This is a genomic window from Phytobacter sp. V91 (assembly GCF_965644225.1).
In the GTDB taxonomy this organism is placed as follows: Bacteria; Pseudomonadota; Gammaproteobacteria; order Enterobacterales; family Enterobacteriaceae; genus CBFFRJ01.
Genome location: NZ_CBFFRJ010000021.1, coordinates 1 through 51,171 on the forward strand (window position 1 = coordinate 1; position 51,171 = coordinate 51,171).

The following is a 51,171-nucleotide window of genomic DNA, read 5'->3' on the forward strand; positions in this document are numbered from 1 at the left end:
GCCGAGGGCGGTTAAGATATCAAAAACCCGTTATCCGGTGAAACGCAGTGCCGCTCCGCTTAAGTGAACGGCATTACCGAAATGGGGCCTTTTGCATGGCGCTGAAGAGGGGTAACTCAGAGCAATTATTTGTACAGAACCGCAGTACCGTGCAGGTTGTAAGAACCGGTAACGGAGGTGATACGGTAAGACGTTGCACCAGAGGCCTGCGCTTTTTGCGCCAGTTCGCTTTCAACAGATGAGAGGTTGGTCCCGGCTGTAGCCGCAATAGTGCCCACTTCCTGCTGACCCGCTGGGGTTGCCTGAACCTGAACAGCAGCAAAGCTTGCGAAAGAGAGTGAACTCAGTACAGCGACGGCAAACAATGTTTTGATGGTTTTCATAATTTCTTTATCCTGGCAGATGAGTCGTAAGTTGCCGTTAATTTATTATTTAATTAACGATCGATAATCAAATAATAGGCGTGATCTGAGTCACACGTCAACGCATTTTTATAGTGATTGTTATTTAATTTAACAAAGTCATATTTATCATAAGGATAGAATTTATTAATTTGTGCTATTTGCCGCTGGTTTATCTCACATTTTATTTTTATAATGCTTGTTCAACAAACCAACAAGGTTGAACGGCATATGACCATTGAAGTCAGCAGTTGTGTAAAAAAAAGCCGTGGCCGACCGAAAGTGTTCGACAGGGAAGCGGCGCTCGACAAAGCCATGACGCTCTTTTGGCAGCATGGCTATGAAGCCACATCATTATCTGATCTCGTCGAAGCGACGGGTGCGAAAGCGCCTACGCTGTACGCGGAGTTCACCAACAAAGAAGGACTGTTTCGTGCAGTTCTCGACAGATACATTGCCCGCTTTGCCGGGCAGCACGAAGCGCAGTTGCTGTGTGAAGAAAAGCCCGTTGTTCAGGCGCTGAAGGATTACTTCACTGCCGTAGCGGTCTGCTTTACCAGCAAAGACACGCCGGCAGGTTGTTTCTTAATCAACACCTCGGCAACGCTGGCCGCCTCCTCCCATGCTATTGCCGAAACAATAAAGTCCCGGCATGCGCAGCAGGAGCAGTTATTGCTGCGGTTCCTTACGCAGCGGCAACAGCTGGGTGAGATATCTGCGGGCGTCAATACTCAACAGGTAGCCCAGTTCCTGAGCTGTATTCTGCAAGGCATGTCAACCAGTGCGCGTGAAGGCGCCAGCTGCGATAAATTGCTGCAAATCATCGATACCACTTTACAGCTGTGGCCAACCCTGGTCAAAAGTTAAGCAATTCACATCACCGTAAGCTATAGTTTTCACCTATTATATTAATAGGTGAAAACATCATTTCGATTTAACCACTTTGCTAACATTAAACGGTGATTATTGCCTTGCTAACGATTAGTAGGAATAAGCACATCATTCGCGTCATGGAGACGTCTGATATAAGGTTTTTCTTCAACGTTGCGTGCGAAGACGTTGGACTCTTTCCCTGGTTGGACATATGCAGAAGGAAATGAAGATGATCTTGCTATTGCCATTACTTAAGGTACTCAGCGTAATAACCGTGTTATTTGGCCTCTGGATCCTGTGTGGCGGCTCAGTGCTATTCGCTTTTATCTCCATAATCATCACCGGCTGCCTGGTGTTCCGTCAGCAGGATCTGATATAAAAAAAGCCCCTCAGCCTGAGCGATTGAGGAGCTAATCAAATACGGTACGTCTGTTTTAGGCTTTGTTATTCAAAATAAGCTGACCGTTACCATCCAGCGGGATTTGCGTACCCGGATCGTTGTTCATCCGGATTTTGCCCTGCTGGTCGCCAATTTTGTAGGTCACGTCGTAACCCAACATTTTTTCCGATTTGTCATACACGGTGCTGCAACGTTGCTGCGTCGTGGTGTAGGTATCCCGCGACTGCATCTCGCCCTGCACCTGATGGCCGGCATAGCCGCCGCCTAAGGCGCCAACGACGGTGGCAACATCTTTACCCCGACCGCCGCCAAACTGATGCCCTAACACCCCACCGGCAACGGCTCCGAGGACAGAACCGGTAATCCGGTTTTCATCCTGTACCGGACGACGATGAGTCACGGTCACATTGCGACATTCCTGACGCGGTGTTTTCACTGATTCTTTGATTGGCGTGGCAGAGATGACCTGCGCGTACTGAGGGCCACGGTCAAAGACATTCATACTGGCAACCGCGGCAACGCCCAGCGCAGCGGCCACGCCAATACCCATACCCGCTAACATTGATTTATTCACAGGATTTCCTCCCTGGTTTGCTATTAGTAACAATATTGCAACCTGGTGAGGGGTAAGCCAATCAGAATGGGTGTAAAAAAAGGAGATTTGAGGGATAAGCGCCGTGATTCAGAAATGTCTGAGCACGCTGATATTGCGGGTTCCAGGAACAACGGCCCTCCCGCAACGCGAGAGAGCCGTAGAGAAGATTAATGCAGTTTCAGACGCGGGCGAATAACACGGTTAATACTGCCCACCAGCATCATCAGACCGGTTTTGCAGTAACCGTGCAGCGCAATCTGGTGCATACGGTACAGAGAGATGTAAACAAAGCGCGCAATACGCCCTTCAATCATCATCGAGCCACGCATCAGGTTGCCCATCAGGCTACCTACCGTAGAGAAGTTCGACAGCGATACCAGAGAACCATGATCCTTATAGGTATAAGATTTCAGTGGTTTATTTTTGATTTGCGCCAGGATGTTTTGCAATGCAAGGCTTGCCATCTGATGGGCTGCCTGAGCACGCGGCGGCACAAATCCGCCTTCCGGACGCGCGCAGGATGCGCAATCGCCAATGGCATAGATATCCGGATCGCGCGTCGTTTGCAGAGTCGGCTCAACCACCAGCTGATTGATACGGTTAGTTTCAAGTCCGCCAAGATCTTTCATAAAGTCTGGCGCTTTGATCCCTGCCGCCCAGACCATCAGGTCAGCCTTGATATATTCGCCATCTTTGGTGTGCAGGCCGCCTTCATCCGCGCTGGTGACCATGGTCTGGGTCAGAACACGCACGCCCATTTTGGTCAGTTCACTGTGAGCAGCGCCGGAAATACGCGGCGGCAGTGCAGGCAGAATACGCTCACCGGCCTCAACCAGAGTCACGTTCAGCGCGTCATTGGTTAAGCCTTTGTAGCCGTAGCTGTGCAGTTGTTTAACCGCATTATGCAGCTCGGCAGAAAGCTCCACGCCCGTTGCCCCGCCGCCGACGATGGCAATGTTTACCTTGCCGTTCGCCCCGAGGTTGGCGGAATATTTCAGGAACAGGTTCAGCATTTCCTGGTGGAAACGACGCGCCTGGTGCGGGTTGTCGAGGAAAATGCAGTGTTCTTTTACGCCCGGCGTATTGAAGTCATTTGACGTGCTGCCCAGCGCCATAATCAGCGTGTCATACGCCAGTTTGCGCTCAGGTACCAGCAGCTCGCCTTTTTCATCGCGCAGTTCAGCCAGGCTGATCGTTTTACTTTCGCGGTTGATATCAACCACCGATCCCAGCTGGAACTGGAAATGATGGTTGCGGGCATGGGCCAGATAGCTCAGGGCATCCACACCTTCATCCAGCGAACCGGTTGCCACTTCATGCAGCAGCGGTTTCCACAAGTGGCTGTGGTTACGATCGACCAGCGTAATTTTTGCTTTCTTGCCCCGGCCCAACTTCTTACCCAGCTGCGTGGCCAGTTCAAGCCCGCCAGCACCACCGCCAACAATCACAATCTTTTTCAATGGTGTAGTCAACGTGACCCCCTAAATTATTAACCAATTGTTAATTAAAAGTTATACAAATAACACTTAATTAACAACAAGTTACAAAGTTAAAACCTCTTTACCGCACTGAGAATAACATGTTCGGTGCATTGGTCATACCAAAATTGATATGCATCAAGTTTTGATGCCTAAAAGTTGAGCGGATACCCGTACCAGCGTCAGGGAAGTATAAAAAATGCGGAATTTTGTCAGGGGGAGAAAAAAGAAAACCCGGCATTACCGGGTTGAGGAATTAACCAAGGGATTTGAAGGCCTTAATGCGTTGCAGATGTGGCGAAATGCTTTTGAACTTGTGCGACTGCGCTTCATCCCAGACCACTTCATAGAAATGGTGCAGTACCTCAGACGAACGCTGGCTGTCGAGCGCCTCATCATGGCGCGAGAGGATAGCCAGGCAGCGATCGCGATTTTTTTCGCGAAAATTGGTCACGCATTTGGTGGCGATATCCACATACTCTTCTGGTCTGTCGATCTTCCCTTCCATGTTTTCGAATGGAAACAGGTTCGGGTTAAACATCACCTGGCGGATATCGCATAAAAATCCGATCCGCTCAGCCCAGAATCCCCCCAGGCCGACACCACAAATCAGCGGACGCTCGTCCACATTGAGTTGCAGCATCTTATCGACCTCTTTAAGCAGATGCTGCATATCGTGTTTCGGATGCCGTGTGCTGTAGCTGATTAAGCGCACATCCGGATCGATGAACTGCAGTTGCAGCACCTTTTCATGGTTACCCGGACTGTTTGAATCAAAACCGTGTAAATAGATGATCATTGTACCTCACCCCTGGGTCAACACCCCGCCCGTTAAAGGTTACTGAGCCGCGTTATGGGCCTGCCAACGCTCGTGAAGTTGCTCCAGTTCACGGTTGACGGACTTCCAGCGCGAAGAACTCAACAATTCCTGACGAGAAAACGAACCTTTATGATACAAATTCATAACACGCTCTGCTTTGATCGGCGACAGGTTATCCAACACACTGACGGCACCTTTTCGATTATTGCAGACGAGGATCATATCGCAACCGGCATCAAGGGAAGCCTGTCCGCGTTCTGCGTAACTCCCCATCACCGCCGCGCCTTCCATCGATAAATCGTCAGAGAAGATAACGCCGTCAAAGCCCAGTTCCCCGCGTAACACGGTTTTCAGCCACCAGGCCGACCCACTTGCCGGACGGGGATCGGCTTCACTGTAGATAACATGCGCGGGCATTACTGCATCCAGTTTTCCCTGCTCTATCAGGCTGCGGAATACCGCCATATCCTTGCTACGGATATCAGCCAGCGGGCGCGGATCCTGCGGTGTTTCTTTATGCGAGTCGGCGGTCACGGCACCATGTCCGGGGAAATGTTTACCGGTGGTTTTCATCCCGGCGTCATGCATACCGTCAATAAAACGGCTGGCTATGGACAGCGCTTTGCGCGGATCCTGATGGTAAGAACGCTCCCCGATAGCGGCGCTGATATGACCGACATCCAGCACCGGAGCAAAACTGATATCGATATCCATGGCGATCATTTCACTGGCCATCAACCAGCCAGCGTCCTGCGCCACTCGGCCTCCCTCATCCATCCCAAGGAGCGCGGCAAAGGATTGTGCCGCAGGCAGGCGGGTGAAACCGTCACGAAAACGCTGTACGCGTCCACCTTCCTGATCGACCGCCACTACCAGCCGATGATGAGATGCGGCGCGGATCTGACGCACCAGTTCACGTAACTGCGCGGGATCGTGATAATTACGGGTAAACAGGATCAGTCCGCCGACCAGCGGATGCGCCAGAATTTCACGCTCTTCCGCATCCAGTTCATACCCTTGTACATCCAACATCACCGGACCCACACTTACCTCACTTTTCATTTGTTCTTAGCTGATGCCATGCGCAATCAGCCAGGGTAATAAATTGACCATCGCCGGTCTGTTTCCAGCGGCATTCATACCAGCCAGCCATCAGCATCAGCACCCAGGGGCGCCAGCGCAACACCTGTTGTCTGAGTTCGTCCGCGTCCATGCCCGTCTGTCTGGCGTATTCTGCCGTTAACTCATCGCGCTGCGCCTGATTGTCCACCCAGACGCTGGCCAGCTCCAGGGCAACATCACCGTCTCCGGCATACTCCCAGTCGATCAGGCGCAGACCCGCATCGCCGCGCACCAGATTGCCAGCATGGACATCCATATGCAAAGGCGCCAGCCGCAATGTTCCCGGCTCTCCCTGTCGGCGCATTTTTTGCAGATGTCTCAGCCAGAATGGCGTTCGCCGCGCAGGCTCGCACTTAAGCCAGTATTGTTCGAGCAACGGCAAGAGTGAAATACGCCAGCCAAACAGGGGTTGACGATGCAGGCCATGTAACAGGGCGGCAAGCTCGCGGGCGGCAGGTAAATGCTCTTGCACGTCCCCGGCAATAAACGCCACCGTCATCCACTCCCCCAGCCAGTTACCCGGCTTTGGGGCGAGTGTATCCGGCAGTTTTTTTAATGCCCGATACTGACGGCGAAAAGGAGATGAGGTGCTCTGGTGTCGCTGGCGCAGCACCAGACGATGAACGCCATCGCTGATAAGACAGCTCCCGCCGCTCAGGCCCGTTAGCAGGCCAGTGACGGGAGCATACCCGGGGAAATAGCGTGACAGCACATCGTCACGCGTCAGTTTATTGCTGTTGAACGGCACCTTTACCTGACCAGATAATTTCGCCAGTTTGTACCAGCATCAGTTGCATTTGCAGACCCGGGGCAGTAGCGCTGCCGGTGGCGCTGGAGTAAAGCACATACTGAGCGCCGACATTGCGGGCGATCCCAATGGCCTTACTGCGGGTGCCTAAGCTGTCCTGCGGCGACAGGCCAAGCTGCTGCTTCGCCACGCTCAGTTGCTGAGGGGTGACGAGGGTAAACTTACCGTTATTGGCCAGCGCGTTACGCAAGGCTTCGGTCGCCTCGCCGGTGTTCAGAGAACCATTGGTGCGGTTGTTCACGCTGTCTACCAGCAATACGCTTCCGGCAGTTGCGCCGCTGGACTGCAACATTTTCCCCACCATCGGCGCCGTCGCGCTGCTCCAGTCATAATGACGTTCACGTGGTGCGGGCTGCGCCGTCTCGTCCTGGTGCTCAATCGGTCCTGGCTGTTGCGGGAACGTAGGCACCGTCGGGACAGGCTGAGATGGCTGCGGCGGGGTTTCTGGCACCGGCTGTTGCGGCGGTGGGTTAGCCTGATCAACGGGGGCAGGCTCTTGTTCACCGCGCATAATACAACCGGAAAGGATAAGCGCTACCGTTGTAAGCAACGCGTAACGTCCTAATGTCTTAATCAATTTTCACCCCTTATAAGTAGAGATAAAGTCTGACCTTATGAGCACCAAGATAATTGGCGCTGCCGTAAAGCGTGACTGAAGAATGTGCCGGGATGGTAATACGCCGCGGTTCTTCAAGCGGATGCATTTCCAGACCGCGAGCGTCATACCAGTAAAAGCGATAGTTTATTGTGACGGGCACACTGCGTTCGTTAAAGAGACGGGATGCGGCTGAAGGCTGGATCTCCTGAGTGTTAAGAGTGGGCTCTTCCGCGGTGATACCTGCCGCCAGCACCGTTGCCTCCATCACCAGCATTTGCTCATTGGCCACCGGAATGGCAGGTCGCGAAGAACAACCAGCCATCGCCATTGCCGCCAGCAAAAGCACCACGCGTCTGCTCAACATATTACTGGCCTTTATGTGCCAGCATCGGGCCAAGAGGACGCCCACCCACCAGATGCATATGGATATGCCAGACTTCCTGACCACCATGACGATTACAGTTCATGATCAACCGATAGCCATCTTCGGCAATGCCTTCGTCACGGGCGATTTTCGCGGCAACGGTCAGCATGCGTCCCAGCGCCTGTTCATGCGCTTCAGTGACATCATTGACGGTCGGGATCAGGACATTAGGCACAATCAGAACATGCGTCGGAGCCTGTGGGGAGATATCACGAAAGGCGGTAACCAACTCATCCTGATAAACGATATCCGAAGGGATTTCGCGGCGGATAATCTTACTGAAAATAGTTTCTTCGGCCATGACAGTTTCCTTTTATACATGCAGGCAGTGCATTTTAATTATTTATGCACTCAGCACCAGGGTGCGCAGTCTTAGAGTATGAGCGAGATTCTCCGGCTCTTTCAACTATAACGCTCTTTTTCTTCATTATTTCTCCCCGGTTGACGGCGGAGTATGCAATACGTTAGCTGCCCTTTAGTAAAACAGTATTTCAGTCATCAATATTACATCTGTTTACATCCGGATTTCGAATGCGTATATTTCGCATTTGCATTTTCATGCGCGCTAACTACTTAAAAGAAAAATTCGCCCGGCAGTGACAACGTATCAATGTCAGGACACTTCCGCTAACACACCACTAAGGGTTACTAATGTCTTTCACCACTCGACCAGAGATGAGCAGCGTAAGTTTGCTTGCCCGCCTTCTCTGCTGGCAATGTCCATTGCTTTTGCACTCGCGCCTGCGGCAGGTTTTGCTGCTACCACCAGCACTGACGATACCGTTATTGTCGAGGCCTCTTCGGCGCAGGCCGATACCAGCCTGGATCAGGATTACAACGCCAAAACAACCTCTTCGGGCACGAAGATGACGCTGGTTCAGCGTGACATTCCGCAATCCGTCAGCATTACCACCCAGCAGCGTATGAAAGACCAGAAACTGGAAACGCTGGGCGATGTCCTCAAAAACACCACCGGAGTTTTCGAAAGCGCGGCTGACTCTGACCGTAGCAACTACTATTCCCGCGGTTTTATGATCGATAACTACATGGTTGATGGTATTCCAACCATCTTTGAGGCTCGCTGGAACCTTGGGGACGCGCTCTCTGATACGGCAATGTATGAACGTATCGAAGTGGTTCGTGGTGCGACCGGGCTGATGACCGGCGCCGGTAACCCATCCGCATCCGTCAATATGGTGCGTAAGCATGCGGACAGCCGTGAATTTAAATCTAACGTTTCAGCTGAATACGGTAGCTGGAACAAGCAGCGTTATGTGGCGGACGTTTCCAGCCCGCTGACAGAAAATGGCAATATTCGCGGTCGCGTTGTGGCCGGTTATCAGCATAACGACAGCTGGCTTGATCGTTACAGCCAGGAAAAACGCTTCTTCTATGGCGTGCTGGATGTTGATTTGACGGAAGCAACCACCTTCTCGGTCGGTTATGACTATCAGGAAACTAACGTCGACAGCCAGACCTGGGGTGGTTTACCACGCTGGTATACTGATGGCTCGAAAACCAATCCGGATCGTAGCGACAGCACTGCCCCGGACTGGGCATACAATGATAAAGTCTCCAAGCGTACCTTCGCGACACTGAAACAAAAGCTCGGCGACGACTGGCTTCTGACGGTTAACGGCACTCACACTGAGATGCTGCTCGACAGTAGAGCCCTGTACCTCGACGGGACCATCGATAAAACCACCGGCCTGATGGTAAGCCCGTACGGCGCATCCTGGCCCTATGTTGGCGGTACTGGCTACAACACCGGCGTGCGTAAAGTTGACTCACTGGATACCTTCGCCAATGGCTCCTACGAGCTTTTCGGCCGCCAGCATGAGTTGATGGTGGGCGGCAACTTAACCAAACAGAACAACCGCTATTACAGTTCCTGGGAAAATATCCTCGATACGTCTCTGGGCCAGTACAGCGATTACAACGGCAACTTCCCGGAAACGAACTGGAACCCACTCAGCCTTGCGCAGGATGACACTATTCGTCAGCAATCGGCTTATATGGCAACCCGTATCTCCATTGCCGATCCTCTGCACCTGATCGTTGGCGCGCGTTATACCAATTACAAACTCGATACGCTGACCCAGCATATGGAGAAAAACAACATCACGCCTTATGCCGGTCTGGTGTATGACATTGATGATATCTGGTCAACCTATGCCAGCTATACCTCCATCTTTAACCCGCAGGCCTACCGTGACGAAAGCGGCCACTATCTCAAACCTGTCACAGGTAAAAACTACGAGCTGGGTGTTAAATCCGACTGGATGAACAGCCGCCTGACCACCTCCGTGGCGGTCTTCCGCATTGAGCAGGATAATCTGGGTCAGGCTACCGGCGGCGTCGTTCAGGGCTCCAGCGGCGAAAGCGCCTATGAAGCGGTCGATGGCGCGGTAAGCAAAGGGATTGAGTTCGAAGTTAACGGTGCGCTTACCGATAACTGGCAGATGACCTTTGGCGCCACCCGCTATATGGCTGAAGACAATAAGGGCGATGCGGTTAACCCGAACCTGCCGCGCACGTCTGTAAAACTGTTCACCAGCTATCGTCTGCCGATGTGGCAGGATCTGACCGTGGGCGGTGGTGTGAACTGGCAGAACACGACCTGGGCTAACGTCAGCACGGCGAACGGCACCCTGCGCTCAGAACAAGGCAGCTATGCGCTGGTTGATCTCTTTGCCCGTTATCAGGTCACTAAAGCGCTGTCGGTACAGGCTAACGTCGCCAACCTGTTTGACAAAACTTACGACACCAACGTTGACAGCCGTACTTACGTATTTGGCGAGCCGCGTAACTTCTCCGTAAGCGCTAACTACAGCTTCTGATAGCTGCAAACTACGTTTAACATCAAGCCCGCCGGTGGATTACCCCGGCGGGCTTTTTTATATTCAATCACCCTCTCTTCCCTGGTGACATGATGTTTCATCGTTTGATACGGCCGCTTATCGATAGGACTCAATTGGGACGTGACGCCTTAACAGGCTCAGTTTACTGGCCTGATTATTCATCCCATGAACGCTGGACAGGCGGTGCGTGTATCAAACCAGGACACGTCACTGGATGCTTGATAAACATCACCGTCCGGTGTGGAACGACGCCGTATCAAACCCTAAAAAAAGATGCTGTCGGCAAACCTGAATTAAAGGTAATAAAAAAGGCAGCCTTGCGGCTGCCTCAGTCTCCCCAGACTTTATGGCTTAGTGGTTACGGATGTAGTCATCCATTTCGGTTTTCAGGTTATCGGATTTGGTACCGAAAATTGCCTGAACACCTGAGCCCGCCACAACCACACCTGCCGCACCCAATTTTTTCAGGCCTGGCTGGTCTACCTTCGCCACATCGGCAACGCTAACGCGCAGACGAGTGATGCAGGCATCGAGGTTAGTGATGTTCTCTTTACCACCGAACGCAGCAACCAGAGCAGGCGCCATTTCGCTGCTCGCAGCCGCTTTGGAATCTTCTGACGCATCTTCACGACCCGGCGTTTTCAGATCCAGCGCTTTAATCAGCACGCGGAATACGATGTAGTAAACCGCCGCATAGCACAGACCCACAATCGGGAACAGCCACAGCTTGCTGCCGTTACCGCTCAGTACGATAAAGTCAATCAGGCCATGAGAGAAGGATGTACCGTCACGCATACCCAGCAGGATAGCGATCGGGAAAGCAAGACCAGCCAGAATCGCATGGATGACGTACAGGATCGGCGCCACGAACATGAAGGAGAATTCGATTGGCTCAGTGATACCGGTCAGGAACGAAGTCAGCGCAGCGGAGATCATGATCCCGCCCACTTTAGCGCGGTTCTCTGGTTTCGCAGAGTGCCAGATTGCAATCGCTGCAGCCGGCAGGCCGTACATTTTAAACAGGAAGCCACCTGACAGTTTGCCCGCAGTCGGGTCACCTGCCATATAACGTGGAATATCGCCGTGGAAGACCTGACCTGCCGCATTGGTGAACTCACCGATCTGCATCTGGAAAGGAACGTTCCAGATATGGTGCAGACCGAACGGCACCAGGCTACGTTCAACAAAACCGTAGATGCCGAAAGCAACAACCGGGTTCTGGTAAGCAGCCCATTGAGAGAAGGTCTGGATAGCTGAACCAATTGGAGGCCAGATAAAGGACAGAACCACGCCGAAGATGATGGCTGTCATACCTGAAATGATCGGTACGAAGCGTTTACCGGCGAAGAAGCCCAGATACTCAGGCAGCTTAATGCGGTAGAAGCGGTTAAACATGTAGGCCGCGATAGAACCCGCAATAATGCCGCCGAGAACACCGGTATCAGCCAGGTGTTTCGCCGCGATCTCTTCAGCAGGTAACTGCAGCACCAGCGGGGCAACCACCGCCATGGTTTTCACCATGATGCCGTAGGCGACAACGGCAGCAAGGCCGGAAACGCCGTCGTTATTGGTGAAGCCGAGCGCAACACCGATAGCGAAAATCAGTGGCATATTCGCAAAAACGGAACCGCCTGCTTCTGCCATCACATGGGAAACAACTTCTGGCAGCCAGCTGAAGTTTGCAGACCCGACGCCCAGCAGGATACCTGCGATCGGGAGTACGGATACTGGCAGCATCAGCGATTTACCGACCTTTTGCAGGTTAGCAAATGCATTCTTAAACATAATTGAGAGTGCTCCTGAGTATTTGTGCTTTTTTTACGCTTTTTGCGCGTTGGCACGGGGGGAGAACCGTGCTGTGGACAGGACATCTAAGTGCCCTTTATTTATTACACAGAGTAAAATAAATAAGATTTTGTTTGTTTGACGGCTATCACGTTTCAGCTAGCGCCAGTCTTAAAACTTTCACATATTTACAAAACCCATTACCAGATGTGTCAAAAAGAGCATTCACCGCCCTTTTTGTGGCGGTGAACTTTACTCTCATTGCCTATTAATTACGAGGACTAAAATAAGCTGAAAATTCAGGCAGATTGCAGGCGGGCGGGGTCGATATGGAACAAAGCGGCAAAGTTTTCTGTGGTCTGTTGCGCCAGTTGTTCAACCGAAACGCCCTTCAAAACTGCCATATATTCAGCAACATCCCTGACATAAGCAGGTTGATTTTCTTTACCACGATGTGGAACAGGCGCCAGATAAGGCGAATCTGTCTCCACAAGCAAACGATCCAGCGGCACGTAGCGCGCAGCATCGCGCAATTGCTCAGCATTGCGAAACGTGACAATGCCCGAGAATGAAATATAAAAACCGAGATCCAGCAGTGCGCCAGCCGTTTCTCTGTCTTCCGTAAAACAGTGTAGTACGCCACCGCAATCAGAAACCTTTTCTTCGCGCAAAATAGCCAGTGTATCGGCACGCGCATCGCGGGTATGGACAATAACCGGCTTGTTTAACTCGCGACCAATGCGAATATGATCGCGAAAAGACGCCTGCTGACGTACTTTGGTTTCCGGGGTATAAAAGTAATCCAGACCCGTTTCCCCCATCGCCACCACACCCGGCTCGGCTGCCATGCGACGTAGATCTTCCACGTTATATATTTCATCCTGATTAAGGGGATGAACACCGCAGGAGAAAACCACATCCTGACGCTCGCCCACCAGCTCGCGCATGGTGCGATAACCCGGAAGCGTTGTGGCTACAGCAAGAAAAAATTTCACGTCGCGGGTCGCCGCTTTGCTCAGGGCGTCATTCACGTCTTTGTGCAACGCCTGATAGTCCAGGCCATCAAGATGGCAGTGTGAATCGACTAAAAACATAATCTCTCTTTCTTAAAGGTGCGACGACGGGATCGCAGCACCAGGTTGCAGGTAATGCTCAATACGTAGCAAAAGATCGGACAGTAATAATTCGCGATTAACGCCAACCACCGTCAGTAGCTGTTCACGGCATTCTATAATGGCGCGCAGGAAAGCATCCAGACGCGCCGCTGACAGCTGGTGCGCCAACTGCTGCACAAGATTGATGGCATCCATATTGGCCAGTAGCGTGGCCCGCTGCTGAATTTTCAGCGCATCCAGAATAAGCGCTCCCAGCCAGTGCAGCCGCTCGCCAACCTGTTCATGGTTTAACAGGCTGAGCAGCGAGAGCCAGTCTCCGCTGTTGAGTGCCTGCTCAACCGACTGACAGAGCGCCTGACGCGGCGCCTGATGTTCCGGCTGCAGCAACACTGCCGCAGCGCCAGGCGCGCCGCCGCAGAGTCGTAGCGCACTAAGAATGGCCTCAGTCGGGGCGGAAGTTTCACGCCCGAGCCAGGCGCTGGCATAATTCTCAGCAGGCGGCGAGAGATGATGAAGGCGACAACGGCTGCGCAGAGTTGCCAGCAAACGGGCCGGCTCACGGCAGGCGAGGAAAAACCAGGTATCCTCAGGCGGCTCTTCCAGCGTTTTCAGCAGCGCATTGGCAGCCGCATCCGTCAGTAACGCGGCATCAGGGATCCAGACCACTTTGGCGCCGCCAAGCCGGGAGCGCTCATAGAGTTTCTCACTGACTTCACGTACCGCATCGATACCCAGCGTCGTTTTGCCTTTCTCCGGCGAAAGCAGGTAATAATCCGGGTGGGTTCCTGCCTGCATCAGCTGGCAACCTTTACAGTGTCCGCAGCTTTTTTGATTTTCCGGTTCCCGGCAAAGCAGGTAACGACAAAGCGCATAAATAAGCGCATCGTCACCCATACCCGGTAATGCATGAACCAGTAACGCATGGTGCCCACGTCCACCCTGATAACTGGCGATCAGTTGTTCATAGTGGGGGCGCAACCACGGATACCATTTCATGCGCCCTGCTCCTGCATCCACGCGGTAACGGTTCGGCGAATCGAGGCAATAACCTCATCCAGCGGCTGCGTGGCGTCAATGGTACGAATTCGCTCATCCTGTGCCGCCAGCTGCAGATAACGTGCGCGGGTACGGTTGAAGAAATCGAACGACTCCTGCTCAATCCTGTCCAGTTCGCCACGGGCACGGGCACGCTTCAGGCCGATTTCAGGCGTGACATCAAGATACAACGTCAGGTCCGGGCGAAAGTCACCCAGCACCGCATCACGCAGGGTGGCAAGCAGGCCCTGATCGATACCCCGGCCGCCGCCCTGATAGGCCTGAGTGGAAAGATCATGACGATCGCCAATCACCCAGCATCCCCTGGCCAGCGCCGGTTTGATCACCGTCTCAACCAGTTGTACACGGGCGGCATAAAACATCAGGACTTCCGCTTTATCGGTAATAATTTCATCGCCAACGGAGCGGATGTCCAGCACCAGGCTGCGGAGTTTCTCCGCCAGCAACGTCCCGCCCGGCTCACGGGTAAAGGCAATATCCTGCACGCCGAGTTCACGTAATGTTTCCACAACCACATCCCGGGCGGTGGTTTTGCCTGCGCCTTCCAGACCTTCGATGACAATGTAATTACTGCCCATTTTTTTCCTTAAGTACTTTCAGGTAATCCTGCACTGATTTGTTATGGCCGCTGAGATTGGTATTGAAGGTATGCCCTCCCTTACCATCCGCAACAAAATAGAGATAAGGCGTTTTCGCCGGATGGGCGGCCGCCTTCAGGGAGGCTTCGCCAGGCGTGGCTATCGGGCCTGGCGGCAGTCCACTAATGACGTAGGTGTTGTAATCCGTTGGCCTTTCCAGGTCACCGCGCGTGAGATTGCCATTATAACGCGCACCCATACCGTAGATCACCGTCGGATCGGTCTGCAGGCGCATCCCAATGCTCAGGCGATTGATAAACACCGAGGCGACCTGGTCACGCTCGCTGGCGACTGCGGTCTCTTTTTCGATGATCGAGGCCATGGTCACCATCGCATTTTTATCTTTGTAAGGCAGCCCCTCTGCCCGCCCTTCCCAGGCCTGGTCGACAGCACGCGTCATTTTCGCATGTGCCCGTTTGAGCAAGGCAACATCCGTGGTATTGGCGGTATACATCCAGGTGTCAGGCCAGATGCTTCCTTCAACCCGCAGCGCATCATCAATATTCAGCGCGGCGGCGACGGTCGCATAGTCATCATCTTTTAAGCTGTGCTTGATCCACGGTGCGTCGCGCAGCTGTTGCAGGTAATCGCTCAGGCGCATGCCTTCCACAAAGCGCAGTGAAAATTGTGCTTCCTTGCCGCTTTCAAGAAGTTGCAGCATCTCGCGCACCGTCATCTCCGGCGTCAGGCGATAGGTTCCCGCTTTGAAGTGGGAAAGATCGGGCTCAACGCGTAATAACCACTGGAACACTCGCGGGCGGTTGATCACTTTTTCGTTGTACAACTGTACGCCCAGAGCAGTACGCCCGGTGCCCGCCTGCAGGGTGAAAATCGTCTCTTCTTTGATAAGGATCTTGCTGTCCGCTAACTGGCGCACTTTCCACAGGCCAGCGCCTGCGGCAATAGCCAGTATCAGCAGCAGAAGAAATACAACACGCAGCATTTTTTTCATGACAATTCAGGGTACTCGCAAAGGGGGGCTAAAAAGTGGTACATCTCCCTGGAAGCCCAAGCTTTGTCATCCCACTGACGAACGGAAATTACCGGCATTAACGCATTACAAATGATAACTTCATCGGCGCAACTCAGGGCATCTGGTCGCGCATTGACTTCGACAACGCGCAGGTCAGAAGATGCCAGTTGTTGCAAACAAAACTGCCGCATAATACCGTTTACACCCGCCTGGTCGACGCGGGGGGTAAAAACATCGCGGCCTTTGCGCCAGAAAATATTCGCGACACAGCATTCCGTAACCCACCCTTCACTGTCAAGAACCAGCGCCTCATCACTCCCCGTTTGCTCAAGATAACGACGGACCAGCACCTGCTCCAGGCGGTTCAGATGCTTAATTCCCGCAAGCATCGGATTACGGCCCAGCCGCACCGGGCTGAGTGAAAGCGATACGCCCTCTTCATGCCAGCGCTGGTAGTGGGCAGGATATGGCGAAGTGCTGAGGATCCGGCTCGGATTCAGACAACCTGCCGCGCTATACCCCCGGCCGCCCGCGCCACGGCTGATAATCACTTTTAACACGCCTGAGATCTGTCTGGCAGCAAGCTGACGCATCTCAGCTTCAAGCTCAGACCAGTCAGCAAATGGGATCAACAGTACCTCACAGGCTTTTTTCAACCGTGCGAGATGCTCAGGCAGAAAATGAATGCCGCCACCGTCGATCCGCGCGGTAGTGAAACAGCCATCACCAAACTGTAATGCCCGGTCACCTGCCGTGAGGACATTCTGTTCAAGACCATTAATCAGAAACATCGTGGCTCCTTGTTGTCAGGATCGGTAGTTTCGCAGGACAAAATAGAGAGGACAAGGGGAGAAAACCGAATAAAAAAGGCCCGACATGCGGGCCTGTTTTGCGTTTATGCAGGAGGAATGGGATCTCAGACCTTTTTAAAGATCAGAGAGCCGTTGGTTCCACCGAAGCCGAAGGAGTTACACAGAACATACTCCATTCCGCTGACCTGACGGGCTTCATGAGGCACAAAGTCCAGATCACAACCTTCATCCGGATTATCCAGGTTGATGGTTGGCGGAATCGCCTGATCGCGCAGTGCCAGAATAGAGAAAATTGACTCTACTGCACCCGCAGCGCCCAGTAAGTGACCGGTCATGGACTTGGTGGAACTTACCAGCACACGGCTGGCCGCATCACCAAAGACGGATTTCACCGCCTGCGTTTCCGCTTTATCACCCGCTGGCGTGGAGGTGCCATGCGCATTGATATAACCAATCTGGCCCGGCTGGATGCCGGCATCACGCAGCGCGTTCACCATTGCTGCGGCAGCGCCTGCGCCATTTTCCGGCGGCGATGTCATGTGGTATGCATCGCTGCTCATGCCGAAACCGATGATTTCTGCATAAATTTTAGCGCCACGTTTTTTCGCGTGTTCATACTCTTCCAGCATGATAATCCCTGCGCCATCGCCGAGAACAAAACCATCACGGTCTTTGTCCCATGGGCGGCTCGCTGCCAGTGGATTATCATTGCGGGTTGAAAGCGCACGCGCTGCGCCAAAGCCACCAACACCTAACGGTGTACTGGCTTTTTCAGCACCACCTGCCAGCATCGCATCTGCATCGCCATACGCGATAATACGCGCTGCATGGCCAATGTTATGCACGCCTGAGGTACAAGCGGTTGCAATCGAAATACTTGGCCCCTGAAGGCCAAACATGATGGTCAGGTGACCGGCCACCATATTAACAATCGTCGACGGTACGAAGAAGGGGCTGATTTTACGCGGGCCGCCATTCACCAGAGAACTATGGTTTTCTTCGATTAAACCCAAACCACCGATACCAGAACCAATAGCGGCACCGATACGGGTTGCGTTTTCTTCCGTCACTTCAAGGCCAGAATCAAGCATGGCCTGCCAGCCTGCAACAATTCCATATTGAATGAAGTCATCCATCTTGCGCTGTTCTTTGCGCGAGATGATCTCATCACAGTTAAAATCCTTTACTAAGCCAGCAAATTTCGTTGCATAGGCGCTAGTATCGAAATGGTCGATCAGGCTGATGCCACTCTGACCGGCAAGGAGAGAGGTCCATGTAGACTCTACGGTATTGCCGACAGGAGACAACATGCCCAGTCCGGTCACAACTACACGACGCTTAGACACGTTTGTCCTCCAGGGAGGGAAAAAATTGGATTCGTGGGAAACAAGATAAAACTCAGGCGGTCGAATGACCGCCTGGAGATGTTCACTTACGCCTGGTGACCGTTGATGTAATCAATGGCAGCCTGAACGGTGGTGATTTTCTCAGCTTCTTCGTCCGGAATCTCAGTATCAAACTCTTCTTCCAGAGCCATTACCAGCTCAACGGTGTCAAGAGAATCAGCGCCCAGGTCTTCAACGAAGGAAGCATTGTTGGTAACTTCTTCCTGCTTAACGCCCAGCTGTTCGCCGATAATTTTCTTAACGCGTTCTTCGATAGTGCTCATACTCTTAAATTTCCTATCAAAACTCGCTTTCGCGATGGTTTTCGTAGTGTATAAAATGTTGAAAAATTTGCAACTAAATCCCGGCAGTTCGTACCACGATTTTACGCTATTTTGAGGCCTTTCACCCTAATAACGCAAATAATTTTAATCGTGGTTAAACCATATACATTCCGCCGTTAACGTGCAGGGTCTCACCAGTGATGTAACCTGCCTCGTCAGAGGCTAAAAATGCAACCGCACTGGCGATTTCCTGCGCACCGCCAAGGCGACCAGCCGGGACCTGCGCCAAAATACCCGCACGCTGATCTTCAGAGAGCGCACGCGTCATGTCCGTTTCAATAAAGCCCGGAGCAACAACGTTCACAGTAATACCACGCGACGCGATTTCTCGTGCCAGTGATTTACTGAAACCAATCAGACCCGCTTTCGCCGCAGCGTAGTTGGCCTGACCAGCATTTCCCATGGTACCAACCACAGAACCGATAGTGATGATACGCCCATGACGCTTTTTCATCATAGCGCGCATCACCGCTTTTGACAGACGGAAAACAGATGACAAGTTGGTTTCGATAATATCGTTCCACTCATCGTCTTTCATACGCATCAGCAGATTGTCGCGTGTGATACCGGCGTTATTGACCAGGATATCCACTTCGCCAAACTCAGCGCGAATGTTTTCCAGAACAGATTCAATGGACGCCGGATCGGTCACGTTCAACAGCAGACCTTTACCGTTCGCCCCCAGATATTCACTGATAGCCTGCGCACCGCTTTCGCTGGTCGCAGTACCAATGACTTTTGCGCCACGAGCGACAAGGGTTTCCGCAATTGCGCGACCAATGCCACGGCTCGCGCCGGTTACCAGTGCGATTTTTCCTTCAAAACTCATGGTGTTCCTCTTTTATTGCGCAAGTGCCTCTGACACTGCTGCAGGCTCATTGAGCGCTGACGCCGTCAGGGTATCAACAATACGTTTCGTCAGACCGGTCAGTACTTTACCTGGTCCCACTTCATACAGGTGTTCAACGCCCTGCGAGGCGATAAACTCAACGCTTTTAGTCCATTGCACCGGACTGAACAGCTGGCGCACCAGCGCGTCACGGATAGCCTCTGGCGAGGTTTCGCACTGCACGTCCACATTATTTACTACCGGAACCTGTGGCGCGCTGAACACGATTTTCTCAAGTTCCGCAGCCAGTTTCTCAGCGGCTGGTTTCATTAATGCGCAATGCGAAGGTACGCTCACTGGCAGCGGCAATGCACGTTTTGCCCCTGCGGCTTTGCAGGCAGCGCCCGCACGCTCCACCGCCTCTTTATGACCGGCGATAACAACCTGGCCCGGTGAGTTATAGTTCACCGGAGAGACAACCTGCCCCTCGGCAGATTCTTCACAGGCTTTAGCGATGGAAGCATCATCAAGACCGATGATTGCCGACATTGCGCCAGTGCCTTGCGGAACGGCTTCCTGCATAAACTTGCCACGCAATTCAACCAGACGCACCGCATCAGCAAAGGGAATCACACCCGCACACACTAATGCTGAGTATTCACCCAGGCTGTGACCTGCCATCAGCGCAGGCGCTTTTCCGCCCTGCTGCTGCCAAACGCGATACAACGCCACCGAAGCGGTCAGCAATGCAGGCTGCGTCTGCCAGGTTTTGTTGAGTTCTTCCGCTGGCCCTTGTTGCACCAGCGCCCACAGGTCATAGCCCAGAGCCGCTGAAGCTTCATTAAAAGTCTCTTCCACCACCGGGTGGCTGGCTGCCATCTCAGAGAGCATACCGACAGCCTGGGAGCCTTGTCCCGGAAACACAAAAGCAAATTGCGTCATGTTGTTATCCTTATACTAGAAACGAACCAGCGCCGAACCCCAGGTAAACCCGCCGCCGAAGGCCTCAAGCAGGATCAACTGACCCCGCTGAATACGGCCATCACGGACGGCTTCATCCAGCGCGCAAGGTACGGATGCGGCAGAGGTGTTGCCATGACGATCGAGCGTCACCACCACGTTGTCCATCGACATACCCAGCTTTTTCGCCGTCGCGCTGATGATTCGCAGGTTAGCCTGATGAGGTACCAGCCAGTCCAGTTCGCTGCGTTGCAGGTTATTTGCTTCCAGGGTTTCATCGACGATGCGAGAAAGCTCAGTCACCGCCACTTTAAAGACTTCATTCCCTGCCATAGTCAGGAAAATAGCGTTGTCCGGGTTAACGCGATCGGCGTTCGGCAGCGTTAATAACTCGCCGTAACTGCCATCGGCATGCAGGTGAGTAGAGATGATCCCCTGCTCTTCAGATGCCCCGAGGACAACGGCTCCGGCACCATCGCCAAAAATGATGATCGTGCCGCGATCTTCCGGATTACAGGTTCGAGCCAGCACATCAGAACCGATGACCAGCGCACGTTTAACGGCGCCTGACTTCACGTACTGATCGGCAATGCTCAACGCATAGGTGAAACCGGCACAGGCTGCGGCAACATCGAATGCCGGACAACCTTTAATGCCCAACATGTTCTGCACCTGGCATGCCGCACTTGGGAAGGCATGCGTCGCCGATGTCGTGGCGACAATAATCAGACCAATTTCATCAGCGCTAACGCCGGCCATCTCCAGCGCACGCTTCGCCGCTTCAAACCCCATGGTTGAAACAGTTTCATTCGGCGCGGCAATGCGGCGTTCACGGATACCTGTGCGGGTGACAATCCACTCGTCAGACGTATCCACCATTTTTTCCAGTTCGGCATTAGTTCGCACGTGCTCAGGCAGATAGCTGCCGGTACCCATAATCTTCGTATACATGTACGCTCAGTCTTTTTCCGGTAACACAGATTCCAGGCGAGCGGCAATTCGCTGGGGAACTTGCCGCTGCACCGCCTGCACTGCCTGCTCAATGGCGACGCTAAAAGCTCGCTGATTGGCTGCACCATGACTCTTAATCACCGTGCCGCGCAATCCTAACAGACAGGCGCCATTATACTGGTCGGGGTTGAGGTGACTGAATCGCCTTGTCAGGCTTTTTTGTAACCAACGCTTTAATAAAATCAGCCACCACGCCCGTTTTTTACCTTCACCCTGCGATTTCAGCAGTGAAAGAAACATCCTGACAACACCTTCCATGGTTTTTAAGGTGACGTTTCCTGTAAACCCGTCACACACCAGTACATCCGTTTTACCGGTAAGTAATTCGTTCGCTTCCAGATAACCAATATAGTTAATCGTGGAGACCGTCTTCAGAATAGCCGCAGCATCGTGAATATTGTCATGACCTTTGGTCTCTTCTTCACCAATATTCAACAGCGCTACGCGGGGATTAACAATCCCAACCACTTCTTCGGCCATTACTGCGCCCATCACCGCAAATTGCGCCAGCATTTTGCCATCGCAATCCACGTTAGCCCCTAAATCCAGCACCACCGTCTTGCCTTTTTGTTGATGGGGCAGCACGGTGACCAGTGCGGGTCGCTCAATCCCGTCTATCGGCCTGAGCAGCAATTTAGCCAGCCCCATCAATGCGCCGGTATTGCCCGCGCTGACACAGGCTTCAGCCCGTCCTTCTTTTACCAGCTCCAGTGCCACTCGCATTGAGCTACCCCGACTGTTGCGGATAGCGTGCGAAGGGCGCGCATCACTGGCAATAACTGACTGTGCCGGTACAACCAGCAAGCGTGAGCGTTGCTCAAAATCAGCTTTTGCGAGCAATGGTGTGATGGTGTCGGGATCGCCGACTAAAAGAAGATTGAGGTGCGAATTAGAATCCAGTGCCTGCAATGCTGCAGGCACTGTCACGGAAGGCCCAAAATCGCCCCCCATGACATCTAACGCCAGGGTTAGACGAGTCAAGGTATCGGTAAATCCCCGCTTTCACGGGGAAATCCTCACTAAGTTTTTCACGCTTGCGCGTGATTACTTAGTGATTACCTTGCGGCCACGGTAGAAACCGTCGGCAGTGATGTGGTGACGCAGGTGTTTCTCACCAGAGGTTTTGTCTACAGACAGGCTGGTGACTGCGGTCAGAGCGTCATGAGAACGACGCATGCCACGTTTGGAACGGGTTGGTTTATTCTGTTGTACGGCCATGGACCTTACTCCTTAATTACGATTAACCCCGTTTGATGGGGGAAAACCTATTACTTACGCTTTAAGCTGGCTAATACGGCAAATGGGTTTGGTTTTTGCGCTTCATCAGGCAATTCACCAAAGACCATGTCCGCCTCGGACACTTCACAGTGTTCAGAATCATGCACCGGAACTACAGGCAGGGAGAGAATGATTTCATCCTCAACTAATGCCCGCAGATCGATTTCACCGAATTCGTCAACCTCAATCGGTTCATACGCTTCCGGCAGTGCTTCGGCCTGCTCGTCAGAACGGACAGGGCTGAAACAATATGTTGTGTGAACCTGATGGATAAACGGCTTGCCGCAACGCTGACATTCCAGAGACACCGTCACCTTCGCATCACCGGTAATGACCGCGAGGCGTTGGTTATCGATGGCAAACGAAATGGAGCATTCCACATCACTGTCCACACTGACTACAGACTCGCCGACACGACCAACTTGATCGGGCAGATAGACACCCTGGTAATCAAGGCGTTTTTGAGCCGTGCGAACCGGGTCGAGAGTCAGGGGTAATTTTACCTTTTGCATAGGGCGCGCATATTAACTTTGTAACGTCATAGAGTCAAAGAAAAAGGCAGCCTCAGGTTGCCTTTTGCCAATAATTCGCACACATTGCGGCCTACAGTTTAAAATGCCTGTCATGGTTAAGCCATATTTGGTGAAAAAAATATGTCAGATATTATTCTTGCATCAACCTCACCCTGGCGGCGCATGCTGCTGGAAAAGCTCGGTATCCCTTTTGAATGCGCAGCGCCGACAACGGATGAAACCCCGCAACCCGGTGAGACGCCTCGCCATCTGGTGTTGCGTCTGGCGCAGGAAAAAGCGCAATCTCTCGCCGAACGTTATCCTCATCATCTTATTATTGGATCCGATCAGGTCTGTGTTCTGGAAGGTGAAATAACCGGCAAACCGCACACCGAAGACAATGCCTGCAGGCAGTTACGCAAAGCCAGCGGCAATATTGTGACTTTCTATACCGGGCTGGCGCTGTTTAATTCAGCAACCGGGCATCTGCAAACAGAATGTGAACCCTTTGATGTCCATTTTCGCCACTTAAGCGACCAGGAAATCGAAGATTACGTGCGTAAGGAACGCCCACTGCAATGCGCCGGAAGTTTTAAGAGCGAAGGACTGGGTATCGCGCTCTTTGAACGCCTGGAAGGCCGCGATCCTAATACGCTGGTGGGCTTGCCATTAATTGCACTTTGCCAGATGCTGCGTCGGGAACAACGTAATCCTTTGCTTAGCTGACAAATAACGCCTGACTTTATAAGGAACACCGTGAAATCGCGTAGCCTGTCTCAACCGACGTCAACAGGCCTGTGGTCGCTAATCGCGCTGGCCAGTCTGATTTTAATGATAACGATGGGGATCAGGCAGACCGTGGGCCTGTTTATCCACCCGATCCTCCATTCCACCACCATGAGCATTGCCGAAGTCAGTATGGCGCTGGCGATCGGTCAGTTGATGTGGGGAGCGTTTCAGCCCCTGTTCGGCGCATGGGCGGATAAACGCGGCGCCTTCAACGTGCTGGTGCTGGGCGCGGTACTCATTGCCCTTGGCCAAATCGGCACCCTCTGGGCCTCATCGTTCCTGCCCCTGACTCTGGCTCAGGGGTTGTTGAGTCCTGCGGGCGCTGCCGCCGGGAGTTTCTCAGTGCTGATTGGTATCGTCGCCAGTCGTTTGCCGAGTGACAAAGGTTCGGTTGCCAGCGGAATGATTAACGCTGGCGGCTCGCTGGGGCAGTTTATCTTCGCCCCGTTGATCCAGTTGATTGTCAGCCTGCGCGGCGCGGCGTCGGGACTGCTGTTTCTCGCCTTTGCCGCGCTCTCCACCATTATTCCATCGTGGTTTTTATGCCGGAAGAATGCGCAACCCGCCGTCAAACCGGTATTGACGGCGGCGGCTGACGAGCCAGGACTGAAGCAGCAGATCCGGCTCGCGTTTCGCAATCCCAGCTATCTTCTGCTGCATGCGGGATTTCTCACCTGCGGCTTTCACGTGGCATTCCTCACCACCCATTTACCAAGTGAAGTAAATCTGTGCGGTCATGATGCGTCCGTTTCTGCGGTCAGTCTGTCGCTGATTGGCCTGTTTAATATTGCAGGCAGCATTATCGCCGGCATTCTTGGCAAACGTTACCCGATGAAATACATCCTCGCGTGGCTGTATGCTTCGCGCGCAGTGTTGATCATTGCTTTCTTGTTGTCGTCAAAATCTGAGCTGGCGTTTTACATTTTTGCCTGTGCAATCGGCCTGACCTGGCTTGCCACCGTGCCGCCCACGGCGGGTATTGTGGGCAAGCTCTTTGGCACTCGCTATCTGGCGACGCTGTTTGGCTTCACGCTGTTCTCACATCAGATAGGGGCATTTTTTGGCGCCTGGCTCGGAGGGGTTGCCATGCAGTATGAAGGGAGTCTTGACTGGGTATGGTACGCGGATATTGCGCTGGCCATTATCGCGGCGTTAATCAATTTGCCGATCAAAGAGAAAAACACGGCACAACCGCTCACCCCACGTACCACCTGAGAAAAAGGGTAGCCATCGCGGCTACCCTTTTCGTTTACTTCTGGCTACGAAGCACCTGGAGACAACGCTTTAGCCCGGCATCGAGCGGCGCTTCAATACGGATAATTTCGCCCGTATTCGGATGAGTAAACTTCAGCGCGGCGGCATGCAGGAACAGCCGGGACAGCCCGGTACCCGCCAGCTGCTTGTCAAACTCTCGGTCACCATAGCGGTCGTCAAAAGCGATGGGATGTCCGGCATGCTGCGTGTGCACACGGATCTGGTGAGTACGCCCGGTCACCGGACTACAGCGAACCAGGGTCGCAATCTCATAACGCTCCTCAACCTTAAAGCGGGTTTCGGAAGGTTTACCCTCACTGTTGACACGAACGATGCGTTCTCCGCTTTGCAGAATATTTTTCAGCAACGGCGCCTGCACCACCTTGACATGCGACTGCCACTGTCCGCGCACCAGCGCCAGATAGTCCTTCTGCATCCCCTTTTCACGCAGCTGTTCATGCAATGAACGCAGCGCGGAACGCTTTTTCGCCACCAGCAGTACGCCAGAAGTGTCGCGATCGAGACGGTGAACCAGTTCAAGGAAACGGGCTTCAGGACGTAAAGCGCGCAGGCCTTCGATAACCCCGAAGCTGAGGCCGCTACCACCGTGTACCGCAGTGCCGGAAGGTTTGTTCAGTACCAGAATATGTTCGTCTTCATAGAGAATAACGTCGTTCAGCGCAGCCACTTTCTGCAAATGTGGCGAAACGGCCTCTTCTTCTCTTTCGGCAACCCGCACCGGCGGAATACGCACCTCATCACCGGATTCCAGTTTGTATTCCGGCTTAACGCGTTTTTTGTTAACCCGCACTTCCCCTTTACGCAGGATGCGATAAATCATGCTTTTTGGCACACCTTTCAGCTGGGTGCGCAAAAAATTGTCAATACGTTGCCCCGCTTCATCATCGGTGATGGCAACATTTTTTACGGCTGGAGTCTCAGTTTTCATGGGAGGCGATTCTAATTATCGCCGATGATTAGCGCCACTCATTTTTCTATGCTTATATTTACTCATGATCCCGGACGACTTCGTTCTTCACAGATGATTTGGCGGTTATTAAATCAATCGCCTGCCAAAAGTGAAAAAACTGTGAGTAACCGGGTGATAAATGGTAAAAGTCAGCTTGCTATCACAAGGCTCGCAAGGAATAATGTTGCAGTTTTCCGCGTTGAATCTTGTGCATACAAGCAATTAGCGGAATGAACAGTTTTGCCTGTCCGACCATACACGCAGCAATGGCGTAAGACGTATTGGACTTTCAGGCACTTAGCGGGCTGCGGGTTGCAGTCCTTACCGGTAGATGGAATCTTCTCTGGAGAGTTTTTCCCAGGCTGTTCCCCTGATAATTGCGCTGTGTTTTCCACAGGAAATACAGGCAACCGACACACTGCGCCTCTTAAGCGAGCGACAACCGTGAGGTTGGCGACGTGAACAGTCACGAGGCCATCGGTTCTCCCCCGGAAAGGCGTTACTTTGCCCGCAGCTTAGTCGTCAATGTAAGAATAATGAGTAAGTTACGATGAAAAGAATGTTAATCAACGCAACTCAGCAAGAAGAGTTGCGTGTTGCCCTCGTGGATGGGCAGCGCCTGTACGATCTGGATATCGAAAGTCCTGGACACGAACAGAAAAAAGCCAACATCTACAAAGGTAAAATCACCCGCATTGAACCGAGTCTGGAAGCTGCATTCGTTGATTACGGTGCTGAACGTCACGGTTTCCTGCCTCTTAAAGAAATTGCCCGCGAATACTTTCCTGCCAATTACAATTCTCATGGTCGTCCGAACATCAAAGATGTGTTGCGCGAAGGCCAGGAAGTTATTGTTCAAATTGATAAAGAAGAACGCGGCAACAAAGGCGCTGCGCTGACGACGTTTATCAGTCTTGCGGGCAGCTACCTCGTATTGATGCCAAACAACCCACGTGCAGGCGGCATTTCTCGCCGTATCGAGGGTGACGATCGCACCGAGTTAAAAGAAGCGCTCGCCAGCCTGGAACTCCCGGACGGTATGGGCTTAATCGTTCGTACCGCCGGTGTTGGCAAATCCGCTGAATCACTGCAATGGGATCTTAGTTTCCGTCTGAAACACTGGGAAGCTATCCAGAAAGCAGCGGAAAACCGCCCTGCCCCGTTCCTGATCCACCAGGAAAGCAACGTTATCGTTCGCGCTTTCCGTGATTACCTGCGCCAGGACATCGGCGAAATTCTGATTGATAACCCGAAAATTCTTGAGCTGGCACGCCAGCACATAGCAGCCCTGGGTCGTCCGGATTTCAGCAGTAAAATTAAACTGTACACCGGTGAAATTCCGCTGTTCAGCCACTACCAGATTGAATCGCAGATTGAATCTGCGTTCCAGCGCGAAGTTCGCCTGCCGTCCGGCGGCTCTATCGTTATCGACTCCACTGAAGCGTTAACGGCTATCGATATCAACTCCGCACGCGCAACCCGTGGCGGCGATATCGAAGAAACGGCGTTTAACACCAACCTGGAAGCGGCCGATGAAATCGCTCGCCAGCTGCGTCTGCGTGACCTTGGCGGTCTGATCGTTATCGACTTTATCGATATGACCCCGGTTCGCCACCAGCGTGCGGTAGAAAATCGCCTGCGTGAAGCGGTTCGTCAGGACAGAGCGCGCATTCAGATCAGCCATATTTCTCGCTTCGGCCTGCTGGAGATGTCTCGCCAGCGCCTGAGCCCGTCACTGGGTGAATCAAGCCACCACGTCTGCCCGCGTTGTACGGGTACCGGTACCATCCGTGATAATGAATCCCTGTCACTCTCTATCCTGCGTCTTATTGAAGAAGAAGCGCTGAAAGAGAATACTCAGGAAGTTCATGCCATTGTTCCGGTGCCGATTGCCTCTTATCTGCTGAACGAAAAACGTTCTGCGGTCAGCGCTATCGAAACCCGTCAGAACGGCGTGCGTTGCGTGATCGTTCCTAACGATCAAATGGAAACCCCGCATTACTCTGTTCTGCGCGTGCGTAAAGGCGAAGAGACGCCAACCCTGAGCTATCTGCTGCCGAAACTGCATGAAGAAGAGATGGCGCTGCCATCTGAAGAAGAAGCCACTGAGCGTAAACGTCCTGAGCAACCTGCGCTTGCGGCCTTCGTGATGCCTGAAATACCGCCAGAGCCTCAGGCACCGACCGCGCCTGTTGCCAGAACGCAGCCTTCCGCTTCGTCACAAACCGTTGCCGCGCCTGCAGCTCCAGGTCTCTTCAGCCGTCTGTTCTCCGCGCTGAAAAACCTGTTTGCAGCCAGCGAACCAGCTGCGCCAGTTGAAGTGAAAGAAGAGAAGAAAGAAGAGAAACAAGAGCGTTCCCAGGATCGTCGCAAACCGCGCCAGAACAATCGTCGCGACCGTAACGACAGAAACGATCGTAATGACCGTAACGAGCGCCGCGACAATCGTGCCGACAGTAACGAACCGCGTGAAAATCGCGATGAGAACCGTCGTAATCGTCGTGAGAAGCCGCAGCAAAATAGTGAAGATCGTGAACTTCGCCAGAACGCCGCGCCGGAAGATAACGAAAAAGCGAAATCACGTGACGAGCAGCAGCCACGTCGCGATCGCAATCGTCGTCGCAACGAAGAAAAACGTCAGCCGCAGCAGGATGCCAAAGCCCTGGATCGTGAAGAGCCAGCAGAGCAGGAAGCCGCAGCGGAAGAACGTGTTCAGGTTATGCCGCGTCGTAAACAACGTCAGTTAGCGCAGAAAGTGCGTATCACTGACGGGGCTCAGGCCAGCGAAACCGTGGTTGAAGCCGCACCAGCGGCAGAAGCGCCAGTGCAGCATACTGAAGTTGCTAAACGTGACCTGCCAGCCGTCATCGACACTGCGGTTGAGCAGGACGATAACGCGGAATCCCGAGATAACGCTGGAATGCCGCGCCGTTCTCGTCGTTCACCGCGTCATCTGCGCGTCAGCGGTCAACGTCGTCGTCGCTACCGTGATGAGCGTTATCCGGCCCAGTCCGCAATGCCGCTGGCTACCGCCTGTGCATCGCCGGAAATGGCATCGGGTAAAGTATGGGTACAGTATCCAGTTGCCCGTGCGCAAAACGACGTGCAGGAAGCGCAAGTGCAAGTGGCAGAACAGCAGTATGACGTTCAGCCTGTTGTGGCCGTCGCTGAAGTCGCACCGGTTCACGCGCAGGCCGTACAGCAGCCTGTTACTGTTGTGGAAGAGCAGCAACCGGTGGTTGTTGAACCGCAAACCGCAGTGGCAGAGCCACAGCCGGTAGAGGTGCAGACCACCCAGCCTGAAGTGATTGAAGCACCTGTTGCGGAACAACCGGCGTTGACTGCTGCCGGGGAAGAACCCGCTGTTGACGAAGTGGCGGCAGAAGAGGTCGCTCCTGTCGCTGAACCGGTAGCTGCTGAGCCAGAGGTCGTGGAAGCACCTGTTGTTGCTGAGTCCGGTTTTGTCGACGCTATTGCTCCGGAGCCGGAAGTTGTGGCGGCTGAAGAGACCGCTGTCGAAGAGGCGGTTGCTCAAGAGACTGAGACTGTTGCAGCAGAGCCGGTCGTTGAAGCACCTCAGCCGGTTGAACCTGTCGTTGCCGCACCAGTCGTTGAAGCCGCAGTCGCCTCAGTGCAGGTAGCCAACAACGCCGCACACCATGCCACTGCGCCGATGACCAAAGCACCGGCACCGTCATATGTGCCTGAAGCTCCACGTCAAAGCAACTGGGTTCGTCCTCAGTTCGATTTTGATGGTAAAGGTTCAGCTGGCGGTCATAGCGCAACCCACACGGCGACCGCGCCTGCGACGCGCCCACAGCCAGTAGAGTAATCTCTTCTCTGGTAAAAAGCCGACCTTCGGGTCGGCTTTTTTATGCCCTGCGTTCAGGAACCCGTACCCCACTCAGGCCCGGCATCACCTCACGCATCAGTTGTAAGAACATGCGCAGCCGCGCAGGATAATAGCGCGCCCAGGGATAGACCAGATGCACCGGCAAAGGTGCAGGCTGCCATTCAGGCACAAGCGCCACCAGCTTACCGCTGCGAATATCTTCCTCTACCGTCCAGCTTGATACGGCGGCCACGCCAAGGCCGGCAAGCGCTGTATTGCGGGCGACATACAGGCTGTCGGTTGATAAACGTGGCGACAGCGCCACGCGTCGCATCTCACCACTAGCCACGTGGGTCAGTTGAATATCGTGCTGATAGAAGGTGTTGAGCGCAATCCACGGCAACGCACTCAGCTCCGGGAGACTGCTCAGCGGGGGATACTGCGCCAGTAAAGCAGGTGCGGCCACCAGGCAACGGGGAACTTCAGCCAGTAACACCGAAACCGTTGCCGGGTCGATTTCGGCCCCGACACGAATAGCACAATCAATATTGTCACTGAGGAAGTTGACGCTCTTATCGTTTAGCATCCACTCCACGCTGAGCCGGGGATGGCGCTGCAAAAATGCTGTGAGCGGCGTCAGGAGTTGCTCCTGACCGAAGGCATGCGGCGCACGTACCCGCAGCGTACCGACAGGTTCATCCTCTGACTGACCAAGATCGTCTTCCAGCGTCATCCAGGCGTCGATCACCCGTTTTGCATGCTGGTAGCATCGCTCTCCGTCATCGGTCAGTTTCATTGCATGAGTACTGCGCAACAGGAGTTTCACCCCCAGCACCGTCTCCAGCGACTGCAAACGACGACTGATGGTTGCCTGAGTTGTCGCCAGCTGGCGCGCGGCTGCCGACAGGGATCCTGCCTCAACAATACGCACCAGCGTGCGCATCAACTCCACCCTATCTATACGCTCTGTTCGCATCTTAATCACATTTGTTATACGCCATACGTATAACCGTTTTACCACCATGCTCTCTACCGTGCCAGCCCGGGATGAGGAAAAATGCACTCACACCAAATTCGAGGAAAACCTTATGAACCGTCATGCTCAACCATTGAATGCCGCACGCTTTCTGATCTTCGTGCTGGCGCTGGGCGCGGGATTCAGCGTGGCCGCCATCTACTACGCACAACCACTGTTACCCCTGATGGGCAGCGATCTGCATTTAACCATCAACGGGATGGGACTGGTCCCCACCCTCACTCAGGCAGGCTATGCCCTGGGGATCCTTTTTTTACTGCCGCTCGGGGATCGCTACGATCGCCGTCGTTTGATTCTGAGCAAATGTGCCGCACTGGCACTGCTGCTGGCCTGTAGTTTTACCAGCCAGCTATCGACCCTGCTGGTCGTCAGTTTACTGCTGGGCTGGCCGCGACGATGGCGCAGGATATCGTACCGGCAGCGGCAATTCTGGCCCCGCAGGGTAAACAGGGGAAAACCGTGGGAACCGTGATGACAGGTTTGCTGCTGGGCATTCTGCTTTCCCGTATCGTCAGCGGTTTTGTGGGAGTGGCGTTTGGCTGGCGGGTCATGTTCCAGCTCGCGGCGGTGAGTGCCAGCTTTATCGGCGCGCTGCTGTGGATCGTGCTGCCACGCTTCGCAGCGCATTCGACCCTGAGCTACCCACAACTGATGAAATCGATGGCTCACCTCTGGCAGCGCTACCCTGCCCTGCGCCGCGCAGCCTTTGCTCAGGGATTCTTATCCATTGCCTTCAGCGCCTTCTGGTCAACCCTTGCCGTTATGCTGCTGGAAAAATATCAGTTCGGTAGCGCAGTGGCGGGAACATTTGGCATTGCCGGGGCCGCAGGCGCCTTAGCCGCGCCGCTGGCGGGCGGACTTGCTGATAAAGTCGGGGCGGAAAAAGTGACCCAGCTTGGCGCAGCACTGGTATCGGTCTCTTTTGCGCTGATGTTTGCGCTGCCCTTACTCCCCGCTCATGCACAGCTGGTGGTCATTGCGCTTTCAGCAATAGGCTTTGACTTGGGTCTGCAATCAAGCCTCGTTGCCCACCAGAATCTGGTGTACGGGCTGGAACCGCAGGCCCGCGGCAGACTCAATGCCCTGCTGTTTACCGTGGTGTTTATCGGCATGGCGCTGGGCTCTGTGCTGGGCAGTAAAATCTACAGCGTGACTGGCTGGGAGGGGGTTGTGACGCTGGCCACGCTGACCGGGGTTATCGCGCTGGTTATCCGGGTTTTCGACAATCGCCGGGTGCAGGCAGTAAGCAGAAATCCGGGTTAAGAATTAACCCGCCATTCGCGTGTTTACAGCAGTAAAAAAAAGCCCGCACCGGAGACCGGAGCGGGCATATGGACCATAGCCAGTTTCAAGATATGGTCAAAGCAAAACTTATTTATTCAGCTGGAACAACGACATACCCTGCATATCGCTGAAAGCTTTGTAGGAGGCCTGCAACGCTGCCTGCTGCATGGTGTAAGAGGAGATAGCAGAGTTCCAGTCCACATCAACCAGGTCACTCATCTGCTGGGTCAGACTCAGCGAACGGTCATCACCCAGTGCATCCAGTTTGTCCAGCTCATCAAGTTGCGTACCCAGTTCAGCGCGCACGGTCAGCACATTGTTGAGCGAGTTACGCAACCCACGGTTTGCTTTATCCATCGCGGCCTGAGAGGTCTCTTTCGCGGCTTCATCATCACTGACCGGTACTTTCAGCGCGGCAATGGCATCGTCAAGGATCTTGAAAACATCGGATTCAACGCTGCCATCTGACTCTTTTACGGCGTTGCTTGTGGCGCTCTGGAATACCTGCTCGCCGGTATGGGCAATCACCATGGTACGCGCGGCATCAACCTGCTGACTGATGGCTTCATCACCGCCGCTGTATGCTCCGGTGGTGGTATCGAAAGGCGCGTCACTGGTTTTGTAGCCGCCAAAAATATAGCGACCGTTACCATCAGTGCTGTTGGCCAGGTTCATCAGCTGATCGCGGATACCTTGCAGCTCCGTGGCCGTCGAAGCTCGGTCATCGTCACTCAGGCTACCGTTACCCGCTTTAACAATAGTGCTTTGCGCCGCGGTTACCGCGGTGGTGACCTGAGACAGCACGCTTTCTTCCAGAGAGATTTTCTGGTTAGCGAAAGTACGCGCCGTTTTGTATTGTTCGTTCTGCTGCTGGGCCTGAGAAACAACCACCGCCTGAGAGGCCGCGATCGGATCATCTGACGGGCGGTTTACACGCAGCCCGGTCGACATTTGCTCGCCGTATTCCAACCACTTACTCTGTGAGTTGGTGATACCACGCATGTTTTGTTCATACATCATCTGTGTACTGATACGCATCATTCACCTCTTACTTAGCGTATGTTCAGTAACGCATCAAACAGCGTGCTGGCAGTCTGAAGCACCTGTGCGTTGGCGAGATAATACTGCTGGTAGCGTTGCAGATTACCGTATTCTTCATCCAGGTTAACGCCGGAGATGGATTGCTGCTGATTGCTCAGCTGAGTCACCACATTCTCCTGAGTCGTGCTGCTGGTCTTAAGCGTGGACGTTGTGGTCCCGATGGTACTGATTAATGCGGCATAGGCGTCGTTAAAAGTCTTCGCGCCACCCACTACTTTATCGTTTTGCAGATCAAGCAGCGCCTGACCGTTTTTATTGTCGCTCTCGCCGGATGTCGCGCTTTCCGCCATGGCGATTTTCGACTCATCGGTAATAGCCACATCCATATTGATAATGGCGTTGGCAACCGGCTTAACGGTAAAGCTGTCATTCTTGTCGGCAGTGCCAGAAACCGTGACTTTCAGACCGTCGAAAGACAGTGAGCCATCTGCTGCCGGCGTTACCGTAACAGAGGTATTGTCGGCAAGACGGGTCACACTCCAGCCGGAATCGGTCTTCGTTAATTTGTAGTCCGTCGCTTTTACATCGGTGCTGCTGGTAACTTCTGCGGTCAGCGTCGCGCCACCGGTGTTTTTGGTGTTACTCAGCGTGCTCGGGCTACCAATGGTAAAGAAATCCGTGCCCGCGTTGCCGTCGACGTCGAAACCTTCTTTATGCTGGGTGTTAAACGCATCAGCAAACGACAGCGCCAGTTGTCCCAGCGTATTACGCGTCTGGTCCAGATCCTGGGAGCGGAAGGTCAACAGGCCGCCAAGAGAACCGCTGGTCAGCAGTTTTTCCGGGATCTCAATGTTACCCGCGGTGTTATCCACATAGGCCACCGTGGTACGTGCAGGATCCGCGCTGGAGGACACCGCCGCCAGCTGACGCGCCGTACTCCCCTGCACCAGGGTATAACCATTGGCCATGGTCACGTTATAGCTGCTGCCATCCTGAACGCTTACCTCAACACCCACAATCTTGTTCAGTTCGCTGACCAGCTGGTCACGTTGATCAAGCAGGTTATTGGGGGATGCACCTGCACCAACGCCGGTCAGGCGGGAGATCTGGTCATTCAGGTTAGCAATCTGTTGGGTATAACTGTTGATCTGGTCAACGCTCGACGAGATCGAAATATTGATCTGTTTATCCTGGTCACGCAGATACTGATCCGTCACCTGGAACTGGTTGACCAACGCATCCGCCTTACCCAGCAGGCTCTGACGAGATGCCGGATCTTCAGCGTTACTCACCAGGGTTTGTAAACTGGAGAAGAAACCTTGCAGGGACGTCGACAACGAGTTAGTGGTGCTGGAGACCATATCGTTGATTTTCGACATCTGCTCATAGCGCGAAGTCAGCCCGCTGCTCTGTGTCTCGGCTGCGCGAAGCTGGTTGGTGATAAACGAATCATATTCGCGCTGTACGCCAGAGACGTAAGCACCGTTCCCTACCCAACCGCCTGCGCCCAGAGTACTGTTAGCCGCGGAGATAATCGTTGTCTGACGCGTATAGCCCGCCACGTTATAACTTGAAATGTTATTACTGGTGGTATTGAGTGCCGCCTGGGCTGCACTCAAGCCGCTCATGGCGCTATTAATCAAGCTGGACATGGAGGTTCCTTATTAACTTTTAAGACATAAGTCCTGTTAACGATTATCGGCAACCCTGAGCTGAACTTGAGTCATTTCAGAACAGATTTTCAATATCATTGCTGTAGGCTTTATTCACCTTGTCGCCCATCGATTTAAGCTGCTGAATCATGGTGGTGAGTTTCTGCGCGTACTTAGGATCTGTCGCATAACCCGCGCTTTGCAGCGCCTGCGCGCCCTGCTCAGCGGTGGCGGCGTTGGTTACTGCCGCATAGCGTGGGTTGCGGGTAAGAATACCGACGTAATCGGACAAGGCTTCGAGATAAGAGCTGTAGACACGGAATTTGGCTTTCACCTTCTTCATTGCGCCATTCTCGAACTCGGTGGTGGTAATTTCGGTTACCGGCCCTTTCCAGCTTGGTGTCGCTTTGACGCCAAACAGGTTGAAACTTGGATCGCCGTTTTCGCGTTTGATTTGCCGCTGGCCCCAACCCGATTCCAGCGCCGCCTGCGCCAGAATCAGATGATGCGGCACCCCGCTCTGCTGACTGGCAAGACGCGCTGGCAGCGAAAGCTGGGCGAGGAAATCTTTACTGTCGCTCATCGGCTCATCATCGCCAACCGGCGTACGCGGTAAGGCTTTACGCACCATCTGCGTAAGCGCCTGGTTCTGATAAGTATTGATCGTTTCCAGGTCAAATTTCATCGGGACCTGTTGCATCTGGTCGCCAGGATCAACCTGCCCCTGACCTTCGCTCATCTGCTTGACCATCATGTCAGCAAGGCCCAGACCTTTCCCGGCAGTCATCTGCTGGGCGATCTGCTGGTCATACATGCTGGTATACATCCGCGTTGAATCGCTACTGAACAAACCATCTTTCGGCAGGGCTTCGCGCATGCTTTTGAGCATCATTTGCACGAACATCCCCTCAACCTGACGGGCCACCGGACGGAGGTTAGCCTGCGGATCCTGCCCGGCTTTCACCTTAAGTTCATTCAGCGATTGCGCATCCCATGCAGCACTCGCGGTCAGGCGGCTGTCAGTCAGCATTAGATAATCTCCAGCTTCGCACGCAGGCAGCCAGCGCTCTGCATGGATTGCAGAATAGACATCAAATCAATCGGCGTTGCGCCCAGCGCGTTAAGGGCACGCACCACATTGTTGAGGTTGGCGCTGGAGCGGATCGATTGCAGCGAACCGCCACTCTGCCGCAGATCGATTTGCGTCTGCGGTGTGACCACTGTCTGCCCACCGCCAAACGGCGTGTTCGGCTGGCTGACGTTCGCCGACTGATTGACCGTCACGGAGAGGTTACCCTGAGCAACTGCGCAGTTATCCAGCGTCACTTCGCGGTTCATAACCACCGACCCGGTACGGGAGTTGATCACGATTTTCGCATCCTGCGGCACATTGCCGACTTCCAGATTCTGGATATCCGCCAGCATACGAACCTGAGAACTGCCACCTGACGGGACACGGATCTGTACGGTACGGGCATCGAGCGCAGTTGCCCCGCCCATGCCACGACGATTCACGGTGTCCGCAATTTGCTGCGCCATGGTGAAGTCATCCTGGTTAAGCTGCAGATTGATGGTGTTGCCATTGCCAAACTGAGAAGGCAGTTCACGTTCAATCACCGCGCCGCCGGTAATACGACCGCCGTTAAGCTGGTTGACCGCAACACTGCTGCCACCGGCTGAGGCGCCAGCACCACCCACCAGAATGTTACCCTGCGCCAGGGCATATACCTGACTGTCCACCCCTTTGAGCGGCGTCATCAGCAGCGTACCGCCGCGCAGACTTTTGGCGTTACCCATTGAGGAGACCACCACGTCGATAGCCTGACCCTGACGACCAAAAGCAGGCAATTGCGCCGTGACCATCACTGATGCCACGTTTTTCAGCTGCATGTTGGTGCCTGCAGGAACGGTGATCCCCATCTGCGACAGCATGTTATTAATACTTTGGGTGGTGAATGGCGTCTGGGTAGTCTGGTCGCCCGTGCCGTCAAGGCCAACCACCAGACCGTAGCCGATTAATGAGTTTTCACGTACGCCCTGTACACTGGTGAGATCCCGGATACGTTCAGCCTGGGCGACAGTCGCCAGCAGGATTAACGCAAGTCCAGTCAGATATCTAAACATAATTCACCCCGGTTACATCGGCGATAAGTTGAGGAAGAAACGTTGCAGCCAGCCCATGTTCTGCGCTTCGTTGATGTAGCCATTGCCAACATATTCGATGCGCGCATCCGCCACCTGGGTGGAGGGAACCGTGTTGCTGCCGCTGATGGTGCGTGGATTGACCACACCCGAGAAGCGGATGAACTCAGTGCCCTGGTTAATGGCTATCTGCTTTTCACCCACCACATGTAAATTACCGTTGATCAACACCTGATCGACCGTCACGGTCAGCGTGCCGCTAAAGGTGTTACTGGCGTTTGCCCCGCCTTTGCCGTTAAAGGTATTACTGCCTGAGCTTTCAAGGTCTGCACGGGCATTGCCAAACAGTCCTTCCAGATAGCGTGGCGTGGTATCCATGCCGAAACTGGCTTTGCTGTCACGGCTGGCATTGGCAGAAGAGCTTTTACTTGCACTGACGTTTTCCTGCAACACCAGCGTCAGCGTGTCGCCCACGTTACGCGGACGGCGGTCTTCAAACAGCGGCTGATAACCATAATTAATAGGCTGCGCGGTCTGATAAATAGAACCATTGACCACGGGAACCGGGCCTGGCATGGGTTGGGCAGTCGTCGCGCCCTGCACCAGCGGAGTTGAAGGAACCCATGCACACCCACTAAGGGTGACAGCCAGTAAAGCTAAAACAGGGTAACGGCCGGTGGTGATTTTTTGCATTACATTCATCTTCGAAATCAGGGTTCCGACGCGGCCCTTTACGACCACGCCGGAATGCGCCTTAGAGTTGCGACAGTTTTTGCAGCATCTGATCGGTTGTGGACACCGCTTTGCTGTTGATTTCATACGCACGCTGAACCTGAATCATGTTCACCAGTTCTTCAGCCACGTTAACGTTCGATGTTTCCACATAGCCCTGGTAGAGCAGACCCGAGCCATTAAGGCCTGGAGTGGTATCGTTAGGCGCGCCAGATGACTGGGTTTCGGTATACAGGTTCTCACCCATACTTTCGAGACCGCTGTCATTCATAAAGGTGGTCAGGTTCAACTGTCCGACCTGCACCGCAGCCGTAGCGCCCTGCTGAGTCGCACTCACCACGCCATCACGGCCAATGGTAATACTCAGGGTGTTTGCCGGAATGGTGATGGCAGGCTGTACCTGGAAACCGCCCGCCGTTACCAATTGGCCGTTCTGATCCACCTGGAACGAACCATCACGGGTGTAGGCAGATGTGCCGTCCGGCAACAGAACCTGGAAGAAACCCTGGCCTTTGATTGCCACATCTTTGCTGTTGTTGGTTTGCGACAGGTTACCCTGGCTATGCAGACGTTCGGTGGCAACCGGACGCACACCCGTACCAATCTGTAAACCGGATGGCAGAGTCGTTTGCTCGGAAGATTGCGCCCCAGGCTGACGAATAGTCTGGTAAAGCAAATCTTCAAATACCGCACGCTGACGTTTAAAACCATTGGTACTGACGTTCGCCAGGTTGTTGGCGATAACGTCCATATTGGTTTGCTGTGCATCAAGGCCGGTTTTAGCGATCCATAATGAACTGATCATAAGGAAATCCTGTTTATTAGGTCAGAGACAGCAACTGGTTAGCACGCTGCGCATTTTCATCAACGCTGCTAATTACTTTCATTTGCATCTCAAATCGGCGGGCGCTGGCGATCATATCGGCCATCGCTTCCACCGGTTTAACGTTACTGCCTTCCAGCACGCCCGACATCACGGTGACCGTCGGATCGGCCTGTAAAACGGGTCCACGCGTAGCCTGGGCTGCCTGGTTGAGACGGAACAAACCATCATCGCCACGCACCACTTCACTGCCCAGCGCTTTTACCAGCTTCAGTCTGCCGACCGGGGCAATGGTGTTCGCCGGGTCGCCGGGGTTCAGCGCCGAAATGGTACCGTCAGCGGCGATAGTGACCTGCGAGCCTTCCGGCACCGCAAGGGGTCCTGCTTCACCGATAACCGGGTTACCACCAATGGTCAGCTGACCCGTAGGCGTCACCTGGATATTACCGTTGCGGGTATAACCTTCGCTGCCGTCCTTACTCTGCACGGCGAGCCAACCGTCCTGCTGCAACGCCACATCCAACGGACGTGAGGTAAAGTCCAGTTGCCCTGGCGTCATATCCGCACCTGGTGTGGATTCGACGACCAGAGTACGGGTGGGTACCGACAGGCCGGTCACCGGTACGGCGCGCAATGCGGTAAGCTGCGCACGAAAACCCGGTGTTGACGTATTCGCGAGGTTGCTGGCGGTGACAGCCTGCTGGTTCATCGTCTGGCTGGCAGCGCCCATCGCGGTATATATTGCGTGATCCATTAGGCCATCCCGTCAGGTGATTAACGCAGGTTAACCAGCGTGTTAAGGATCTGGTCCTGGGTTTTGATGGTCTGCGCATTCGACTGATAGTTACGCTGCGCGACGATCATGTTCACCAGTTCTTTACTCAGATCCGTGTTTGAGGCTTCCAGCGCGCCGTTGGTCAGAGTACCGAAGTTACCTGTACCGGCAGTGCCGAGCAGCGCAACACCGGAGGCGTTGGTAGCAGACCAGACGTTATCACCTTCAGATTTTAGTCCTTCGTTGTTGGCAAAGTTTGCCAGCACGATTTGGCCCAACAACTGAGTCTGTTCGTTGGAGTAAGTACCGACCACGGTGCCATCGTCATTGATGGTGTAGCTGACCATTGAGCCTGGCTTGTAGCCATTCTGAGTGGTAGAAACGATGGCGCTGGTGCCGACGTTCTGCTGCATAGAGCCCTGGAAGCTCAGCGAGAAGGTGGCCGCCGTTGCACCGTTCAGCGGACCTGTGGTGACGTTGATAGAAGGAGTGGTATTGGCGGTAGTCGCCAGATCGTAATCACCGGTAGTGGTGTTTAAGGTGTAGTTGTACACACCTTCCAGATTACCGTTGGCATCGAAGCTCATCTGAGCCGCTTTAGTGGCCGTAGAACCGGCTACGCTGGTATCCTGGGTGTAAACATCCCATTTGTTATCGGCGGTTTTGACATAGTAAACGTTCATGTCATGAGCGTTACCCTGGGTGTCATAAACGGTAACCGGGCCTTTTTTGTTATAGCTGCTGGCGTCGCTTGGGTCGAAAACGGCAACCGTCGGCACAGAATCAGATGAGTTCAGGTTCATCTGCATCGCTGCGGTAGTGGTGGTTTTCGCGGACATCAGATCGTTAGGAATCGAGATCCCGGTCGGGTTACCGCCGGTCTGGATTTCCGGCGGGGAACCCTCGGCTGCATAGCCGGTTACCGCCAGACCCTGCATGTTGACCAGGTTACGGTCCGCATCCAGCGTGAACTGACCGTTACGGCTGTAATAGACGGAGCCGTTGGAGTCAGTCAGACGGAAGAAACCGTTCTGGCTGATAGCTACGTCCAGGCCACGCCCGGTGCTGGTAGTTGTACCGTCGTTAAAGTCCTGAGTAATACCCGCAACTTTAACGCCCAGACCCACTTTAGAACCCGCGAACATGTCGGCGAAGGACGCAGTACTGGATTTAAAGCCATAGGTGGCGGAGTTGGCGATGTTGTTGCCAATAAGATCGAGGTTAGTGGCCGCAGCATTCAAACCGCTGACCGCTTGTGAAAAGGCCATGACTTACTCCTGATAAGTGTTAAGGCTTAAATAATCTGCCGAACTTCGTCGAGCGTGGTATTACCGTATGTACCCAGATCCAGCGTGCTGCCATCAGAGGTACGAGTCACTGCCTGCACCAGCGCATATTGCAACGGTTGAGCAACCAGTTGCGTTGTGCCTGAGCTTGCAGCAATAGAAACTTTGTAAGAACCGTCAGTGGCGGTGGTGCCATCAGAGAGTTTGCCATCCCAACTAAAGGTATGGACACCGGCTTTCAGCGAGCCCAGTTCAATGGTCTGCACCACCGAGCCGTCTTTGTTGGTAATGGTGGCGGTGACTTTGTCTGCGGCTTGTTCCAGTTCAACGCCAAACGGGGTGGTGGTTGAGTTACCCGCCAGCACCGTGGTCCCCGGGATCATCACGCCATGACCGATTAAGGTACTGGCCTGCACGGACTCGTTATTGTCAATCTGACCGGAAATCGAACCCAGGGTGGTATTGAGTTTTTCAATCCCGTTAAGGGTACTGATCTGCGCCAGTTGCGAGGTCAGTTCGTTGTTTTCCAGCGGATTGGTGGGATCCTGGTTCTTTAACTGCGCGACCAGCAGGGTCAGGAAGCTACTTTGCAGATCCGATGCGCTGCTCGTGGTCAGCGAGGAAGAACTGCTACTGCTGCTGGTGGAACTGACACCACTGTTGGTTGTGTCATTCACATTTACGGCGATAGACATGTATGTCTCCTTTACTGGCCGAGAGTGAGCGTTTTAAGCATCATGCTTTTTACGGTATTAAGGACTTCTACGTTCGCCTGGTAGCTGCGTGAAGCGGACATGGTGTTGACCATCTCGCCAACTACATCCACGTTCGGCATTCTGACGTAGCCATTGTTGTCTGCCAGCGGGTTACCCGGCTGATAAACCAATTTTTCCGGCGCCTGACTTTCGACAACCTCTGCAACTTTTACGCCGCCCGTTGCCTGTCCGGGAGCTGCATCAACCTGGAAAACCACCTGCTTTGCCCGGTAAGGCTGGCCGTCTGGTCCGGTAACGCTGTCGGCGTTAGCCAGGTTACTGGCGGCCACGTTCAGACGCTTGGATTGCGCTGTCAGAGCCGAGCCGGCGACATCAAAGATGTTGAGTAATGCCATCTGTTAGTTCCCCTGTAGCACGCTGAGCATGCTCTTGATCTGCCCGCCAAGCATGGTCAGACCCGTCTGATATTTCACGCCGTTGTCGGCAAACTGCGTACGTTCGCGATCCATATCGACGGTATTGCCATCTAATGAAGGCTGGTCGGGGATGCGATATAACAAATCGACTGGCGCGCTGGCTACGGCCTGCGCCGGAATATGGCGGCTGGAAGTCAATGCCAGCGCCACGCCATTTGTCTCGGGGCGACCACGCTCCATGACTTTTTTAAGCTCGCTGGAAAAATCCAGGTCGCGAGCCTGATACCCAGGGGTATCGGCGTTGGCGATGTTCGCGGCCAGGATTTCCTGGCGCTTTGCGCTCAGATTCAGCGCTTCTTGCTGGAACCTTAACGCGGCATCAAGTTTATCGAGCATGACTTCCCCGCTGATGAGAATTATTTAGTCAACAGCTTAAATCTCATTACGTGCGCGTTATCGTCGGAATAAGAGCAAAATGCGTCGCTATTTATTGCGTTGATAGATTTGCTACCCGGTTAGAATCCTCTCATCCCTTCCACAGGCCACAGGCAGGAGTCTGCGATGAATAGCGTTAAAATCGGTTTAGCCGCAGTCTTGCTGTTTTTAAGTCCCTGCCTGCTTGCGCAGGACCTTAATGCACAATTGACCGCGTTTTTCGCGCAGCGACTGGCGGGCTTTAGTGATGAAGTGGTGGTCACCGTACGCACCCCGCAAAATCTCTTCCCGGCCTGTGAGCAACCGGCACTGAGTGTGACGGGGAACGCGAAGCTGTGGGGGAATGTGAATGTGCTGGCAAGATGCGGCAATGAAAAACGCTATTTACAGGTTAACGTCCAGGCGACGGGAAACTATGTCGTGGCCGCCCAGGCCATTACCCGCGGTAGCGAACTGGCAGCGGGAAGCGTTAAGCTGGCCCGGGGTCGGCTCGACCAACTGCCGCCGCGAACAATGCTCGACATTGCTCAGGCTCAGGACGCTATCAGCCTGCGGGATCTGGCGCCAGGACAGCCGATTCAACTCTCTTTGCTTCGTCAGGCCTGGCGGGTCAAAGCAGGCCAGCGGGTACAGGTTATCGCTAACGGCGAAGGCTTTAGCGTCAACGGTGAAGGGCAGGCGTTAAATAATGCGGCGGTGGCGCAAAATGCCAGAGTACGCATGGCATCAGGCCAGATTGTCAGTGGTACGGTAGGGGCTGATGGGAATATTCTTATTAATCTATAATCTTTTTAAAGAATTTGCGGCATCTGCCGATAAATAAGCAACGACTAAAGATTGCCGCCCGCCAATGCCGGGAAACCTCGATGAGGAATTATTATGAGTATTGATCGTACATCGCCTTTGAAGCCTGTCAGCACTGTTCAGCCACGTGAAACCAGCGACACTCAGGCACAGAAAGTACGTCAGGAAAAATCAGCAACGGCCAACAGCACCAACGTCACGATCAGCGACGCGCAGGCCAAACTGATGCAGCCTGGAACTAACGACATTAACATGGAACGCGTTGAGCAACTGAAAACCGCGATCCGTAATGGCGAGCTGAAAATGGACACCGGTAAAATTGCCGATGCGCTGATCAGCGACGCGCAGAGCTACTTGCAGAGTAAATAATTGATGAATGAACTGTCAGACATTCTCGATCAAATGACAGTTATCCTGAATGCGTTGAAAAACGTGATGGATGCTGAGCAAAGACAGCTTTCCGTAGGCCATGTGAATGACAGTGCGCTGCAGCGCATTACGGAAGAAAAAAGCTCATTGCTCGCCACCCTGGATTATCTTGAGCAGCAACGCCGTACCGCGCAGAAATTACAAAAGAGCGCGAACGATGATGTGGCAGATCGCTGGCAAATTATCACGAAAAAAACGCAACATTTGCGTGATCTGAACCAACACAACGGCTGGTTACTTGAAGGGCAAATCGCTCTTAACCAGAAAGCGCTTGAGGTGCTGAAACCTCACCAGGAGCCGGGTCTCTATGGTGCGGATGGTCAGACATTCTCCGGCTCTCGCGGCGGCAAAAAGATTTCGATCTAACGTATTCATTGCATCAGTAAACATTGCGGGAGTCACCGGTCAGGTGAACTCCCTTTTGTGTTTATGCTGTCCTGCGGGCAAACTCTTTTATTCTGAATCCCAGTAAGGCCAGCGTTGCGAAGTAGGCCACGACCCCGACAACCACCACCGCCATCAGCCGCATTAAACGGTGCGCCATATTGCCTTGCGCCCACTCCGGCATAACATACAGCATCCCCACCAGCGCCGCAGACATCACCAGCACCGCCACCACCAGTCGCCCAAGGAAACTGCCCCATCCGGCCTGCGGGGTGAAGATATCCTGTTTACGCAACTGCCAGTACAGCAGCCCGGCATTCAGGCATGCGGCAAGACCAATCGACAGCGACAGCCCGGCATGCTTAAGCGGGCCAATAAATGCCAGGTTCATCGCCTGGGTCATCACCAGCGTGACGATGGCGATCCTGACCGGCGTTTTGATGTCCTGACGGGAATAGAAGCCTGGCGCCAGCACCTTCACCACAATAATGCCCATCAGCCCGACCGAATACGCCACAAGGGCGTACTGCGTCATCAACGCATCGTTAGCCGTAAACTTGCCATACTGAAATAACGACACCACCAGCGGCTTGGCCAGAATACCTAACGCCACAGCGCTCGGCAGCGCGAGCAAAAAGCATAAACGCAGCCCCCAGTCCATCAGCCGGTTGTACTCGTCATGGTTACCGCTGGCAAAGCTGCGCGACAGCGACGGCAGCAGAATGGTGCCCAGCGCCACGCCCAGTACGCCGGATGGGAACTCCATCAGGCGATCGGCGTAATACATCCAGGAGACGGAACCGGAAACCAGAAACGAGGCAAAAATGGTATTGATAATCAGCGAGATCTGACTGACCGATACCCCGAGGATCGCCGGGCCCATCTGTTTGACGACCCGTAGCGCACCCGCATCGCGGAAGTTCACGCGCGGCAGTACCAGCATACCTATTTTTTTCAGGTGCGGCAGTTGATACACCAGTTGCAGTACGCCGCCGACGGTTACCGCCCAGGCCAGCGCCAGTACGGGCGGATGGAAGTACGGCGCGCCGAAGAGCGCAAAGCCAATCATGCTGATATTAAGGAAGGTCGGGGCAAACGCCGGAACGGAGAAACGGTTCCAGGTATTCAGAATCGCCCCTGCCAGCGAGGCCAGAGAAATCAGCAGGATATAAGGAAAGGTTATCTGTAAAAGCTGTGAAGTCAGCGCGAATTTATCGGCGGTATCGGCAAAGCCAGGCGCGGTAACCAGAATAACCCAGGGCGCGGCCAGCATCCCGGCGATGGTGACGACTGCCAGCGCCAGAGTCAGCAGCCCCGAAACGTAAGCCACAAATACGCGGGTCGCGTCTTCGCCTTGCTTGCTTTTGTATTCTGCGAGGATCGGCACAAAGGCCTGGGAAAATGCCCCTTCAGCAAAGATACGCCGCAACAGATTGGGCAATTTAAAGGCAACAAAAAAGGCGTCTGTCGCCATACCCGCACCAAATACCCTTGCCACAATGGCATCGCGCGCGAAACCCAGCACGCGAGAAAACATGGTCATTGAGCTGACCGCAGCCAGTGATTTTAATAAGTTCATCTATGATTCCATAAGACACAACGCCTGCAAAACAGGCGTTGGTACAGCGAAGCGCTTAGTCTACCGGGAAAAGCGCGAATTGCTATGGGCATATGTTACAGCGGGTTACTCGCGAATGGCATCGCGCCAGAGCTTTTCAACGATCCGCTGGGCAAGGATGGCCTGTTCGCCCGCGGTTTGCGGAACCGTCTGATTTTGCACGCAGTCAATAAAGTGGCGAGCACATCCCACAAAACCCCGCTGTTCGAGCGTGGTTTGCCAGCCAGGGATTGGGCGCTCAATCACCCCCTGCCCGGCCTCTTCCCGCCACTGACGCATATCGGTCACGTCATACAGCGCGCCATCCGTGACCGCCTGCACCCACTCCCTCTGGCTACCCGCGCGACGGTGCATGCTGGTGGTAATAAGCAGCCCCGGCAGGCTGAAGTGGTGCTCAGCGTAAACCATTTCGCCGTCATCGTTGGTGATAAGCGAACCGCTTACAGGCTGCGCACTGCCGCCGCCGAGCCATAACGCGGTGTCCACCACATGCAGGTAATCATCCAGCAGGGTGAAACGCAGATCGTGCGGACCGACGCTGTCAGCCCGGTGCTTGTCCATACGTAACGAGGCGGCGGATGATAACCGGCTTTTCAAATCCTGATACAGCGGCGCAAAACGGCGGTTGAAACCGACCATCAGCGTCAGTTTTTTCTTCGCCGCCAGTTCGACGAGCCGTTGCGCATCATCGAGGTTCTCAGCCAATGGTTTGTCCACGCAGACGTGAACCCCGGCATTCAGCAGCTCGCTGACCACCGCATAGTGTGAAGCCGTTGAGGTATGAACAAACACCGCATCACACTGCCCCGCCAGTTCAGCCAGAGAGCTGAAATAAGGCATACGCCAGGTATCACATACCCGTTGGGCTTTCTCACGGGTCGGTGACCAGGCTCCGGTGAGCGTCCAGTCCATCGCCGCGCCAAGAACAGGTAACCACGCCTTTTGCGCAATCCCCCCTAAGCCGACGACCCCAATTCGTAATGCTGTCACGGTTAGTCCCCCAAATGTTCAAGTAAAGACGCAAGGCGTTGTTTTAGCTCAGCGACCTCAATTTCCAGCGCGTCAACGCGGGCGGCCAGCGAATCAGCGGCCGGGCTATCCGTCTCCGGTTCACTGATGGTGGACTCCACTTCGCCGCTAAAACAGTGCATATAGCGGCTTTCACGCTTGCCCGGCTCACGGGCCAGACGCACCACATAGGGGCCGTCCTCACGCTGGGCCAGATTTTCCAGCGCACTCTCAACTTCGCTGACATCATTAAACTTATGCATCCGCTCGGCGCGACCACGTAATTCACCCGGCGTTTGTGCGCCACGTAATAACAGAGTGGTAATCAGCGCAACTTCGGCAGTGCTCAGTTTCAGGTCGCCAAATTCAGAATTACAGAAACGCTGCTCATATTTGGTCACCCGATTGCCAAAACCGCTGACCGTACGCAGATAATGGCGCTTAACAAGAATATCCAGCAGATCCTGAACCTCGTGTTCGCCAAGGTTCATCACCGGCTCGCGGTTTGTTTTCTGGTTACATGCGGTGACCACTGCATTCACTGACAGAGGGTATTGTTCCGGGGTGGTGACCTGCTTTTCCAGCAAACACCCGATAACACGTGCTTCCGTCGCACTCAGTTGATATTTCATCTTTTCTCCTTAACGACCCGCAGTCCAGTTTTCGGTAGTCAGCGCAGTTAATACGTGATCCCGCCATTGACCATCAATCAGCAGATAGGCCTTAGCGTAACCCTCTTTTTCAAATCCCAGCCGCGCCAGTAAATCGCCGCTGCGTTTATTGTGCGGCATGTAATTGGCCATAATACGGTGCAAATGTTGCGTACGTTGCATATAGCGAATGGCCGTCGTCAGGGCTTCAAACATTAAACCCTGCCCCTGCCACTTCTGCCCAATGGAATAGCCGAGGTAGCAGGCATGAAAAGAGCCGCGCACCACGTTCGAGAAATTCGCTACCCCAACGATCTCTTTTTCCTCGGGATCAAGCAGGACGAAATAGAAAGCGGTGCCTTGTTTATGAAATTCATTGATCATGCCAAGACGCGCCTGCCAGCCGGAGGGATAACAATGGCTTTCGTCGCGGACAGGCTCCCAGGGTTTCAAAAACTGGCGATTTTCCGCGTAATAATCAGCAAGTCGCCAGGCATCGCGTTCGTGAACCAATCGGACCACCAATCTGTCTGTTACCAGACGCACTTTGGGCACATTACTGCGATAGCCAAACATTCATTCCCTCTCTTTTGGATTACGTCTCTATACCCTTTATCTTTGTCTTTACTATACCGTTGTGCGAAGACTCTGTGAAAACAACAACCTGCATTTTCGCTATCCATAACTGTTTTCAATGAGAAGTCTGAATTAAAGCCCGATTTTGATAAAAAAATATTGTCATCCCGGCGATAGGAAAAGTCCGACCCCGACGGCAAAATGGATGTGAAATTTTGGTTAATTTCCCGGGAGGGGAAATGGCGCGCGTCTCACAGGCCAGGAGCCTGGGTAAATATTTCCTGCTGATTGATAATATGCTGGTTGTTTTGGGCTTTTTCGTTGTTTTCCCGCTGATCTCTATCCGCTTCGTTGATCAACTCGGCTGGGCCGCCTTAATGGTGGGGATCGCCCTCGGCCTGCGCCAGTTCATCCAGCAGGGGCTCGGCGTATTCGGCGGCGCCATTGCCGACCGCTTTGGCGCCAGACCGCTGATTGTAACCGGCATGCTGATGCGCGCGGCCGGTTTTGCCACCATGGCTATCGCGCATGAACCCTGGGTTTTGTGGTGTTCCTGCATTCTCTCTGGCCTGGGCGGCACCCTGTTCGACCCGCCGCGTTCAGCGCTGGTGGTGAAACTGATTCGCCCGTCACAACGTGGCCGCTTTTTCTCGCTGTTAATGATGCAGGACAGTGCCGGTGCGGTTATCGGCGCGCTTATCGGCAGCTGGTTGCTGCAATATGATTTTCGTCTGGTATGCACCGCCGGCGCCGTCGTTTTTATTCTTTGCGCGGCCTTTAACGCCTGGCTGCTGCCGGACTGGAAACTGTCGACGGTCAAAATTCCCATGCGTGAAGGGTTGGGCCGGGTATGGCGTGACAAACACTTTGTCACCTACGTGTTAACCCTCACCGGCTATTATATGCTCGCCGTTCAGGTGATGCTGATGCTGCCCATTATGGTCAATGACATTGCCGGCTCGCCGGCAGCGGTGAAATGGATGTACGCCATTGAGGCGACGTTATCGCTGACCCTGCTCTATCCGATTGCCCGCTGGAGTGAAAAACGTTTTCGTCTTGAACATCGACTGATGGCAGGTTTGCTGTTGATGGCCTGCTGCCTGCTGCCTGTTGGCATGGTCAGTAACCTGCAACAGCTGTTTACGTTGATCTGTACTTTTTACCTCGGCGCCATTATCGCCGAACCGGCACGAGAAACGCTGAGCGCCGCCCTTGCGGATGCCCGGGCCCGTGGCAGCTATATGGGTTTTAGCCGCCTTGGCCTGGCGCTGGGCGGGGCTCTCGGTTATACCGGCGGCGGCTGGTTGTTCGATGCCGGCAAAGCCTTTGGTCAACCCGAACTGCCCTGGATGATGCTGGCGCTTATCGGGCTTATCACCTTCTTCGCGCTTCTCTGGCAGTTTAGCTCCCGCAGAGCGCACTCGCGTCAACTGGAGCCCGAAGCCTGATTTGCCACGTTTATTCAATTGATGACAATATAATGCCAGTCGGACACGCGGCGACTTCCGCTTTCAGACTATTGGGCTTGTGACGGAAGGGCATTACCGCAACACTATAGCCAGGGACGATGGCCCGGGACGATTTTGAGGATCACGATGAAAAAAGTATTTTTTGCCGCAGCACTTATTTTATGCGGCGTACTGGTGGGATGTAATCAGCTTGCGCAGTACAGCATCAGCGAGCAGGAGATTAATCAGGCGTTGCAAAAACGCAACGATTTTGCCAAAGACATTGGCCTGCCGGGCGTTGCCGACGCACATATCGTGCTAAGTAACCTGGTCAGCCAGATAGGCCGTGAGGAACCCAATAAAATCACCCTCACCGGCGACGCAAATCTGGACATGAGTTCGATATTCGGTAACCAGAAAGCGACCATTAAACTGAAAATGAAAACCCTGCCCGCGTTCGATAAAGACAAAGGCGCGATTTTTCTTCGTGAGATGGAAGTGGTGGATGCCACCGTCGAGCCACAAAAAATGCAGACCGTGCTACAAACGCTTCTGCCTTACCTTAATCAATCCCTGAGCAGCTACTTTAACCAACGCCCGGCCTGGGTTCTGCGGGAAGACAGCAGCAAAGGCGAAGCGCTGGCGAAAAAGTACGCCAAAGGAATTGAGATAAAACCAGGTAAGATTGTCATTCCGCTTCTCGACTGATCCGCTGCATTCTTCAGGAAAAGGATGCAAAGGGAAACGATTACGCTTATGCTTAGTGCCCGGCAAAAACCAGCCAATAATGACTGATTCTCACCCAGCCGGAGCACTATCATGACAGCACAGACCCAGGTTTTAAAAATCCGCCGCCCAGACGACTGGCATGTCCATTTGCGCGACGGCAATATGCTAAAAACTGTGGTGCCCTGGACCAGCGAAACCTATGCCCGCGCCATTGTAATGCCTAACCTGGCGCCGCCTGTCACCACGGTGGATGCGGCAATTGCCTATCGCCAGCGTATTCTTGACGCCGTACCCGCCGGGCATGATTTCACCCCGTTGATGACCTGTTATCTGACCGATACCCTGAGTGCTGATGAGGTTGAACGGGGCTTTCGCGAAAATGTCTTCACCGCGGCCAAACTCTATCCGGCCAATGCCACCACGAACTCCAGCCATGGAGTGACCAGTATCGATGCCATTATGCCGGTGCTTGAGCGCATGGAAAAACTCGGCATGCCGCTGCTGGTCCACGGTGAAGTGACCCATGCAGACATTGATATCTTTTATCGTGAAGCACGCTTTATTGAGACGATCATGGAACCTCTGCGTCAACGTCTCGCAGGACTGAAAGTTGTCTTTGAGCACATCACCACCAAAGATGCTGCTGATTACGTTCGTGAAGGCAACGAGCTGCTGGCGGCCACCATCACTCCGCAGCACCTGATGTTTAACCGCAACCACATGCTGGTTGGCGGCGTGCGCCCGCACCTCTATTGCCTGCCAATCCTTAAACGTAACGTGCATCAACAGGCACTGCGTGAGCTGGTGGCAAGTGGATTCGGACGTGCTTTCCTCGGCACCGACTCTGCGCCGCACGCCCGCCTGCGTAAAGAAACCAGCTGCGGTTGCGCAGGCTGCTTTAATGCCCCGACGGCGCTGGCCAGCTATGCAACGGTGTTTGATGAGATGCAGGCCCTGGAACATTTTGAAGGTTTCTGCTCACTCAACGGCCCGCGCTTTTATGGCCTGCCGGTGAATGAAACCTTTATTGAGTTGATTCGCCAGGAGACCCCTGTTGCGGAGTCCATTGCCCTTGCGGACGATACCCTGATCCCATTCCTTGCGGGTGAAACGGTACACTGGACAATTAAACAGTAATTTTTTTGCTGCCCCCTGTTGTAAAACGTTGGAAGTAACTGTATAAACATGGGTCTTCCCCGATTATGGTGGGAAGACTCAGAACGCCATATTCAGCTTCCCGTAGTGGAACATCACTCCCAGTTTG

52 protein-coding genes and 1 pseudogene are annotated in these 51,171 nt (G+C 53.8%); 13 read left to right on the plus strand and 40 right to left on the minus strand.

All coding sequences use genetic code 11. The annotated features are described in order from the left end of the window. Positions 1-125: 125 nt before the first annotated feature. Positions 126-383 (minus strand): multiple stress resistance protein BhsA, encoded by a 258-nt coding sequence (bhsA, locus tag ACSZO4_RS06395; RefSeq protein ID WP_437888028.1) that lies wholly within the window; start codon positions 381-383, stop codon positions 126-128. A 249-nt stretch (positions 384-632) separates the two neighbouring features. Between bhsA and ACSZO4_RS06400 the strand changes: the two genes are divergently transcribed. Next, entirely contained in the window at positions 633-1,268 is a 636-nt protein-coding gene (locus ACSZO4_RS06400; RefSeq protein WP_437888029.1) for a TetR/AcrR family transcriptional regulator, read from the plus strand. Positions 1,269-1,503: 235 nt separating this feature from the next. Beyond that, positions 1,504-1,653, plus strand: a complete 150-nt coding sequence (locus tag ACSZO4_RS06405) for a hypothetical protein (RefSeq protein WP_437888030.1) — start codon at positions 1,504-1,506, stop codon at positions 1,651-1,653. Positions 1,654-1,708: 55 nt separating this feature from the next. On the opposite strand, the gene ACSZO4_RS06410 is transcribed toward ACSZO4_RS06405, so the two are convergent. The 8 genes from ACSZO4_RS06410 to hinT form a co-directional block, all read right to left on the minus strand. Continuing rightward, positions 1,709-2,248, minus strand: coding sequence for a glycine zipper 2TM domain-containing protein (locus ACSZO4_RS06410; RefSeq protein ID WP_437888031.1), 540 nt, complete (start codon positions 2,246-2,248; stop codon positions 1,709-1,711). A 188-nt stretch (positions 2,249-2,436) separates the two neighbouring features. Next, positions 2,437-3,741 (minus strand): NAD(P)/FAD-dependent oxidoreductase, encoded by a 1,305-nt coding sequence (locus ACSZO4_RS06415; RefSeq protein ID WP_437888032.1) that lies wholly within the window; start codon positions 3,739-3,741, stop codon positions 2,437-2,439. Between the two features lie 262 nt (positions 3,742-4,003). After that, positions 4,004-4,546 (minus strand): alpha/beta hydrolase YcfP, encoded by a 543-nt coding sequence (gene ycfP, locus ACSZO4_RS06420; RefSeq protein WP_437888033.1) that lies wholly within the window; start codon positions 4,544-4,546, stop codon positions 4,004-4,006. 39 nt (positions 4,547-4,585) lie between these two features. Beyond that, positions 4,586-5,611 carry a beta-N-acetylhexosaminidase gene (gene nagZ, locus ACSZO4_RS06425; protein ID WP_437888076.1) on the minus strand — a complete coding sequence of 342 codons (1,026 nt, stop codon included), beginning with the start codon at positions 5,609-5,611 and terminating at the stop codon, positions 4,586-4,588. Between the two features lie 7 nt (positions 5,612-5,618). Then, entirely contained in the window at positions 5,619-6,437 is an 819-nt protein-coding gene (gene thiK / locus ACSZO4_RS06430; protein ID WP_437888034.1) for a thiamine kinase, read from the minus strand. Next, entirely contained in the window at positions 6,418-7,074 is a 657-nt protein-coding gene (gene lpoB, locus ACSZO4_RS06435) for a penicillin-binding protein activator LpoB (RefSeq protein WP_437888035.1), read from the minus strand. Before lpoB ends, thiK begins: the two co-directional genes overlap by 20 nt. Positions 7,075-7,084: 10 nt before the next feature. Continuing rightward, positions 7,085-7,459 carry a YcfL family protein gene (locus ACSZO4_RS06440; RefSeq protein WP_437888036.1) on the minus strand — a complete coding sequence of 125 codons (375 nt, stop codon included), beginning with the start codon at positions 7,457-7,459 and terminating at the stop codon, positions 7,085-7,087. A gap of 1 nt (position 7,460) precedes the next feature. After that, positions 7,461-7,820 (minus strand): purine nucleoside phosphoramidase, encoded by a 360-nt coding sequence (gene hinT / locus ACSZO4_RS06445; RefSeq protein ID WP_437888037.1) that lies wholly within the window; start codon positions 7,818-7,820, stop codon positions 7,461-7,463. Positions 7,821-8,235: 415 nt separating this feature from the next. Here hinT and fhuE point away from each other — a divergent pair, with 415 nt between their 5' ends. After that, positions 8,236-10,359: a ferric-rhodotorulic acid/ferric-coprogen receptor FhuE gene (fhuE, locus tag ACSZO4_RS06450; protein ID WP_437888038.1), complete on the plus strand. Its 2,124-nt coding sequence runs from the start codon at positions 8,236-8,238 to the stop codon at positions 10,357-10,359. A 372-nt stretch (positions 10,360-10,731) separates the two neighbouring features. Here the strand turns inward: fhuE and ptsG are convergent, their stop codons facing one another. The 14 genes from ptsG to yceD form a co-directional block, all read right to left on the minus strand. After that, positions 10,732-12,165 (minus strand): PTS glucose transporter subunit IIBC, encoded by a 1,434-nt coding sequence (gene ptsG, locus ACSZO4_RS06455; protein WP_437888039.1) that lies wholly within the window; start codon positions 12,163-12,165, stop codon positions 10,732-10,734. Between the two features lie 299 nt (positions 12,166-12,464). Beyond that, the gene (locus ACSZO4_RS06460; protein WP_437888040.1) at positions 12,465-13,259 is read right to left on the minus strand and encodes a metal-dependent hydrolase; all 795 of its coding nucleotides are present in this window, start codon (positions 13,257-13,259) and stop codon (positions 12,465-12,467) included. 12 nt (positions 13,260-13,271) lie between these two features. After that, entirely contained in the window at positions 13,272-14,276 is a 1,005-nt protein-coding gene (gene holB / locus ACSZO4_RS06465; RefSeq protein WP_437888041.1) for a DNA polymerase III subunit delta', read from the minus strand. Continuing rightward, positions 14,273-14,914: a dTMP kinase gene (gene tmk / locus ACSZO4_RS06470; protein WP_437888042.1), complete on the minus strand. Its 642-nt coding sequence runs from the start codon at positions 14,912-14,914 to the stop codon at positions 14,273-14,275. The genes holB and tmk overlap by 4 nt, the downstream gene beginning before the upstream one ends. Continuing rightward, complete coding sequence (gene yceG / locus ACSZO4_RS06475) at positions 14,904-15,926, minus strand: cell division protein YceG (protein WP_437888043.1); 1,023 nt, start codon at positions 15,924-15,926, stop codon at positions 14,904-14,906. The genes tmk and yceG overlap by 11 nt, the downstream gene beginning before the upstream one ends. Next, a complete protein-coding gene (pabC, locus tag ACSZO4_RS06480) occupies positions 15,923-16,738 on the minus strand; it encodes an aminodeoxychorismate lyase (protein WP_437888044.1) in 816 nt (271 codons plus the stop codon). Before pabC ends, yceG begins: the two co-directional genes overlap by 4 nt. A 125-nt stretch (positions 16,739-16,863) precedes the next feature. Further along, positions 16,864-18,105, minus strand: coding sequence for a beta-ketoacyl-ACP synthase II (gene fabF / locus ACSZO4_RS06485; RefSeq protein WP_437888045.1), 1,242 nt, complete (start codon positions 18,103-18,105; stop codon positions 16,864-16,866). Between the two features lie 86 nt (positions 18,106-18,191). Next, positions 18,192-18,428 carry an acyl carrier protein gene (acpP, locus tag ACSZO4_RS06490; RefSeq protein WP_000103754.1) on the minus strand — a complete coding sequence of 79 codons (237 nt, stop codon included), beginning with the start codon at positions 18,426-18,428 and terminating at the stop codon, positions 18,192-18,194. Positions 18,429-18,582: 154 nt separating this feature from the next. Then, the gene (fabG, locus tag ACSZO4_RS06495) at positions 18,583-19,317 is read right to left on the minus strand and encodes a 3-oxoacyl-ACP reductase FabG (protein WP_437888046.1); all 735 of its coding nucleotides are present in this window, start codon (positions 19,315-19,317) and stop codon (positions 18,583-18,585) included. A 12-nt stretch (positions 19,318-19,329) separates the two neighbouring features. Beyond that, entirely contained in the window at positions 19,330-20,259 is a 930-nt protein-coding gene (gene fabD, locus ACSZO4_RS06500) for an ACP S-malonyltransferase (RefSeq protein WP_437888047.1), read from the minus strand. A gap of 15 nt (positions 20,260-20,274) precedes the next feature. Then, positions 20,275-21,228, minus strand: coding sequence for a beta-ketoacyl-ACP synthase III (locus tag ACSZO4_RS06505; RefSeq protein WP_437888048.1), 954 nt, complete (start codon positions 21,226-21,228; stop codon positions 20,275-20,277). Between the two features lie 6 nt (positions 21,229-21,234). Next, complete coding sequence (gene plsX / locus ACSZO4_RS06510; RefSeq protein WP_437888049.1) at positions 21,235-22,269, minus strand: phosphate acyltransferase PlsX; 1,035 nt, start codon at positions 22,267-22,269, stop codon at positions 21,235-21,237. Between the two features lie 63 nt (positions 22,270-22,332). Further along, positions 22,333-22,506, minus strand: coding sequence for a 50S ribosomal protein L32 (gene rpmF / locus ACSZO4_RS06515; protein ID WP_003857964.1), 174 nt, complete (start codon positions 22,504-22,506; stop codon positions 22,333-22,335). 50 nt (positions 22,507-22,556) lie between these two features. Next, positions 22,557-23,078, minus strand: coding sequence for a 23S rRNA accumulation protein YceD (gene yceD, locus ACSZO4_RS06520; protein WP_437888050.1), 522 nt, complete (start codon positions 23,076-23,078; stop codon positions 22,557-22,559). A 141-nt stretch (positions 23,079-23,219) separates the two neighbouring features. On the opposite strand from yceD, the gene ACSZO4_RS06525 reads away from it, so the two are divergent. Together ACSZO4_RS06525 and ACSZO4_RS06530 are read left to right on the plus strand one after the other, a co-directional pair. After that, the gene (locus tag ACSZO4_RS06525) at positions 23,220-23,804 is read left to right on the plus strand and encodes a Maf family protein (RefSeq protein ID WP_437888051.1); all 585 of its coding nucleotides are present in this window, start codon (positions 23,220-23,222) and stop codon (positions 23,802-23,804) included. 30 nt (positions 23,805-23,834) lie between these two features. Beyond that, a complete protein-coding gene (locus ACSZO4_RS06530) occupies positions 23,835-25,082 on the plus strand; it encodes an MFS transporter (RefSeq protein WP_437888052.1) in 1,248 nt (415 codons plus the stop codon). Between the two features lie 34 nt (positions 25,083-25,116). Here the strand turns inward: ACSZO4_RS06530 and rluC are convergent, their stop codons facing one another. After that, positions 25,117-26,070 carry a 23S rRNA pseudouridine(955/2504/2580) synthase RluC gene (gene rluC / locus ACSZO4_RS06535; RefSeq protein WP_437888053.1) on the minus strand — a complete coding sequence of 318 codons (954 nt, stop codon included), beginning with the start codon at positions 26,068-26,070 and terminating at the stop codon, positions 25,117-25,119. A 571-nt stretch (positions 26,071-26,641) separates the two neighbouring features. Here rluC and rne point away from each other — a divergent pair. Next, the gene (rne, locus tag ACSZO4_RS06540; RefSeq protein ID WP_437888054.1) at positions 26,642-29,923 is read left to right on the plus strand and encodes a ribonuclease E; all 3,282 of its coding nucleotides are present in this window, start codon (positions 26,642-26,644) and stop codon (positions 29,921-29,923) included. 40 nt (positions 29,924-29,963) lie between these two features. Here rne and ACSZO4_RS06545 read toward each other — a convergent pair whose 3' ends face one another. Continuing rightward, positions 29,964-30,947 (minus strand): LysR family transcriptional regulator, encoded by a 984-nt coding sequence (locus ACSZO4_RS06545; protein WP_437888055.1) that lies wholly within the window; start codon positions 30,945-30,947, stop codon positions 29,964-29,966. 64 nt (positions 30,948-31,011) lie between these two features. Here ACSZO4_RS06545 and ACSZO4_RS06550 point away from each other — a divergent pair. After that, a pseudogene (locus ACSZO4_RS06550) lies at positions 31,012-32,222 on the plus strand (MFS transporter). Positions 32,223-32,330: 108 nt separating this feature from the next. On the opposite strand, the gene flgL reads toward ACSZO4_RS06550, so the two are convergent. The 11 genes from flgL to flgB form a co-directional block, all read right to left on the minus strand. Continuing rightward, the gene (flgL, locus tag ACSZO4_RS06555; protein WP_437888078.1) at positions 32,331-33,281 is read right to left on the minus strand and encodes a flagellar hook-associated protein FlgL; all 951 of its coding nucleotides are present in this window, start codon (positions 33,279-33,281) and stop codon (positions 32,331-32,333) included. A gap of 14 nt (positions 33,282-33,295) precedes the next feature. Next, on the minus strand, positions 33,296-34,936 hold the full coding sequence (gene flgK, locus ACSZO4_RS06560) for a flagellar hook-associated protein FlgK (protein WP_437888056.1): 1,641 nt from the start codon (positions 34,934-34,936) through the stop codon (positions 33,296-33,298). A gap of 76 nt (positions 34,937-35,012) precedes the next feature. After that, positions 35,013-35,966 (minus strand): flagellar assembly peptidoglycan hydrolase FlgJ, encoded by a 954-nt coding sequence (gene flgJ / locus ACSZO4_RS06565; protein ID WP_437888057.1) that lies wholly within the window; start codon positions 35,964-35,966, stop codon positions 35,013-35,015. Next, a complete protein-coding gene (locus ACSZO4_RS06570) occupies positions 35,966-37,060 on the minus strand; it encodes a flagellar basal body P-ring protein FlgI (protein WP_437888058.1) in 1,095 nt (364 codons plus the stop codon). Before ACSZO4_RS06570 ends, flgJ begins: the two co-directional genes overlap by 1 nt. 12 nt (positions 37,061-37,072) lie before the next feature. Continuing rightward, positions 37,073-37,771: a flagellar basal body L-ring protein FlgH gene (locus ACSZO4_RS06575; protein ID WP_437888059.1), complete on the minus strand. Its 699-nt coding sequence runs from the start codon at positions 37,769-37,771 to the stop codon at positions 37,073-37,075. Positions 37,772-37,832: 61 nt separating this feature from the next. After that, a complete protein-coding gene (gene flgG / locus ACSZO4_RS06580; protein WP_437888060.1) occupies positions 37,833-38,615 on the minus strand; it encodes a flagellar basal-body rod protein FlgG in 783 nt (260 codons plus the stop codon). A 16-nt stretch (positions 38,616-38,631) separates the two neighbouring features. After that, entirely contained in the window at positions 38,632-39,387 is a 756-nt protein-coding gene (locus ACSZO4_RS06585) for a flagellar basal body rod protein FlgF (protein WP_437888061.1), read from the minus strand. 20 nt (positions 39,388-39,407) lie between these two features. Further along, positions 39,408-40,676 carry a flagellar hook protein FlgE gene (gene flgE / locus ACSZO4_RS06590; protein ID WP_437888062.1) on the minus strand — a complete coding sequence of 423 codons (1,269 nt, stop codon included), beginning with the start codon at positions 40,674-40,676 and terminating at the stop codon, positions 39,408-39,410. A 26-nt stretch (positions 40,677-40,702) separates the two neighbouring features. Then, positions 40,703-41,389 carry a flagellar hook assembly protein FlgD gene (flgD, locus tag ACSZO4_RS06595; protein ID WP_437888063.1) on the minus strand — a complete coding sequence of 229 codons (687 nt, stop codon included), beginning with the start codon at positions 41,387-41,389 and terminating at the stop codon, positions 40,703-40,705. Between the two features lie 11 nt (positions 41,390-41,400). Then, positions 41,401-41,805, minus strand: a complete 405-nt coding sequence (gene flgC / locus ACSZO4_RS06600) for a flagellar basal body rod protein FlgC (protein ID WP_437888064.1) — start codon at positions 41,803-41,805, stop codon at positions 41,401-41,403. A gap of 3 nt (positions 41,806-41,808) precedes the next feature. After that, positions 41,809-42,222, minus strand: a complete 414-nt coding sequence (gene flgB / locus ACSZO4_RS06605; RefSeq protein WP_437888065.1) for a flagellar basal body rod protein FlgB — start codon at positions 42,220-42,222, stop codon at positions 41,809-41,811. 165 nt (positions 42,223-42,387) lie between these two features. Here flgB and flgA point away from each other — a divergent pair, with 165 nt between their 5' ends. The 3 genes from flgA to flgN all read left to right on the plus strand — a co-directional run bounded on the left by flgA (position 42,388) and on the right by flgN (position 43,860). After that, entirely contained in the window at positions 42,388-43,047 is a 660-nt protein-coding gene (gene flgA / locus ACSZO4_RS06610) for a flagellar basal body P-ring formation chaperone FlgA (RefSeq protein WP_437888066.1), read from the plus strand. Positions 43,048-43,140: 93 nt separating this feature from the next. After that, a complete protein-coding gene (flgM, locus tag ACSZO4_RS06615; protein ID WP_437888067.1) occupies positions 43,141-43,434 on the plus strand; it encodes a flagellar biosynthesis anti-sigma factor FlgM in 294 nt (97 codons plus the stop codon). 3 nt (positions 43,435-43,437) lie between these two features. Beyond that, positions 43,438-43,860 (plus strand): flagella biosynthesis chaperone FlgN, encoded by a 423-nt coding sequence (gene flgN / locus ACSZO4_RS06620; protein ID WP_437888068.1) that lies wholly within the window; start codon positions 43,438-43,440, stop codon positions 43,858-43,860. Positions 43,861-43,921: 61 nt separating this feature from the next. On the opposite strand, the gene murJ is transcribed toward flgN, so the two are convergent. The 4 genes from murJ to rimJ form a co-directional block, all read right to left on the minus strand. Continuing rightward, entirely contained in the window at positions 43,922-45,457 is a 1,536-nt protein-coding gene (gene murJ, locus ACSZO4_RS06625; RefSeq protein WP_437888069.1) for a murein biosynthesis integral membrane protein MurJ, read from the minus strand. A 105-nt stretch (positions 45,458-45,562) separates the two neighbouring features. Continuing rightward, complete coding sequence (locus ACSZO4_RS06630; protein ID WP_437888070.1) at positions 45,563-46,486, minus strand: Gfo/Idh/MocA family protein; 924 nt, start codon at positions 46,484-46,486, stop codon at positions 45,563-45,565. Between the two features lie 2 nt (positions 46,487-46,488). Next, entirely contained in the window at positions 46,489-47,136 is a 648-nt protein-coding gene (locus ACSZO4_RS06635) for a YceH family protein (protein WP_437888071.1), read from the minus strand. Positions 47,137-47,145: 9 nt separating this feature from the next. After that, positions 47,146-47,730, minus strand: coding sequence for a ribosomal protein S5-alanine N-acetyltransferase (gene rimJ / locus ACSZO4_RS06640; RefSeq protein WP_437888072.1), 585 nt, complete (start codon positions 47,728-47,730; stop codon positions 47,146-47,148). 239 nt (positions 47,731-47,969) lie between these two features. On the opposite strand from rimJ, the gene mdtH reads away from it, so the two are divergent. From mdtH to pyrC, 3 genes are all read left to right on the plus strand, one after another. After that, positions 47,970-49,178, plus strand: coding sequence for a multidrug efflux MFS transporter MdtH (gene mdtH / locus ACSZO4_RS06645; RefSeq protein ID WP_437888073.1), 1,209 nt, complete (start codon positions 47,970-47,972; stop codon positions 49,176-49,178). 147 nt (positions 49,179-49,325) lie between these two features. Then, complete coding sequence (locus ACSZO4_RS06650) at positions 49,326-49,886, plus strand: lipoprotein (protein WP_437888074.1); 561 nt, start codon at positions 49,326-49,328, stop codon at positions 49,884-49,886. A 111-nt stretch (positions 49,887-49,997) separates the two neighbouring features. Next, positions 49,998-51,044: a dihydroorotase gene (gene pyrC / locus ACSZO4_RS06655; RefSeq protein WP_437888075.1), complete on the plus strand. Its 1,047-nt coding sequence runs from the start codon at positions 49,998-50,000 to the stop codon at positions 51,042-51,044. The last annotated feature ends 127 nt before the right edge of the window (positions 51,045-51,171 follow it).

Bases quoted from the DNA above. Each gene is read 5' to 3' on its own strand.
- bhsA (WP_437888028.1), bottom strand. From the start codon at position 383: ATGAAAACCATCAAAACATTGTTTGCCGTCGCTGTACTGAGTTCACTC.
- ACSZO4_RS06400 (WP_437888029.1), top strand. From the start codon at position 633: ATGACCATTGAAGTCAGCAGTTGTGTAAAAAAAAGCCGTGGCCGACCG.
- ACSZO4_RS06405 (WP_437888030.1), top strand. From the start codon at position 1,504: ATGATCTTGCTATTGCCATTACTTAAGGTACTCAGCGTAATAACCGTG.
- ycfP (WP_437888033.1), bottom strand. From the start codon at position 4,546: ATGATCATCTATTTACACGGTTTTGATTCAAACAGTCCGGGTAACCAT.
- ACSZO4_RS06440 (WP_437888036.1), bottom strand. From the start codon at position 7,459: ATGTTGAGCAGACGCGTGGTGCTTTTGCTGGCGGCAATGGCGATGGCT.
- hinT (WP_437888037.1), bottom strand. From the start codon at position 7,820: ATGGCCGAAGAAACTATTTTCAGTAAGATTATCCGCCGCGAAATCCCT.
- fhuE (WP_437888038.1), top strand. From the start codon at position 8,236: ATGTCCATTGCTTTTGCACTCGCGCCTGCGGCAGGTTTTGCTGCTACC.
- ptsG (WP_437888039.1), bottom strand. From the start codon at position 12,165: ATGTTTAAGAATGCATTTGCTAACCTGCAAAAGGTCGGTAAATCGCTG.
- ACSZO4_RS06460 (WP_437888040.1), bottom strand. From the start codon at position 13,259: ATGTTTTTAGTCGATTCACACTGCCATCTTGATGGCCTGGACTATCAG.
- holB (WP_437888041.1), bottom strand. From the start codon at position 14,276: ATGAAATGGTATCCGTGGTTGCGCCCCCACTATGAACAACTGATCGCC.
- tmk (WP_437888042.1), bottom strand. From the start codon at position 14,914: ATGGGCAGTAATTACATTGTCATCGAAGGTCTGGAAGGCGCAGGCAAA.
- yceG (WP_437888043.1), bottom strand. From the start codon at position 15,926: ATGAAAAAAATGCTGCGTGTTGTATTTCTTCTGCTGCTGATACTGGCT.
- pabC (WP_437888044.1), bottom strand. From the start codon at position 16,738: ATGTTTCTGATTAATGGTCTTGAACAGAATGTCCTCACGGCAGGTGAC.
- acpP (WP_000103754.1), bottom strand. From the start codon at position 18,428: ATGAGCACTATCGAAGAACGCGTTAAGAAAATTATCGGCGAACAGCTG.
- fabG (WP_437888046.1), bottom strand. From the start codon at position 19,317: ATGAGTTTTGAAGGAAAAATCGCACTGGTAACCGGCGCGAGCCGTGGC.
- fabD (WP_437888047.1), bottom strand. From the start codon at position 20,259: ATGACGCAATTTGCTTTTGTGTTTCCGGGACAAGGCTCCCAGGCTGTC.
- ACSZO4_RS06505 (WP_437888048.1), bottom strand. From the start codon at position 21,228: ATGTATACGAAGATTATGGGTACCGGCAGCTATCTGCCTGAGCACGTG.
- rpmF (WP_003857964.1), bottom strand. From the start codon at position 22,506: ATGGCCGTACAACAGAATAAACCAACCCGTTCCAAACGTGGCATGCGT.
- yceD (WP_437888050.1), bottom strand. From the start codon at position 23,078: ATGCAAAAGGTAAAATTACCCCTGACTCTCGACCCGGTTCGCACGGCT.
- ACSZO4_RS06525 (WP_437888051.1), top strand. From the start codon at position 23,220: ATGTCAGATATTATTCTTGCATCAACCTCACCCTGGCGGCGCATGCTG.
- rluC (WP_437888053.1), bottom strand. From the start codon at position 26,070: ATGAAAACTGAGACTCCAGCCGTAAAAAATGTTGCCATCACCGATGAT.
- rne (WP_437888054.1), top strand. From the start codon at position 26,642: ATGAAAAGAATGTTAATCAACGCAACTCAGCAAGAAGAGTTGCGTGTT.
- ACSZO4_RS06545 (WP_437888055.1), bottom strand. From the start codon at position 30,947: ATGGTGGTAAAACGGTTATACGTATGGCGTATAACAAATGTGATTAAG.
- flgL (WP_437888078.1), bottom strand. From the start codon at position 33,281: ATGCGTATCAGTACACAGATGATGTATGAACAAAACATGCGTGGTATC.
- flgK (WP_437888056.1), bottom strand. From the start codon at position 34,936: ATGTCCAGCTTGATTAATAGCGCCATGAGCGGCTTGAGTGCAGCCCAG.
- flgJ (WP_437888057.1), bottom strand. From the start codon at position 35,966: ATGCTGACTGACAGCCGCCTGACCGCGAGTGCTGCATGGGATGCGCAA.
- ACSZO4_RS06570 (WP_437888058.1), bottom strand. From the start codon at position 37,060: ATGTTTAGATATCTGACTGGACTTGCGTTAATCCTGCTGGCGACTGTC.
- ACSZO4_RS06575 (WP_437888059.1), bottom strand. From the start codon at position 37,771: ATGCAAAAAATCACCACCGGCCGTTACCCTGTTTTAGCTTTACTGGCT.
- flgG (WP_437888060.1), bottom strand. From the start codon at position 38,615: ATGATCAGTTCATTATGGATCGCTAAAACCGGCCTTGATGCACAGCAA.
- ACSZO4_RS06585 (WP_437888061.1), bottom strand. From the start codon at position 39,387: ATGGATCACGCAATATATACCGCGATGGGCGCTGCCAGCCAGACGATG.
- flgE (WP_437888062.1), bottom strand. From the start codon at position 40,676: ATGGCCTTTTCACAAGCGGTCAGCGGTTTGAATGCTGCGGCCACTAAC.
- flgD (WP_437888063.1), bottom strand. From the start codon at position 41,389: ATGTCTATCGCCGTAAATGTGAATGACACAACCAACAGTGGTGTCAGT.
- flgC (WP_437888064.1), bottom strand. From the start codon at position 41,805: ATGGCATTACTCAACATCTTTGATGTCGCCGGCTCGGCTCTGACAGCG.
- flgB (WP_437888065.1), bottom strand. From the start codon at position 42,222: ATGCTCGATAAACTTGATGCCGCGTTAAGGTTCCAGCAAGAAGCGCTG.
- flgA (WP_437888066.1), top strand. From the start codon at position 42,388: ATGAATAGCGTTAAAATCGGTTTAGCCGCAGTCTTGCTGTTTTTAAGT.
- flgM (WP_437888067.1), top strand. From the start codon at position 43,141: ATGAGTATTGATCGTACATCGCCTTTGAAGCCTGTCAGCACTGTTCAG.
- flgN (WP_437888068.1), top strand. From the start codon at position 43,438: ATGAATGAACTGTCAGACATTCTCGATCAAATGACAGTTATCCTGAAT.
- murJ (WP_437888069.1), bottom strand. From the start codon at position 45,457: ATGAACTTATTAAAATCACTGGCTGCGGTCAGCTCAATGACCATGTTT.
- ACSZO4_RS06635 (WP_437888071.1), bottom strand. From the start codon at position 47,136: ATGAAATATCAACTGAGTGCGACGGAAGCACGTGTTATCGGGTGTTTG.
- rimJ (WP_437888072.1), bottom strand. From the start codon at position 47,730: ATGTTTGGCTATCGCAGTAATGTGCCCAAAGTGCGTCTGGTAACAGAC.
- mdtH (WP_437888073.1), top strand. From the start codon at position 47,970: ATGGCGCGCGTCTCACAGGCCAGGAGCCTGGGTAAATATTTCCTGCTG.
- ACSZO4_RS06650 (WP_437888074.1), top strand. From the start codon at position 49,326: ATGAAAAAAGTATTTTTTGCCGCAGCACTTATTTTATGCGGCGTACTG.
- pyrC (WP_437888075.1), top strand. From the start codon at position 49,998: ATGACAGCACAGACCCAGGTTTTAAAAATCCGCCGCCCAGACGACTGG.